Annotated in this window: 61 protein-coding genes and 1 pseudogene (2 of these 62 running past the window's edge); 33 read left to right on the top strand and 29 right to left on the bottom strand. The window is 66.9% G+C overall.

Going from position 1 to position 54,565, the window contains the following annotated elements; all coding sequences use genetic code 11:
• Window positions 1–602, bottom strand: the 5' portion of a protein-coding gene (locus DIE11_RS24555; protein WP_059604908.1) for a GntR family transcriptional regulator. 139 nt of this gene lie to the left of the window's left edge; the window shows 602 of its 741 coding nt (coding positions 1–602); its start codon is at window positions 600–602; its stop codon lies off the left edge, out of view.
• Window position 603: 1 nt separating this feature from the next.
• On the bottom strand, window positions 604–2,289 hold the full coding sequence (locus DIE11_RS24550) for a sigma-54-dependent Fis family transcriptional regulator (protein WP_124627820.1): 1,686 nt from the start codon (window positions 2,287–2,289) through the stop codon (window positions 604–606).
• Between the two features lie 133 nt (window positions 2,290–2,422).
• On the opposite strand from DIE11_RS24550, the gene DIE11_RS37065 reads away from it, so the two are divergent.
• The 17 genes from DIE11_RS37065 (at window position 2,423) to DIE11_RS24465 (ending at window position 16,927) form a co-directional block, all read left to right on the top strand.
• Window positions 2,423–2,809: a phenol hydroxylase subunit gene (locus DIE11_RS37065; protein WP_260437171.1), complete on the top strand. Its 387-nt coding sequence runs from the start codon at window positions 2,423–2,425 to the stop codon at window positions 2,807–2,809.
• A gap of 16 nt (window positions 2,810–2,825) precedes the next feature.
• Entirely contained in the window at window positions 2,826–3,821 is a 996-nt protein-coding gene (locus DIE11_RS24540) for a phenol hydroxylase (RefSeq protein ID WP_124627731.1), read from the top strand.
• 36 nt (window positions 3,822–3,857) lie between these two features.
• A complete protein-coding gene (locus DIE11_RS24535; protein WP_059604920.1) occupies window positions 3,858–4,127 on the top strand; it encodes an MmoB/DmpM family protein in 270 nt (89 codons plus the stop codon).
• Between the two features lie 38 nt (window positions 4,128–4,165).
• Window positions 4,166–5,716, top strand: coding sequence for an aromatic/alkene/methane monooxygenase hydroxylase/oxygenase subunit alpha (locus DIE11_RS24530; RefSeq protein WP_124627729.1), 1,551 nt, complete (start codon window positions 4,166–4,168; stop codon window positions 5,714–5,716).
• Window positions 5,717–5,785: 69 nt separating this feature from the next.
• Complete coding sequence (locus DIE11_RS24525; protein WP_059604926.1) at window positions 5,786–6,142, top strand: phenol hydroxylase subunit P4; 357 nt, start codon at window positions 5,786–5,788, stop codon at window positions 6,140–6,142.
• 25 nt (window positions 6,143–6,167) lie between these two features.
• On the top strand, window positions 6,168–7,232 hold the full coding sequence (locus tag DIE11_RS24520) for an NADH:ubiquinone reductase (Na(+)-transporting) subunit F (protein ID WP_124627727.1): 1,065 nt from the start codon (window positions 6,168–6,170) through the stop codon (window positions 7,230–7,232).
• Window position 7,233: 1 nt separating this feature from the next.
• Window positions 7,234–7,590 carry a 2Fe-2S iron-sulfur cluster-binding protein gene (locus DIE11_RS24515; protein WP_059604931.1) on the top strand — a complete coding sequence of 119 codons (357 nt, stop codon included), beginning with the start codon at window positions 7,234–7,236 and terminating at the stop codon, window positions 7,588–7,590.
• Between the two features lie 25 nt (window positions 7,591–7,615).
• The gene (locus DIE11_RS24510) at window positions 7,616–8,560 is read left to right on the top strand and encodes a catechol 2,3-dioxygenase (protein WP_124627725.1); all 945 of its coding nucleotides are present in this window, start codon (window positions 7,616–7,618) and stop codon (window positions 8,558–8,560) included.
• A 20-nt stretch (window positions 8,561–8,580) separates the two neighbouring features.
• Window positions 8,581–9,030, top strand: a complete 450-nt coding sequence (locus DIE11_RS24505; RefSeq protein ID WP_124627723.1) for a heme-binding protein — start codon at window positions 8,581–8,583, stop codon at window positions 9,028–9,030.
• A 60-nt stretch (window positions 9,031–9,090) separates the two neighbouring features.
• A complete protein-coding gene (locus DIE11_RS24500) occupies window positions 9,091–10,602 on the top strand; it encodes a 2-hydroxymuconic semialdehyde dehydrogenase (protein ID WP_124627816.1) in 1,512 nt (503 codons plus the stop codon).
• A gap of 27 nt (window positions 10,603–10,629) precedes the next feature.
• A complete protein-coding gene (gene dmpE, locus DIE11_RS24495; protein WP_124627721.1) occupies window positions 10,630–11,412 on the top strand; it encodes a 2-oxopent-4-enoate hydratase in 783 nt (260 codons plus the stop codon).
• A 41-nt stretch (window positions 11,413–11,453) separates the two neighbouring features.
• Window positions 11,454–12,374, top strand: coding sequence for an acetaldehyde dehydrogenase (acetylating) (locus tag DIE11_RS24490; protein WP_124627719.1), 921 nt, complete (start codon window positions 11,454–11,456; stop codon window positions 12,372–12,374).
• 45 nt (window positions 12,375–12,419) lie between these two features.
• Window positions 12,420–13,466, top strand: coding sequence for a 4-hydroxy-2-oxovalerate aldolase (dmpG, locus tag DIE11_RS24485; RefSeq protein ID WP_124627717.1), 1,047 nt, complete (start codon window positions 12,420–12,422; stop codon window positions 13,464–13,466).
• Complete coding sequence (gene dmpH, locus DIE11_RS24480) at window positions 13,463–14,251, top strand: 2-oxo-3-hexenedioate decarboxylase (RefSeq protein ID WP_059604954.1); 789 nt, start codon at window positions 13,463–13,465, stop codon at window positions 14,249–14,251. The genes dmpG and dmpH overlap by 4 nt, the downstream gene beginning before the upstream one ends.
• Window positions 14,252–14,275: 24 nt before the next feature.
• Complete coding sequence (locus tag DIE11_RS24475) at window positions 14,276–14,470, top strand: 2-hydroxymuconate tautomerase (protein WP_260437172.1); 195 nt, start codon at window positions 14,276–14,278, stop codon at window positions 14,468–14,470.
• A 37-nt stretch (window positions 14,471–14,507) separates the two neighbouring features.
• Complete coding sequence (locus DIE11_RS24470; protein WP_124627715.1) at window positions 14,508–15,338, top strand: alpha/beta fold hydrolase; 831 nt, start codon at window positions 14,508–14,510, stop codon at window positions 15,336–15,338.
• 206 nt (window positions 15,339–15,544) lie between these two features.
• The gene (locus tag DIE11_RS24465) at window positions 15,545–16,927 is read left to right on the top strand and encodes an OmpP1/FadL family transporter (protein ID WP_124627713.1); all 1,383 of its coding nucleotides are present in this window, start codon (window positions 15,545–15,547) and stop codon (window positions 16,925–16,927) included.
• Between the two features lie 51 nt (window positions 16,928–16,978).
• On the opposite strand, the gene DIE11_RS24460 is transcribed toward DIE11_RS24465, so the two are convergent.
• The 12 genes from DIE11_RS24460 to DIE11_RS24400 form a co-directional block, all read right to left on the bottom strand.
• Entirely contained in the window at window positions 16,979–18,757 is a 1,779-nt protein-coding gene (locus tag DIE11_RS24460; RefSeq protein ID WP_226115330.1) for a sigma-54-dependent Fis family transcriptional regulator, read from the bottom strand.
• 210 nt (window positions 18,758–18,967) lie between these two features.
• Complete coding sequence (locus tag DIE11_RS24455) at window positions 18,968–19,969, bottom strand: 2Fe-2S iron-sulfur cluster-binding protein (protein ID WP_124627711.1); 1,002 nt, start codon at window positions 19,967–19,969, stop codon at window positions 18,968–18,970.
• 56 nt (window positions 19,970–20,025) lie between these two features.
• Window positions 20,026–21,012, bottom strand: coding sequence for an aromatic/alkene monooxygenase hydroxylase subunit beta (locus DIE11_RS24450; protein WP_124627709.1), 987 nt, complete (start codon window positions 21,010–21,012; stop codon window positions 20,026–20,028).
• A 12-nt stretch (window positions 21,013–21,024) separates the two neighbouring features.
• Entirely contained in the window at window positions 21,025–21,339 is a 315-nt protein-coding gene (locus tag DIE11_RS24445) for an MmoB/DmpM family protein (protein WP_059604967.1), read from the bottom strand.
• 18 nt (window positions 21,340–21,357) lie between these two features.
• On the bottom strand, window positions 21,358–21,693 hold the full coding sequence (locus DIE11_RS24440; RefSeq protein WP_059604970.1) for a Rieske 2Fe-2S domain-containing protein: 336 nt from the start codon (window positions 21,691–21,693) through the stop codon (window positions 21,358–21,360).
• 7 nt (window positions 21,694–21,700) lie between these two features.
• Window positions 21,701–21,961 carry a toluene-4-monooxygenase system B family protein gene (locus DIE11_RS24435; protein ID WP_059605196.1) on the bottom strand — a complete coding sequence of 87 codons (261 nt, stop codon included), beginning with the start codon at window positions 21,959–21,961 and terminating at the stop codon, window positions 21,701–21,703.
• A gap of 24 nt (window positions 21,962–21,985) precedes the next feature.
• Window positions 21,986–23,491, bottom strand: coding sequence for a toluene monooxygenase (locus tag DIE11_RS24430; RefSeq protein WP_059604973.1), 1,506 nt, complete (start codon window positions 23,489–23,491; stop codon window positions 21,986–21,988).
• Between the two features lie 781 nt (window positions 23,492–24,272).
• The gene (gene dbpA / locus DIE11_RS24420) at window positions 24,273–25,670 is read right to left on the bottom strand and encodes an ATP-dependent RNA helicase DbpA (protein WP_124627707.1); all 1,398 of its coding nucleotides are present in this window, start codon (window positions 25,668–25,670) and stop codon (window positions 24,273–24,275) included.
• The gene (locus DIE11_RS24415) at window positions 25,667–25,864 is read right to left on the bottom strand and encodes a hypothetical protein (protein ID WP_059604979.1); all 198 of its coding nucleotides are present in this window, start codon (window positions 25,862–25,864) and stop codon (window positions 25,667–25,669) included. The genes dbpA and DIE11_RS24415 overlap by 4 nt, the downstream gene beginning before the upstream one ends.
• 409 nt (window positions 25,865–26,273) lie before the next feature.
• Window positions 26,274–27,935, bottom strand: coding sequence for a malate dehydrogenase (quinone) (mqo, locus tag DIE11_RS24410; RefSeq protein ID WP_185633816.1), 1,662 nt, complete (start codon window positions 27,933–27,935; stop codon window positions 26,274–26,276).
• Between the two features lie 503 nt (window positions 27,936–28,438).
• Window positions 28,439–28,768, bottom strand: a complete 330-nt coding sequence (locus tag DIE11_RS24405) for a hypothetical protein (RefSeq protein WP_124627703.1) — start codon at window positions 28,766–28,768, stop codon at window positions 28,439–28,441.
• Between the two features lie 66 nt (window positions 28,769–28,834).
• The gene (locus DIE11_RS24400; RefSeq protein ID WP_124627701.1) at window positions 28,835–29,323 is read right to left on the bottom strand and encodes an Lrp/AsnC family transcriptional regulator; all 489 of its coding nucleotides are present in this window, start codon (window positions 29,321–29,323) and stop codon (window positions 28,835–28,837) included.
• Between the two features lie 126 nt (window positions 29,324–29,449).
• Between DIE11_RS24400 and DIE11_RS24395 the strand changes: the two genes are divergently transcribed.
• Window positions 29,450–30,487: a histone deacetylase family protein gene (locus DIE11_RS24395; RefSeq protein ID WP_124627815.1), complete on the top strand. Its 1,038-nt coding sequence runs from the start codon at window positions 29,450–29,452 to the stop codon at window positions 30,485–30,487.
• 70 nt (window positions 30,488–30,557) lie between these two features.
• On the top strand, window positions 30,558–31,703 hold the full coding sequence (locus DIE11_RS24390) for a branched-chain amino acid ABC transporter substrate-binding protein (protein WP_124627699.1): 1,146 nt from the start codon (window positions 30,558–30,560) through the stop codon (window positions 31,701–31,703).
• Between the two features lie 61 nt (window positions 31,704–31,764).
• Here DIE11_RS24390 and DIE11_RS24385 read toward each other — a convergent pair whose 3' ends face one another.
• Window positions 31,765–32,640, bottom strand: a complete 876-nt coding sequence (locus tag DIE11_RS24385; protein ID WP_124627697.1) for a mechanosensitive ion channel family protein — start codon at window positions 32,638–32,640, stop codon at window positions 31,765–31,767.
• A 201-nt stretch (window positions 32,641–32,841) separates the two neighbouring features.
• Here DIE11_RS24385 and DIE11_RS36535 point away from each other — a divergent pair, with 201 nt between their 5' ends.
• Window positions 32,842–33,057 (top strand): hypothetical protein, encoded by a 216-nt coding sequence (locus DIE11_RS36535; protein WP_185633815.1) that lies wholly within the window; start codon window positions 32,842–32,844, stop codon window positions 33,055–33,057.
• Here the strand turns inward: DIE11_RS36535 and DIE11_RS24375 are convergent.
• On the bottom strand, window positions 33,054–33,788 hold the full coding sequence (locus tag DIE11_RS24375) for a fucose-binding lectin II (protein WP_124627693.1): 735 nt from the start codon (window positions 33,786–33,788) through the stop codon (window positions 33,054–33,056). The genes DIE11_RS36535 and DIE11_RS24375 overlap by 4 nt on opposite strands.
• Before the next feature lie 197 nt (window positions 33,789–33,985).
• Window positions 33,986–34,375: a fucose-binding lectin II gene (locus DIE11_RS24370; RefSeq protein ID WP_059604998.1), complete on the bottom strand. Its 390-nt coding sequence runs from the start codon at window positions 34,373–34,375 to the stop codon at window positions 33,986–33,988.
• Between the two features lie 453 nt (window positions 34,376–34,828).
• On the opposite strand from DIE11_RS24370, the gene DIE11_RS24365 reads away from it, so the two are divergent.
• Window positions 34,829–35,233 carry a hypothetical protein gene (locus tag DIE11_RS24365; RefSeq protein WP_059605000.1) on the top strand — a complete coding sequence of 135 codons (405 nt, stop codon included), beginning with the start codon at window positions 34,829–34,831 and terminating at the stop codon, window positions 35,231–35,233.
• 113 nt (window positions 35,234–35,346) lie between these two features.
• Here the strand turns inward: DIE11_RS24365 and DIE11_RS24360 are convergent, their stop codons facing one another.
• On the bottom strand, window positions 35,347–36,156 hold the full coding sequence (locus tag DIE11_RS24360) for a TlpA disulfide reductase family protein (protein WP_124627690.1): 810 nt from the start codon (window positions 36,154–36,156) through the stop codon (window positions 35,347–35,349).
• A 230-nt stretch (window positions 36,157–36,386) separates the two neighbouring features.
• The gene (locus tag DIE11_RS24355; protein WP_124627688.1) at window positions 36,387–37,400 is read right to left on the bottom strand and encodes a hypothetical protein; all 1,014 of its coding nucleotides are present in this window, start codon (window positions 37,398–37,400) and stop codon (window positions 36,387–36,389) included.
• Between the two features lie 192 nt (window positions 37,401–37,592).
• On the opposite strand from DIE11_RS24355, the pseudogene DIE11_RS37060 reads away from it, so the two are divergent.
• Window positions 37,593–37,682 (top strand): annotated as a pseudogene (locus DIE11_RS37060) (class I SAM-dependent methyltransferase); the annotation flags it as partial.
• Window positions 37,683–37,705: 23 nt separating this feature from the next.
• Here the strand turns inward: DIE11_RS37060 and DIE11_RS24345 are convergent.
• On the bottom strand, window positions 37,706–38,182 hold the full coding sequence (locus tag DIE11_RS24345; protein WP_059685149.1) for a GNAT family N-acetyltransferase: 477 nt from the start codon (window positions 38,180–38,182) through the stop codon (window positions 37,706–37,708).
• A 131-nt stretch (window positions 38,183–38,313) separates the two neighbouring features.
• On the opposite strand from DIE11_RS24345, the gene DIE11_RS24340 reads away from it, so the two are divergent.
• From DIE11_RS24340 to DIE11_RS24320, 5 genes are all read left to right on the top strand, one after another.
• Complete coding sequence (locus tag DIE11_RS24340) at window positions 38,314–39,792, top strand: PLP-dependent aminotransferase family protein (RefSeq protein WP_124627685.1); 1,479 nt, start codon at window positions 38,314–38,316, stop codon at window positions 39,790–39,792.
• Window positions 39,793–39,917: 125 nt separating this feature from the next.
• Window positions 39,918–40,217, top strand: coding sequence for a helix-turn-helix transcriptional regulator (locus DIE11_RS24335; RefSeq protein ID WP_059605012.1), 300 nt, complete (start codon window positions 39,918–39,920; stop codon window positions 40,215–40,217).
• Between the two features lie 20 nt (window positions 40,218–40,237).
• Window positions 40,238–41,590 carry a pyridoxal-dependent decarboxylase gene (locus DIE11_RS24330; RefSeq protein ID WP_124627683.1) on the top strand — a complete coding sequence of 451 codons (1,353 nt, stop codon included), beginning with the start codon at window positions 40,238–40,240 and terminating at the stop codon, window positions 41,588–41,590.
• Between the two features lie 140 nt (window positions 41,591–41,730).
• Window positions 41,731–42,198, top strand: a complete 468-nt coding sequence (locus DIE11_RS24325) for a cupin domain-containing protein (RefSeq protein WP_124627681.1) — start codon at window positions 41,731–41,733, stop codon at window positions 42,196–42,198.
• A gap of 69 nt (window positions 42,199–42,267) precedes the next feature.
• Entirely contained in the window at window positions 42,268–43,089 is an 822-nt protein-coding gene (locus DIE11_RS24320) for an SDR family NAD(P)-dependent oxidoreductase (RefSeq protein ID WP_124627678.1), read from the top strand.
• Between the two features lie 105 nt (window positions 43,090–43,194).
• Here DIE11_RS24320 and surE read toward each other — a convergent pair whose 3' ends face one another.
• From surE to DIE11_RS24305, 3 genes are all read right to left on the bottom strand, one after another.
• Window positions 43,195–43,974 carry a 5'/3'-nucleotidase SurE gene (gene surE, locus DIE11_RS24315; RefSeq protein WP_124627676.1) on the bottom strand — a complete coding sequence of 260 codons (780 nt, stop codon included), beginning with the start codon at window positions 43,972–43,974 and terminating at the stop codon, window positions 43,195–43,197.
• A 191-nt stretch (window positions 43,975–44,165) separates the two neighbouring features.
• A complete protein-coding gene (locus tag DIE11_RS24310) occupies window positions 44,166–44,468 on the bottom strand; it encodes an AzlD family protein (RefSeq protein WP_409360400.1) in 303 nt (100 codons plus the stop codon).
• Window positions 44,458–45,195, bottom strand: a complete 738-nt coding sequence (locus DIE11_RS24305) for an AzlC family ABC transporter permease (RefSeq protein WP_124627674.1) — start codon at window positions 45,193–45,195, stop codon at window positions 44,458–44,460. Before DIE11_RS24305 ends, DIE11_RS24310 begins: the two co-directional genes overlap by 11 nt.
• A gap of 125 nt (window positions 45,196–45,320) precedes the next feature.
• Between DIE11_RS24305 and DIE11_RS24300 the strand changes: the two genes are divergently transcribed.
• The gene (locus tag DIE11_RS24300; RefSeq protein WP_006486309.1) at window positions 45,321–45,779 is read left to right on the top strand and encodes an Lrp/AsnC family transcriptional regulator; all 459 of its coding nucleotides are present in this window, start codon (window positions 45,321–45,323) and stop codon (window positions 45,777–45,779) included.
• A gap of 216 nt (window positions 45,780–45,995) precedes the next feature.
• Window positions 45,996–46,565 carry a hypothetical protein gene (locus tag DIE11_RS24295; protein WP_059685249.1) on the top strand — a complete coding sequence of 190 codons (570 nt, stop codon included), beginning with the start codon at window positions 45,996–45,998 and terminating at the stop codon, window positions 46,563–46,565.
• 109 nt (window positions 46,566–46,674) lie between these two features.
• Here the strand turns inward: DIE11_RS24295 and DIE11_RS24290 are convergent, their stop codons facing one another.
• The 3 genes from DIE11_RS24290 to DIE11_RS24280 all read right to left on the bottom strand — a co-directional run bounded on the left by DIE11_RS24290 (window position 46,675) and on the right by DIE11_RS24280 (window position 48,667).
• Window positions 46,675–47,535, bottom strand: a complete 861-nt coding sequence (locus tag DIE11_RS24290) for a hypothetical protein (RefSeq protein ID WP_124627672.1) — start codon at window positions 47,533–47,535, stop codon at window positions 46,675–46,677.
• A gap of 62 nt (window positions 47,536–47,597) precedes the next feature.
• Window positions 47,598–47,930 carry a DUF2322 family protein gene (locus DIE11_RS24285; RefSeq protein WP_124627670.1) on the bottom strand — a complete coding sequence of 111 codons (333 nt, stop codon included), beginning with the start codon at window positions 47,928–47,930 and terminating at the stop codon, window positions 47,598–47,600.
• 44 nt (window positions 47,931–47,974) lie between these two features.
• Window positions 47,975–48,667: a flavin reductase family protein gene (locus DIE11_RS24280; RefSeq protein ID WP_124627668.1), complete on the bottom strand. Its 693-nt coding sequence runs from the start codon at window positions 48,665–48,667 to the stop codon at window positions 47,975–47,977.
• A 204-nt stretch (window positions 48,668–48,871) separates the two neighbouring features.
• Here DIE11_RS24280 and DIE11_RS24275 point away from each other — a divergent pair, with 204 nt between their 5' ends.
• Window positions 48,872–49,198: a thioredoxin family protein gene (locus tag DIE11_RS24275; protein WP_124627666.1), complete on the top strand. Its 327-nt coding sequence runs from the start codon at window positions 48,872–48,874 to the stop codon at window positions 49,196–49,198.
• A 10-nt stretch (window positions 49,199–49,208) separates the two neighbouring features.
• Complete coding sequence (locus tag DIE11_RS24270) at window positions 49,209–49,628, top strand: secondary thiamine-phosphate synthase enzyme YjbQ (RefSeq protein WP_059605044.1); 420 nt, start codon at window positions 49,209–49,211, stop codon at window positions 49,626–49,628.
• A gap of 57 nt (window positions 49,629–49,685) precedes the next feature.
• Here DIE11_RS24270 and atsR read toward each other — a convergent pair whose 3' ends face one another.
• The 3 genes from atsR to DIE11_RS24255 are packed head-to-tail and all read right to left on the bottom strand — an operon-like array spanning window position 49,686 to window position 52,934.
• Window positions 49,686–51,497 carry a hybrid sensor histidine kinase/response regulator AtsR gene (gene atsR, locus DIE11_RS24265; RefSeq protein ID WP_124627664.1) on the bottom strand — a complete coding sequence of 604 codons (1,812 nt, stop codon included), beginning with the start codon at window positions 51,495–51,497 and terminating at the stop codon, window positions 49,686–49,688.
• 9 nt (window positions 51,498–51,506) lie between these two features.
• A complete protein-coding gene (locus DIE11_RS24260; protein ID WP_059605050.1) occupies window positions 51,507–52,007 on the bottom strand; it encodes a molybdopterin-dependent oxidoreductase in 501 nt (166 codons plus the stop codon).
• Window positions 52,008–52,055: 48 nt separating this feature from the next.
• Window positions 52,056–52,934 (bottom strand): helix-turn-helix domain-containing protein, encoded by an 879-nt coding sequence (locus tag DIE11_RS24255; RefSeq protein WP_124627662.1) that lies wholly within the window; start codon window positions 52,932–52,934, stop codon window positions 52,056–52,058.
• A 353-nt stretch (window positions 52,935–53,287) separates the two neighbouring features.
• Between DIE11_RS24255 and DIE11_RS24250 the strand changes: the two genes are divergently transcribed.
• Window positions 53,288–53,875: a tetratricopeptide repeat protein gene (locus DIE11_RS24250; protein ID WP_124627660.1), complete on the top strand. Its 588-nt coding sequence runs from the start codon at window positions 53,288–53,290 to the stop codon at window positions 53,873–53,875.
• Window positions 53,876–53,995: 120 nt separating this feature from the next.
• Window positions 53,996–54,565: the 5' portion of a hypothetical protein gene (locus DIE11_RS24245; RefSeq protein WP_124627658.1), read on the top strand. Its footprint extends 258 nt past the window's final position; the window shows 570 of its 828 coding nt (coding positions 1–570); the start codon lies at window positions 53,996–53,998; its stop codon lies off the right edge, out of view.

Here is a 54,565-nt window from a genome sequence, read left to right as displayed (position 1 = left end):
TCGCGCTTCGAATCGCCGAGCCCGATGCACACGCGCCGATAGCGTTCGCTTTGCTGCGACAGCATGCGCAGGATCAGGTACGTCCAGGGCGTCGCGGCCGCCGAAATCAGCGCTTCGTGAAAGCGCCGGTTGCACGCTTCCCATGCGGCGCGGTTTTCGATGGACACCGGCTGCTCCCAGGCCGACAGCATGTCGAAACTCTGCCGCACGCGTTGCGCCCATGCGTCGTCGCCGCGCCGCACGGAGTCGCGCAGCGCATCGACCTCGATATGAATGCGCAGCCGCGTGATGGCTTCGAGATCGTCGACCGACATCGGCGTCACGCGAAACCCGCGCTGCCCTTCGGCGACGACCAGCGCATCGCTGACGAGCCGCGTGAGCGCCTCGCGCAGCGTGCCCGCGCCGACGCCGTACACGTCCTTCAGATGCTCGACGCGCAGCTTCGTGCCGGGCGGGTGATGTCCCTCGATGATGTGTTGCCGGAGCTGGTGATAAGCATGCTCGCTGAGCGTGCGGGCATGCGGCTCGGCGGCGTCGGCGTCGGCCGGCTCGTGCGCCGGCGGCGGGTCGTCGAACGGATGGGCGGGCAGGATGGTGTTCATGTCACGCGTCCTCCTGATCCTGTTTGCGGTTGAGCCGATAGCTGAGTTGCGCGCGCGTCAGGCCGAGCAGGCGCGCGGCGGCCGACAGGTTGCCGTTCGCGCGGTCGACGGCCTCGTGCAGCAGCGCCCGCTCGAGGCCGTCGAGTCCGCCGCCGCCCTGCAACTGGTCGAGGATGGCGCCGCAGTCGATCGACATCGCGGCCGCCGGCCGGATCTGCCCGGCCCGATCGACCGTCGCGCCACCGGGCGCGCCGACGCCGGGGAACAGGTCCTTCGCGTCGACCGGACGGTTCGGGCGCGACAGGATCACCGCGCGCTCGATCAGGTTCTCGAGCTCGCGCACGTTGCCGGGCCAGCGGTAGCCGCGCAGCGTGTCGTAGGCGTAGTCGGTCAGCGTCGGCGTCGGCTTGCCGTGCACGGCCGCGAAGCGTTCGAGCATTGCGTCGGCGAGCGGCGCGATGTCGTCCTGCCGGTCGCGCAGCGGCGGAATCAGCACCGGGTAGACGTTGATCCGGTAATAGAGATCGGCGCGAAAGGTGCCGTCGCGCACGGCCTGCTCGAGATCGCGGTTGGTCGCCGCGACGACGCGGACGTCCACCTTCCGGCCCTCGGTCGCGCCGAGCCGCTCGACCTCGCCCTCCTGAAGCACGCGCAGCAGCTTTGCCTGCACGTCGAGCGGCAGCTCGCCGATCTCGTCGAGAAACAGCGTGCCGCCGTCCGCGCGCTCGAAGCGGCCGGCGCGCGCGGCTTGCGAGCCCGTGAACGCGCCTTTCTCCGCACCGAACAGTTCGGACTCGATCAGCGCATGCGGAATGGCCGCGCAGTTGATCGCGACGAACGGCTTCTGCGCGCGCGGGCTGAGGCCGTGCAGCGCACGCGCGAAGCGTTCCTTGCCGACGCCCGTTTCGCCGGTGAGCAGCACGGCGACCTTGGTCGGCGCGGCCGTTTCAAGCAGCGCATAGGCTGCACGAAATGCGTCGGAACGCCCGACGAGCCGGGTCCGGCTGTCGTCCGGCGCGATCTCGAGGCGCAGCGATTCGACTTCGGTCTGCAGGTCGCGGATCGTGTTGATCAGCGAGTCGGCCTTGAACCACGACGAGATCTCGTCGGCATCCGGCCATTCCTCGGCTGGCTTGCCGACGATCGTGCAGTGCGGGTCGTGCATGCCGACGCAGGTCGTTTCCTTGAACAGGATCGTCCGGCCGATGAACGCGCTGGTGTAGCCGGTCGCATAGCCGATCAGCATCCAGCAGACGGGTTCGGGCTGCGGCCCGAACGTGCGGCGGTGCACGTCGGCCTCCCATGAATGTTCCCAGCGGTACTCGCAATAGAACGCGCCCGTCGCGGGATCGGCCTCGAAGCGCACCGGCGTGACCTGAACGGCGCCTTCGAGCATGTGCAGTTGCGGGCCGACATGGAACATGTCGAACAACGACGCGCCGCTGCGAATTTCGCGGGCGAGCGCGGCGTCCCGTTCTCCGGCGGCGAAGCCGACCCGCGTGAAGAAGCGTCGCGTCTGTGCCGGTCCGACGCTTTCCATCAGTTCCTGGCGCAGCGTTGCCAGCGCGCCGGCATGCAGGAGCACCATCCGCTGACCGGCCAGCCAGATGCGACCGTCGCTCGCCGAAAAATGGATCAGCTTGCGCAGGTCGGTGTCCGGCGGCAATGGGGGCAGGCTGGGCCGCATCGTGTCTCCTCCGTCGAGATTTCTCGTGATTTTCAAGGTTTTCTCCAGCGGCGCCGCGGCGGGCGGATCGATTTGATCATTTCGTCAAATGCGTTCGACGGTGTTGCTCAAATGATGAAAGGCGCCACCGGATATGGGTTCAGGCGCGGTCGCCGACGAGCGATTTCCGTTCTGGTTAACCGCCATTGTGGATCGCGAATTTGAACTTCGCGTCAGGGCTTTCCCTCAATTATCGAGATTTTTTGAGCGCGTGCCCGCACGTGGCACGGATGCTGCATTGAAGTGCGGCATGGAGGCGACACCGATCATGAATCAGCACCCGACCGATCTTTCCCCGCTCGACCCTGGCCGCAAGTGCGCGCGCGTGACCGGCACGAACGTGCGCGGCTTCGTCGAATTCGAGTTTTCGCTCGGCGGCGCGCCGGATCTGTTCGTCGAGCTGACGTTGTCTCCTGCCGCCTTCGACGCGTTCTGCCGCGAACAGCAGGTGACGCGGCTCGACGTCGAAGCGAACCCATGACCTTGAGGAGCAAGAAGTGACCATCGAGCTGAAGACAGTCGACATCAAGCCGCTCCGGCACACCTTCGCGCATGTCGCGCAGAACATCGGCGGCGACAAGACGGCGACGCGCTACCAGGAAGGCATGATGGGCGCACAGCCCCAGGCGAACTTCCATTACCGGCCGACCTGGGACCCGGACCACGAGATCTTCGATCCGTCGCGTTCGGCGATACGGATGGCGAACTGGTACGCATTGAAGGATCCGCGCCAGTTCTACTACGCGTCGTGGGCGACGACGCGCGCGCGCCAGCAGGACGCGATGGAGTCGAACTTCGAGTTCGTCGAATCGCGCCGGATGATTGGCCTGATGCGCGACGACGTGGCCGCGCAGGCGCTCGACGTGCTGGTGCCGCTGCGCCATGCCGCGTGGGGCGCGAACATGAACAACGCGCAGATCTGCGCGCTCGGCTACGGTACCGCGTTCACCGCGCCCGCGATGTTCCATGCGATGGACAACCTCGGCGTCGCGCAGTACCTGACGCGCCTCGCGCTCGCGATGGCCGAGCCCGACGTGCTCGATGCGGCCAAGGCCAGCTGGACGAACGACGCCGCATGGCAGCCGCTGCGCCGCTATGTGGAGGACACGCTGGTCGTGGCCGACCCGGTCGAGCTTTTCGTTGCGCAGAACCTCGCGCTCGACGGCCTGCTGTATCCGCTCGTCTACGACCGCTTCATCGACGAACGGATCGCGCTCGCGGGCGGCTCGGCGGTCGCGATGCTCACCGCGTTCATGCCGGAATGGCACGCCGAATCGAATCGCTGGATCGACGCGGTCGTGAAGACCATGGCCGCGGAGTCCGACGACAACCGCGCGCTGCTCGCCCGCTGGACCCGAGACTGGTCCGCACGGGCCGACGCGGCGCTCGCACCGGTCGCGGCGCGCGCGTTGGAGGATGCCGGCCGGGCAGCGCTCGACGAAGTGCGCGAGCAGTTCCATGCACGCGTCGCAAAGCTCGGCCTCGCGCTCTGACGCCGCGCATATCCCCTCAATCCAAGGAAAGCCAGCATGTCGAACGTATTCATCGCCTTTCAGACAAATGAGGACTCCAGACCGATCGTCGACGCGATCGTCGCCGACAACCCGCACGCGGTGGTGGTCGAGTCGCCCGGGATGGTCAAGATCGACGCGCCGGACCGGCTGACGATCCGCCGCGAAACGATCGAGGAACTGACCGGCACGCGCTTCGACCTGCAGCAGCTGCAGGTGAACCTGATCACGCTGTCCGGCCACATCGACGAAGACGACGACCAGTTCACGCTGAGCTGGTCGCACTGAACGCCGCGCAACACGCACCGACAACACCGGAGACACGAATGGACACGCCAACGCTCAAGAAAAAGCTCGGCCTGAAGGACCGCTACGCGGCGATGACGCGCGGCCTCGGCTGGGAGACGACCTACCAGCCGATGGACAAGGTCTTCCCGTACGACCGTTACGAAGGCATCAAGATCCACGACTGGGACAAGTGGGTCGACCCGTTCCGCCTGACGATGGATGCGTACTGGAAATACCAGGGCGAGAAGGAGAAGAAGCTGTACGCGGTGCTCGATGCGTTCACGCAGAACAACGCGTTCCTCGGCGTGACCGACGCGCGCTACATCAACGCGCTGAAGCTGTTCATCCAGGGCGTGACGCCGCTTGAATATCTCGCGCATCGCGGTTTCGCGCACGTCGGCCGGCACTTCACCGGCGAGGGCGCGCGCATCGCGTGCCAGATGCAGTCGATCGACGAGTTGCGGCACTACCAGACCGAAACGCACGCGATGTCGACGTACAACAAGTTCTTCAACGGCTTCCATCATTCGAACCACTGGTTCGACCGCGTCTGGTACCTGTCGGTGCCGAAGTCGTTCTTCGAGGACGCGTATTCGTCGGGGCCGTTCGAGTTCCTGACGGCGGTCAGCTTCTCGTTCGAATACGTGCTGACGAACCTGCTGTTCGTGCCGTTCATGTCGGGCGCCGCTTACAACGGCGACATGTCCACCGTCACGTTCGGCTTTTCCGCGCAGTCGGACGAATCGCGTCACATGACGCTCGGCATCGAGTGCATCAAGTTCCTGCTCGAGCAGGACCCGGACAACGTGCCGATCGTGCAGCGCTGGATCGACAAGTGGTTCTGGCGCGGCTACCGGCTGCTCACGCTGGTCGCGATGATGATGGACTACATGCAGCCGAAGCGCGTGATGAGCTGGCGCGAGTCGTGGGAGATGTACGCGGAGCAGAACGGCGGCGCGCTGTTCAAGGATCTCGCGCGCTACGGCATTCGCGAGCCGAAGGGCTGGCAGGACGCCTGCGAAGGCAAGGACCACATCAGCCACCAGGCATGGTCGACATTCTACGGCTTCAACGCGGCGTCGGCGTTCCACACGTGGGTGCCGACCGAGGACGAGATGGCGTGGCTGTCCGCGAAGTATCCCGACTCGTTCGACCGCTATTACCGCCCGCGCTTCGACTACTGGGGAGAGCAGGCGAAGGCCGGCAACCGCTTCTACATGAAGACGCTGCCGATGCTGTGCCAGACCTGCCAGATCCCGATGCTGTTCACCGAGCCCGGCAACCCGACGAAGATCGGCGCGCGCGAGTCGAACTACCTCGGCAACAAGTTCCATTTCTGCAGCGATCACTGCAAGGAAATCTTCGACCACGAGCCGCAGAAGTACGTGCAGGCGTGGTTGCCCGTGCACCAGATCTATCAGGGCAACTGCTTCCCGCCCGATGCGGACCCGAGCGCGGAAGGCTTCGATCCGCTCGCCGCGGTGCTCGATTACTACGAAGTGCAGATGGGCCGCGACAACCTCGATTTCGACGGCTCGGAAGACCAGAAGAACTTCGCGGCCTGGCGCGGCCAGGCCACGAGCAACTGATCGATACACAACCTTGAACGAGACCGGCGTACGCGCGAATGCGCAAACGCCGGCCGACAGGAGACAAGCATGACCGTCATCGCGCTCAAACCCTACGACTTCCCGGTGAAGGACGCGGTCGAGAAGTTTCCGGCGCCGCTGCTCTACGTGTGCTGGGAAGACCACCTGATGTTCCCGGCGCCGTTCTGCCTGCCGCTGCCGCCCGACATGCCGTTCGGCGCGCTCGCGCGCGACGTGCTGCCACCCATCTACGGCTATCACCCCGACTTCGCGAAGATCGACTGGGGCCGCGTCGAGTGGTTTCGCTCCGGTGAGCCGTGGACGCCCGACGCAGCGAAGAGCCTGGCCGACAACGGCCTCGGGCACAAGGACCTGATCAGCTTCCGCACGCCGGGCCTCGACGGCCTCGGCGGCGCGAGCTTCTGACCGCCACGCGGACGAGCGAACCATCATGAGCCACCAACTTACCATCGAGCCGCTGGGCGTCACGATCGAGGTCGAGGAAGGACAGACGATGCTCGATGCCGCGCTGCGCCAGGGCATCTACATTCCGCATGCGTGCTGTCACGGCCTGTGCGGCACCTGCAAGGTCGCGGTGCTCGACGGCGAGACCGATCTCGGCGACGCGAACCCGTTCGCGCTGATGGATTTCGAGCGCGAGGAAGGCAAGGCGCTCGCGTGCTGCGCGACGCTGCAGGCCGACACCGTGATCGAGGCCGACGTCGACGAGGAACCGGACGCGGAAATCATTCCGGTCAAGGACTTCGCGGCTGAAGTGACGCGCATCGAGCAGCTCACGCCAACCATCAAGTCGATCCGGCTGAAGCTGTCGCAGCCGATGCATTTCCAGGCGGGACAGTACGTGCAGCTGGAGATTCCCGGTCTCGGGCAGAGCCGCGCGTTCTCGATCGCGAACGCGCCGGCCGACGTCGCGGCCACCGGCGAGATCGAGCTGAACGTGCGGCAGGTGCCGGGCGGGCTCGGCACCGGCTACCTGCACGAGCAGCTGGCCACCGGCGACCGCATGCGGCTGTCGGGCCCGTACGGGCGCTTCTTCGTGCGTCGCTCGGCCGCGCGGCCGATGATCTTCATGGCTGGCGGATCGGGGCTGTCGAGCCCGCGCTCGATGATCGCGGACCTGCTCGCCAGCGGCGTCACCGCGCCGATCACGCTGGTCTACGGCCAGCGCAACGCGAAGGAGCTGTACTACCACGACGAATTCCGCGCGCTCGCGGAACGCCACCCGAACTTCACGTACGTGCCGGCGCTGTCCGAAGGCGCGCCGGATGCCGGCGGCGACGTCGCGCAAGGGTTCGTGCACGACGTCGCGAAGGCGCATTTCGACGGCGACTTCTCGGGGCACCAGGCATACCTGTGCGGCCCGCCCGCGATGATCGACGCGTGCATCACGACGCTGATGCAGGGGCGCCTGTTCGAGCGCGACATCTATCACGAGAAGTTCATCTCGGCGGCCGACGCGCAACAGACGCGCAGCCCGCTGTTCCGGCGGGTGTGACATGGATGCGGGTCGCGTATGCGGGACGGTCAGGATCGCGCAGACCGACGAGCGCTATGCGTGCGTGTCGGGCGAGTCGTTGCTGGCCGGCATGGCGAAGCTCGGCCGGCGCGGCATTCCGGTCGGCTGCCTGAACGGCGGGTGCGGCGTGTGCAAGGTGCGCGTGCTGCGCGGCGCGGTGCGCAAGCTCGGGCCGGTCAGCCGGGCACACGTCAGCGCTGAAGAGGAGAACGACGGCTATGCGCTCGCGTGCCGTGTGGTGCCGGACGGCGACGTGGAACTGGAAGTGGCTGGCCGGCTGAAAAAGCCGTTCTTCTGCGGCGCGGCCCGTGCCGGCGCGCCGACGATCGACAAGTAACCAGGAAACCAGGAGGAGACACATCATGGGTGTGATGCGTATTGGTCATGTCAGTCTGAAGGTGATGGACATGGAAGCGGCGCTGCGTCATTACGTGCGCGTGCTCGGCATGCAGGAGACGATGCGCGACGCGGCGGGCAACGTCTATCTGAAATGCTGGGACGAATGGGACAAGTATTCGCTGATCCTGTCGCCGTCCGACCAGGCGGGGCTCAAGCACGCCGCGTACAAGGTCGAGCACGACGCCGACCTGGACGCGTTCCAGCAGCGTATCGAGGCATACGGGATCGCGACCGAGATGCTGCCCGAAGGCGCGCTGCCGGCGGTTGGCCGTCAATTGCGGTTCCTGCTGCCGAGCGGGCACGAACTGCGGCTGTTCGCGAAGAAGGAGCTGGTGGGCACCGCGGTCGGCTCGCTGAACCCCGATCCGTGGCCCGACGATGTTCCGGGCTCGGCCGTGCACTGGCTCGACCACTGCCTGCTGATGTGCGAACTGAACCCCGAAACCGGCGTGAACCGTGTCGAGGAGAACACGCGCTTCATGGCCGAGTGTCTCGACTTCCATCTGGCGGAACAGGTGATGGTCGGCCCCGGCAACACGATCCGGGCCGCGACGTGGATGTTCCGCAGCACGACGCCGCACGACATCGCGTTCGTCGGCGGCCCGAGCAACGGCCTGCATCACATCGCGTTCTTCCTCGACGACTGGGCCGACGTGCTGAAGTCGGCCGACGTCATGGCGAAGAACAAGGTGAAGATCGACGTCGCGCCGACGCGGCACGGCATCACGCGCGGCACCACCATCTATTTCTTCGATCCGAGCGGCAACCGCAACGAGACGTTCGCGGGGCTGGGTTATCTCGCGCAACCCGATCGCCCGGTCACGACGTGGACCGAGGAGGAGCTCGGGCGCGGGATCTTCTACCACTCCGGCGAGCTGAACGAAGCGTTCACGACCGTCTACACCTGAGCCGCAAGGAGCCCAGCGTCATGGATCGAAACGACACGAACCGCAGCATCGACACGCGCGCGATCGACTGGCCCGCCGCGGCACGCGCGGCGCAGGCGGCGGCCGAGGCCGCCGAACGGCTCGGCGTGCGCGTCAACGTCGCGGTCGTCGATGCGGCCGGACTGCTCGCGGCATTCGTCCGCATGCCCGGCGCACCGTTGCATTCGATCGATATCGCGATCGACAAGGCGTACACGGCCGCGAGCTTCGGTCTGCCCACCGGCGCGTGGCACGCCGCATTGGCGTCGCACTCGGACGCGGTGCGGCAAGGCCTCGTGCTGCGGCCGCGCTTCGTCGCATTCGGCGGCGGGTTGCCGATCGTCGAAGACGGCGCGTTGATCGGCGGCATCGGCGTATCGGGCGGCAGCGAGGCGCAGGACGAGCAATGCGCGAACGCGGGGCTCGATGCGGCCGGCTTCGGCGGGCCATGACGCACGGCACGCAAACGCGCTCCACGAACCCACGGATTGACGACTATCGGCACACACATCATGTACGACACCGAACCCATCGCCGCGACACGCGGCCCCGCCGGCGGGCAGCCGGAACCGCGGCTCGTCCGCAACTTCATCGACGGCGACTATCGCGCGGGCGAACGCTGGTTCGACAAGCGCTCGCCGCTCGACAACGCGGTGATCGCGCGCGTCGCCGAAGCGAGCCGCGCGGATGTCGACGCGGCGGTACAGGCCGCACGCGCGGCGCTGGCCGGCCCGTGGGGCGGCCTGACCGTCGCGCAGCGCGTCGAGCTCCTGTATGCGGTGGCCGACGGCATCACGCGCCGCTTCGACGATTTCCTCGAAGCCGAAGTGGCCGACACCGGCAAGCCGGTGAGCCTCGCCAGCCATATCGACATCCCGCGCGGCGCCGCGAACTTCAAGGTGTTCGCCGACGTGGTGAAGAACGTGCCCGGCGAAACCTTCGAGATGGCGACGCCGGACGGTGCGGGCGCGCTCAACTACGCGATCCGCCGGCCGGTCGGCGTGGTCGGCGTGATCTGCCCGTGGAATCTGCCGCTGCTGCTGATGACGTGGAAGGTCGGGCCCGCGCTCGCGTGCGGCAACACGGTGGTCGTGAAGCCGTCGGAGGAGACGCCGCAGACGGCCGCGCTGCTCGGCGAGGTGATGAACGCGGCCGGCGTGCCGCGCGGCGTCTACAACGTCGTGCACGGCTTCGGGCCCGGCTCGGCCGGCGAATTCCTGACGACCCATCCGGGTGTGAACGCGATCACGTTCACCGGCGAGACGCGCACCGGCGCGGCGATCATGAAAGCCGCGGCCGACGGCGCGCGGCCCGTCAGCCTCGAGATGGGCGGCAAGAACGCGGCGATCGTGTTCGCCGATTGCGATTTCGATGCGGCCGTCGAGGGCACGTTGCGCTCGTGCTTCGCGAACGCGGGGCAGGTGTGCCTCGGCACCGAGCGTGTGTATGTCGAGCGTCCGCTGTTCGAGCGTTTCGTCGCCGCGCTGAAGGCCGGCGCCGAACGGCTGCGGCCGGGCCGCCCGGAAGCGGAGTCGACCGGCCTCGGCCCGCTCATCAGCCAGGAGCATCGCGACAAGGTGCTGTCGTATTACCGCAAGGCGGCCGAACTCGGTGCGACGGTCGTGACGGGCGGTGGCGTGCCCGACATGCCGGAGGACCTGCGCGGCGGCGCGTGGGTGCAGCCGACGATCTGGACCGGCCTCGGCGACGATTCGCCGATCGCGCGCGACGAGATCTTCGGGCCGTGCACGCTCGTGATGCCGTTCGATTCCGAAGCCGAGGTGATCGGCCGCGCGAACGCGAATGCGTACGGGCTGTCGACCGCGATCTGGACGACCAACCTGTCGCGCGCGCACCGCGTCGCGGCGTCGATCGACGTCGGCATCGCGTGGGTCAATTCATGGTTCCTGCGTGACCTGCGTACCGCGTTCGGCGGCGCCAAGCAATCGGGCATCGGCCGCGAGGGCGGCGTGCATTCGCTCGAGTTCTACACGGAGCTCCGCAACGTCTGCATCAAGCTCTGACCCTCTGTTAATGACCGGAAAACTCTTATGGACTCCACGTTGATTACCACGCTGGGCGACCGGCTGTACGACGCGATGACGTCGCGCGAGCCCATCGCGCCGCTGACGTCGCAGCACGAGGACCTGTCGGTCGACGACGCGTACCGGATCCAGCAGCGCTTCGTGCAGCGCCGCCTGGATGCCGGCGAGACCGTCATCGGCAAGAAGATCGGCGTCACGTCGAAGGCGGTGATGGACATGCTCGGCGTCTACCAGCCCGACTTCGGCTACCTGCTGTCGGGCATGGTGTACGGCGAGGGCGAATGCATCGCGCTCGACACGCTGATCCAGCCGAAGGCCGAAGGCGAGATCGCGTTCGTGCTGAAGCGCGACCTGCTCGGCCCGGGCGTGACGAACGCGATGGTGCTCGCCGCGACCGAGTGCGTGATGCCGTGCTTCGAGATCGTCGACTCGCGCATCCGCGACTGGAAGATCCGCATCGGCGACACGGTGGCCGACAACGCGTCGTGCGGCGTGTTCGTGCTCGGCGACCGGGCGGTGAGCACGCGCAGCGTCGATCTGTCGACCTGCGGATTGGTGCTCGAGAAGAACGGCGACGTGATCGGCACCGGCGCCGGCGCGGCCGCGCTCGGCTCGCCGGTCAATGCCGTCGCATGGCTCGCCAACACGCTCGGCCGCCTCGGCATCCCGCTGAAGGCCGGCGAAGTGATTCTGTCCGGCGCGCTCGCAGCGATGGCGCCGGTCGGGCGCGGCGACAACTTCCGCGTGTCGATCGGCGGGATCGGCGCGTGTTCGGTGCGGTTCGCGTGAGCGCCGCCCGTTCCCCTTTCCACGCAAACGAGGAATTCCCCATGACCCGAAAGATCCGTTGCGCGCTGATCGGTCCCGGCAACATCGGCACCGACCTGCTCGCCAAACTGATGCGCAGCCCCGTGCTCGAACCCGTGTGGATGGTCGGCATCGATCCCGATTCCGATGGCCTGAAGCGCGCGCGCGAACTCGGCCTCAAGACCACCTCGGACGGCGTCGACGGCCTGCTGCCGCATGTGCAGGCCGACGGCGTGCAGATCGCGTTCGACGCGACGAGCGCATACGTCCACGCGGAAAACAGCCGCAAGCTGAACGCGCTCGGCGTGCTGATGATCGACCTGACGCCGGCCGCGATCGGCCCGTACTGCGTGCCGCCCGTCAACCTGATGGATCACATCGGCTCCGGCGAGATGAACGTGAACATGGTCACGTGCGGCGGCCAGGCGACGATTCCGATGGTGCGCGCGATCTCCCGCGTGCAGCCGGTCGCGTACGGCGAGATCGTCGCGACCGTGTCGTCGCGCTCGGTCGGCCCCGGCACCCGCAAGAACATCGACGAATTCACGCGCACCACGGCCGCGGCCGTCGCGCAGGTCGGCGGCGCGAACGAGGGCAAGGCGATCATCGTGATCAACCCGGCCGACCCGCCGCTCATCATGCGCGACACCGTGCACTGCCTGACCGAAACCGCGCCCGACGAAGCGCGCATCGTCGAATCGGTGCACGCGATGATCGCCGACGTGCAGCGCTACGTGCCCGGCTACCGGCTCGTCAACGGGCCGGTGTTCGACGGCAACCGCGTGTCGGTCTATCTCGAGGTCGAAGGTCTCGGCGACTACCTGCCGAAATACGCGGGCAACCTCGACATCATGACGGCCGCCGCCGCGCGCACCGCCGAGATGTTCGCCGAGGAACTGCTGGCCGGACGCCTCACGCTGGCATCGGCCGCCCAGGCGGCCTGACGCCGGCAGACGCGACTTCCACGACCGGACAAGAAAGGAACGGCAATGAATCTCAAAGGCAAACGAATCACCGTCCACGACATGACGCTGCGTGACGGCATGCATCCGAAGCGTCACCAGATGACGCTCGACCAGATGCGCTCGATCGCGAGCGGGCTCGACGCGGCCGGCGTGCCGCTGATCGAAGTTACGCACGGCGACGGCCTCGGCGGCTCGTCGGTCAACTACGGCTTTCCCGCGCATACCGACGCGGAATACCTCGGCGCGGTGATCCCGCTGCTCAAGCGCGCGAAGGTGTCGGCGCTGCTGCTGCCGGGCATCGGCACCGTCGACCACCTGAAGGAGGCGCACGCGCTCGGCGTGCATACGATTCGCGTCGCGACGCACTGCACCGAGGCGGACGTCTCCGAGCAGCACATCGCGATGGCGCGCAAGCTCGACATGGATACCGTCGGCTTCCTGATGATGAGCCACATGAACAGCCCCGACGGGCTGGTGAAGCAGGCGAAGCTGATGGAGTCGTACGGCGCGAACTGCATCTACATCACCGATTCGGCCGGCTACATGCTGCCCGACGACGTGAAGGCCCGCCTGGCAGCCGTGCGCGACGCGCTGCTGCCTGAAACGGAACTGGGCTTCCACGGCCACCACAACCTCGCGATGGGCGTCGCGAACTCGATCGCCGCGATCGAGGCCGGTGCGAACCGGATCGACGGCGCGGCGGCGGGGCTCGGCGCCGGCGCGGGCAACACGCCGCTGGAAGTGTTCGTCGCCGTCTGCGAGCGGATGGGCATCGAGACCGGCATCGACGTGTGGAAGATCCAGGACGTCGCCGAGGATCTCGTCGTGCCGATGATGGACTTCCCGATCCGCATCGACCGCGACGCGCTGACGCTCGGCTATGCGGGCGTGTACGGCTCGTTCCTGCTGTTCGCGAAGCGCGCGGGCGAGAAGTACGGGATTCCGGCGCGCGACATCCTCGTCGAGCTCGGCCGGCGCGGCATGGTCGGCGGGCAGGAGGACATGATCGAGGACACCGCGCTGACGCTCGCGAAGGCGCGCGCGGCGCAACCGAAGCGGGAGGCCGCATGAATCTGACGACCGACACGATCGAGTCGCTGGCCGCGCATCTCGACGACTGCATGCGCGAGGCGCGCGACACGCCGAAGATCACCGACCGTCATCCGGAGATGGACTGGGACGACGCGTACGCGGTGCAGGATGCGATCCGCCGCCGGCAGCTTGCGCGCGGCGCGCGGATCGTCGGCTACAAGGCTGGCCTGACGTCGCACGCGAAGATGCGGCAGATGGGGGTGGACACGCCCGTGTTCGGCTTCCTGACCGACGTCCATGACCTGCCGGACGGCGGCGAGTGCGATACGTCCGCGCTGATTCATCCGAAGGTGGAGCCGGAGATCGCATTCGTGACGAAGGCCGAACTGAAGGGGCCCGGCTGCCATGTCGGCGCGGTACTCGCCGCGACGGACTTCGTCGTCGCCGGGATCGAGGTGATCGACAGCCGCTACCGCGACTTCAAATTCGACCTGAAGAGCGTGGTGGCCGACAACACGTCGGCCGCGCGCTTCGTCGCGGGCGGCCGGCCGCTGGCTGTGGACGGCGTCGACCTGCGCACGCTCGGCATCGTGCTCGAGAAGAACGGGCTGCCGGTCGCGTTCGGCGCCGGTGCGGCCGTGCTCGGGCATCCGGCCGCCGCGATCGCGATGCTCGCGAATCACCTGGGGGCGCGCGGCGAATCGATTCCGGCGGGCAGCCTGATCCTGTCGGGCGGCATCACGGAGGCGGTGGCCGTCGCGGCCGGCGACAACGTGACGCTGCGCGTGCAGGACATCGGGTCGGTCGGCCTGCGATTCATCTGAACGTTCCGAACGCAAAGGGAGGCCATCGTGCCGGTAGCACATCTGTACATCCTGGAAGGCCGCGACGACGACAAGAAGGAACGCCTGATCGCCGAAGTCACCGAAGCCATCCATCGCTCGCTCGACGCACCGCTCGAATCGGTGCGCGTGATCATCACCGAGATGCCGAAGGGGCACTTCGGGATCGGCGGGCAGAGCGCGAAGAAGCGCGGGCGCTGATGCGCCGCGCACCATCGAAAATCGACTGGAGGACGTCATGTCAACCAATCCCGAACTGGGCCGCCGGATCGTCGCGGGCGGCCTCGACACCAACTATCACGACGTCGGCGACGGGCCGCCCGTGCTGCTGATCCACGGTTCGGGGCCGGGTGTCACGGCCTACGCGAACTGGCGGCTCACGATGCCCGCGCTCGCCGAGCAGTTTCGCGTGATCGCACCGGACATGGCCGGATTCGGCGAAACCGAGCGGCCGCGCGATTACGTGTATTCGATGGACCACTGGGTCGACCACGCACTCGGCCTGCTCGATGCGCTCGGCGTCGAGCGCGCGCACGTGATCGGTAATTCGTTCGGCGGCGCGCTGGCGCTCGCGCTGGCGATCCGGGCGCCGGAGCGTGTCGGCCGGCTCGTGCTGATGGGCGCGGCCGGCACGCGCTTCACGCTGACCGAAGGGCTCGACGCGGTGTGGGGCTACACGCCGTCGATCGCGAACATGCGCGGCCTGCTGGACATCTTCGCGTTCGATCGCACGCTCGTGAACGACGAGCTCGCGAAGCTGCGCTACGACGCGAGCGTGCGGCCCGGCTACCAGGAAGCGTTCGCGAACATGTTTCCGGCCCCGCGCCAGCGCTGGGTCGATGCGCTCGCGAGCGACGAGGTGAAACTGCGCGCGCTGCCGCACGACACACTGATCGTCCATGGCCGCGAGGATCGCGTGATTCCGCTCGACAGCTCGATGAGGCTGCTGGAACTGCTGCCGAACGCGCAACTGCACGTGTTCGGCAACTGCGGACACTGGACGCAGATCGAGCATGCGGCGCGGTTCAACCGGCTGGTGATCGATCATTTCAGCGAGTCGACGGACTGATCGACCCGCGCCGACGACGGTATGCCGTGCGACGGCGCGCGCCAGGTTGGGTGGGGCACGAGGAATCGCATGTCGTGATCGTGCGGATTGCCGGACGGAGGCCGGCGAGATCCCGCTGATCGCGAGCCGGGCGCAATTTCAAGCGATGGATAGCAGCTTTCTAAACGATTAGCACTATTTAATTATAAATGGGTAAGGAGACGTCCGTGAAAGGCATGTATGTTCGATTGGCGGTCGTGGCATGCGCCGCGGCATGGGGCACGCATGCGCGTGCGACCGACGTGTTCAATCTCGAAGGCTATGGTCCGGTCTCGCGCGCGATGGGCGGGACCGGCGTGGCCTACGACGTCGGCGGGGCGGCGATGATGCTGAACCCGGCCACGCTCGGCCTGATGACCGAGGGGCGCTATGTGGACCTCGGGCTCGACGTGGTCACGACCAACATTCACGTGAAGAACGCGTCGACCGGCGAGGGCGCCACGTCGGGCAATCACGGCAACAACAACGGGCCGTATTTCGCGCCGCAGCTGGCCGTCGTCTGTCGTCGCGCGAACTATGCGTTCGGCATCGGCGCGTTCGCCGAAGGCGGGCTCGGTACGCAATTCGGCGGCAGCAGTTTCCTGTCGCGGACGGCGACCAACAACGTCGATACCGGGCTCGACCAGTTTTCGCGGCTGCTGGTGCTGCGCGTCCCGCTGTCCGCGGCGTACAACGTGAACGACCGGTTGACGGTCGGGGCGTCGCTGGACGTCGTCTGGACCTCGCTCAACCTGGGATCGCTGCTCGACGTGTCCCAGATCGGCACGCTGGCCGCGCAGCGCCGCGTGTCCGGGTCGCTGGTGCCGGCGCTGCTGAGCGTGCCCGGCCTGTCGGGCGGCTACGTCGGGTTTTCGCACAGCGGCATCGTCGGCGGCGGAGCCGACGCCTGGGGTGTCGGCGGCAAGCTGGGCCTCACGTATCTGCTGACGCCCGACACACGGGTCGGCATGGCGTACAGCTTCAAGACCGCCGTGGGCGATCTGCGCGCCGGACATGCGAATCTGACCGCCGTCAGTTCGGTCGCGGGCAATATTCCGCTGAGCGGCGACATCGTCGTGAAGGACTTCCAGATGCCGGCCCAGTTCACGATAGGTATCAGCCACCGCTTCAACGACCAGTGGTCGGTTTCGGCCGACTACCAGCGCGTGTTCTGGTCGAGCGTGATGAAGGACCTGAACATGAGCTTCACGCAGGCCGGAACCGGCGCGAACCTGAACCTGTCGATCCCGCAGAATTATCGCGACATCAACGTCTTCGCGGTCGGCGCGGAATATCGCTACAACGCGAAGCTGACGCTGCGTGCGGGGTTCCAGTACGCGCAGGAGGCCGTACCGAACGACACGTTGCTGGCCGTCGTTCCGGCGATTCCGACGACGCACCTGAGCGCGGGCGCGTCCTACGCGTTCGACAAGGACGATCTCGTCAGCTTCGCACTATCGGTCGGCCTGCAAAAGACGTTGTCGAACGGCAGCCAGCCGAACACCGCGGTGCCCATCGTCGCAACGCACTCGCAAATCAACGCGGTCGTCGGATATCAGAAGCGCTTCTGACCGGACGCCGGGCGACGCGCATCGATGCCGCGTCTCCCGGCGCTTGTCGGGTCATTCGGCGGCGATGCCGTACTTGCGCAACCGGTAGGCCAGTGTCGGCCGGCTGATGCCGAGCACACGCGCTGCCAGCGAGAGGTTGCCGTTCGCCTCGGCGATCGCGGCGCGCAGCATCGCCACCTCGGTTTCGGCGAGCCCGGGGCGGGCGCCGGGGCCGGTCGAGGCCGGGGCCAGGGCCGTCTCGACCGGCTCGTCCATCAAGGCGATGTTGCCACTGCGTTTCAGAATGAACGACGACACGTCGATTTCCTCGCCGGTCGTGAACAGGTGGCAGAGGTCGAGCGCACCGCCGTCCTCGGCGAGAATCACCGCGCGTTCGATCATGTTCTCCAGTTCGCGCACGTTGCCGGGCCAGTCGTAGTTGAACATCGCGTCGACCGCGCGCTCGCGAAAGCCGGTGATGTGCTTGTCGTGCTTCTTGGCGAGCCGCTGAAGGAACCAGTTCATCATCAGCGGGATGTCGTCGCGCCGTTCGCGTAGCGGCGGCACCTGGATCGGAAACACGTTGAGGCGGAAAAAGAGATCCTCGCGGAATTGCCCGGCCTTGACGGCTTCCCGCAGGTTGACGTTCGTTGCGGCGATCACGCGCACGTCGATCTTGCGCGTCCGTGTGTCGCCGACGCGCTCCAGCTCGCCCTGCTGAAGCGCGCGCAACAGCTTGCCCTGCGCGGTGAAGCTGAGCGTGCCGATTTCATCGAGAAAGAGCGTGCCACCATCGGCCCGCTCGAACCGGCCGGGCCGCGACGAGGTCGCGCCGGTATAGCCGCCGCGTTCGACGCCGAACAGTTCGGATTCCATCAGGTGTTCCGGAATCGACGCGCAGTTGACGGCCACGAACGGCTTCTCGGCCCGCTTGCTGAGCCGATGCAGGTTGTTCGCGAACACCTCCTTGCCAACCCCGCTTTCGCCGAGAAACAGCACGGTGGCCTCCGTGGGTGCCACCTTGTTGACCATGTGGCACACGGTGTTGAAGCCGGCCGAGATGCCGACGACGCCGAAACTGTTCTCGGGCGCGCGCGCGATCCGCTCGGCGATCCGGCTGGTGGCCGGCGGCATGGTCTGCGGCTCGAGCGACCATTTGACGAAATCGCCGATCTGCAGGAAGCGCAGATCGTCCTGCGGATCGTCCCATTCCTCGACCGGCTTGCCGACGACGCGGCATTTTGCATGCCCCATCCCGCGGCATTCGATTTCCCGCCACAGGATCGGCCGGCCCATGAACGAGCTGGTATAGCCGCACGCATAGCCGATCAGCATCCAGCAGACGGCGTCGTTGCCGATTCCGTAACTCGCGATGTGCGCCTCCGCCTCCGACGAGTCGATCAGATAGAAGTCGCCGAAATAGTGGCCGCGCTCGACATCGATGTCGAGCGCGATCGGTTCGCAGTGGACGATCCCTTCGAGCGAGACGAGCTGCGGGCCGGCCAGGAAGTCGTCGTAGGTGTTGAAGCCGGCTCGCACCTTGCGCGCCATGGCGGCATCGTGCGTGCCGGCCTGGTAGCCGATGCGGGTGATGAGGCCGCGTGCGGTTTCCTTGCCGAGGCTCTCGATCAGCTCCTGGCGCAGCGCGCCGAACGAACTGATGTGCATCAGCATCATGCGCTGGTCGTCGAGCCAGATCCTGCCTTGCTGGGGCGCGAATCGCAGACGCTTTGCGAGGTCGTGGATGGCGGGAACGCGAATCTCCGGATGCCCGGCATCGCGCGGAGAATGTCCCGCGCGATGCCGGGGCGCGGAACCCGGTTTGCCGTCGTGCATTTCGCTCCTTGACATGCTTGCCTCGCTTGCGGCCGGTTCGGCCGGTGCTCCCCTGTGCTGGTGATGCATGTGGCGCACGGGAACATGCATGCCGGCACGCATTGCGACCGAATCGCCCGGGTCAGCTTAGCGGGTGCGTGTCGTCGTGGCGATTGGTGAAACTACGCGCGGGAAATTCGCAGAGGAATACACGCGGCCCGCCCGGGCGGGCCACGTGCAACGGGGTCAGACGAATCGATCGAAGTGGAGCTGCGCAAAGGGGACCTTGTGCCGGAGCATCAGCAGGTCCTGCACGGCCTCGATCATGGGCGGCGGGCCCGCGAAGTAGAAGCGGTAGCGGTCGAGCGGTTGCGCGAGCCCGCGCTCTGCCTCGTCATGGACGAAGCCCGTCGCACCGTGCCATGGCTGCGACGCATCCGGGGCGGACAGCACGACGGAAACCGACAGTCGTTCGTGCGCCAGCGCATCGAGTTCCGCCGCGGCGCGGAGATCCGCCTGCGAGCGCGCGCCGTAGAAGAAGTGGACACGCGGGGATCCCGGTTGCGCCAGCGCGCCGCGTGCGATCGACAGCATCGGTGCGAGCCCCGAGCCGCCGGCGATGCAGACGATGTCGCGGGCGTCGTCGTCGCGCAGGTAGGCGTGCCCGTAAGGCCCGTCGAGCAGCACGCGCTCGCCGATGGCGATACGGTCGAACAGCGCGTTGCTGCCCGCGCCGCCGGGCAGGCGCCGGATGACGAACTGCCAGAGGCCGTCGCCGTTCGGCAGATTCGACATCGAATAGGCGCGCGCGCCTTGTGCCGAAGGCGGATAGAGGAGCGCATACTGGCCGGCGCGGAACGCCGCCTCGCCCGGGGCGCGGAACGTGAATTCGCTCATGTCCGGCGTCACGCTGCGACGCGCGACCAGTTCCGCCTCCCGGCGCGACGGGGTGACGACGGGCAGGTAACTGTCGTCGCAGCGCACGCGGATCGTGCAATCGCCGGTCGGGCGCGACTGGCACGCGAGCCGCTTGCCGCGCTTGCGATCGCGTTCGGAGAGGCCCGGTGCGTCCGGCCACAGCGTGTCCATCGCGCCGGACACGAGCTCGAAGCGGCAGGCGCCACAGCCGCCCACGCTGCATTCGTGCGGCAGTCCGACGCCGGCACGCAATGCGCCGCGCAGCAGCGCGTCTTCCGACGCGTCGACGGCGAATGTCGCGCCGCCTTCAATCGTGATCTGATGTTCCATCTTCAGGTTCCGCATTACGGGGGCCGGCACGGGCCGGCCCCGGGTTCATCCAGCGGTCACAGGCCGATGCCGCGCCGGAATTCGCCGACCGCCGCGCGCGCACGCGCTGCCGCATCCTGCGCGTCGGGCAGTGCATCGCAATACGCGTCGATGGCGGCATCCGCGAGCGGCGCCCACTTGTCGATCCAGGCAGCGAGCACCGCGCGGTTGCCGTCCTGTTCCAGCGCCATGCGCACGAGCTCGCCTGCCCAGCGGCGATGCCGTTGCGCGTCGGCCAGTTGTGCATCGGTCAGCAGGCCGAGCAGCGTATCGCCGTTGTGGCGGGCCGTCTGGCCGAGCGTGCGCAGCACGGTCTCGTCGATGGCGGGCCGTGCGACCAGGTTCAGCGCGACGAAGCTCTCGGCCCAGTCCCACGCGACGAGCGCTTCCTCGACGAGCCGCCGCCAGCCCTGCCATGCGGGGCTCTGTTCCCAGATGCGACGTTCGCCGCTCGCGAAGCCGAGATCGGGAAAGGCCTGCGACAGCTCCCTGGTCCGATACGCGGTATGCGTGAGCCAGCGCAGGGAGTCGGCCGTCTGGTAGGCGGCGCAGTTGGAGATCGTCGACGCGGGCGCGAGCTGCGTCAGATAGGCGGAGCCCATCTGCAGCGCGTGGAACAGGTAGCGCGCGGGGGTATACAGATGCGCGAGGTGTTCCGCCCAGTCGCGCCCGAGCATCGTGTCATGGCCGCGCGACGAGAACTGGTCGAGCAGACCGAAGACGTATGTCTCCTGGCCGTCCTGCAGCATGTTGTAGGTGCGATAGACCAGCTCGTCGGGATCGCGGAACGCGTTCCAGTCGGCGTGTTGCAGCGGCGACGCGTTGCGGTATCGCTTGAACCACTGCGCCATCCCGAAGTTGGGGTCCAGTTCGAACGGCGCGTCGGGGTTGTCGGTCGTGTAATGGAGGTTGGTCGAGACGATCTCGTATTCGCTCGGCTTGCGCCGCCGCGCGGCCAGATGGCTCCACGTCTTGAGCGGCTTCAGGATTTCGGGTTGCGTCATGCTGGTCTCCGGTCAGAGCGTCTTTTCGTAATAGAAGCGGACGTAGTCGTCCGTCGTCTCGATGCGGCCCGCGAACGAGCTGAGGTTGATTTCCAGTTCCGACATCTTGAATGGCCGGCCGAGCGCGGCCTCCAGGGTCGCGCGGCGCAGGACCAGTTCGCCGTCGGTGTCGATGCGCACGTAGGCGAGCTTGTCGTCGATGCGGATCTCCTTGTCCGGGTTGTCTTCCTGGGCGGCTTCGATGACGCCGGCCGTGATGCTGCTCGCGCGCAGGATGGGGCCGACGCGGTTGTTGCGATAGGCGTCCGCCGTGTTGTCGTGACTCATGGTGTGTCCTACGTCAGGTCAGGAATGGGCGAAGAGCGGTTCGACGCCCTCCACGGCAACGAGGATGTCGTCCCCGTCGAGTTTCACGGCATATTCCGCGAGCCGGCAGTCGCCGGGATTGATGCCCTTGCCCGTATTCGCATCGAAGGTCCATTGATGTGCGCGGCACATCAGCACGCGGCCGTCGAACTTGCCTTCCGCGAGCGGAATGTCCTGGTGCGGACAGATGCCCTGGAACGCGCGCGGCTCGCCCCCTTCGGGGCGGACCAGCACGATCACGTGCCCTTCGACCTCGACTTCGGTCATGTCGCCTTCCCACAGCTCGTCGAGCGTGCATGCTTTGTGAAATGTCATGTCGGCCTCACGCGTCGCAGAAAATGAACTCGAGCGCTTCCATCGGCCGGATGTCCGTCTCGCCGAGCCGCGCGTCGCGCGGGAAGAACGTCTCGCTGCCCTGGCGCCGCACCCTCACGACCTTGTCCGGCCGCGGCGCGACGCGCCGGCCGACCGAGTGATGCGCGGCCGCGGCCGCGACCTCGTCCATGGTGTTGTCGGTATCGACCGCCACGAGCTGCAGCAGGAAGTCGTACTGGAAATTGGAAATCACCGGAAAAAGTGCCATGTCGTCCTCCATTGATCGGCCGTCTTACGCGGCTTTCTGTTGATTGCCGCGATTGCGGTAGGCCTCGACCCACGCGTATCGATGTGCGTCGTCGCCGCTCTCGCCGGGGGCGAGGCTCATGTACTTGAGCGCGCCCATCAGGTCGGGCGGCTGGATATGCCCGGCGAGGAAGCGATCGACGAGCGTCATGTGATCGCGATAGCGCAGCGGATCCTGCTGGAAGACCCAGCGGTCGATTTCCGAGTTGAAGTGATAGGTGCGGCCGTTGTAGTCGAGCGGGTAGTCCTTCACGTTCCAGCCGTTGCCGGGAATCGCGCAGATCGGCAACTGGCTCATGTTGCAGACGATCGGCAGGGTTTCCGGCATCGTCAGGTGCGTCCGGCCCGCGACCAGGTTGTCGATGATGACGTCCCAGGCCTTGCCGAACGTGTCGTTCCAGCCGGGATACTTCTCTTCGAGCCAGTCGCGGCAATCCGGCGTCATGCCGGCGGCGGGGTTCCACCAGATGGTCGGCCGCCAGAACCAGATGCCCATCTGGTACGCGTGATGCTGGTAGTCGAACTCGTTGATCATCTGATCCCAGTACCAGGGCAGGTCGAGGCCGAGATCGATCAGCGTGCGTTCGAACTGGCCGACGATCCACTCGCGCATGAACTCCTTGAACGATTGCTTGCGGTGATGCAGCGGCGTCGCGTAGTCCATCGAGGTGCCGGTCAGCAGGCAGAAGAGACGCCATGCGCGGGCGATGGCGACGTCGACGAGCTTCTGCGCCTCTTCCTTGCGGCCGTTCGCGATCAGGATCTGCAGCGCGGGGCCGCCGATCTGCGCATGGCGCGATTCGTCGGTCTGGATGCTCGAGATCAGGCTCGCGAACGTGAAATCGCCGGCTTCGGCGGCGTCCGCGGCGAGGCCCAGGAACTGCATGTTGGTGAAGCCGGTTTCGAACGCGAACGTCAGCATCACGGCGATCTCGAGCGCGCTGCGCGACATGAACAGGTCGTCGAACGTGCTGCGCGCGGCGATCGCACCCCACTCGTTCGTGTGGTAGGCCTTGTGGGCCCAGTCGAACTGACGGTCCTTGTGGCAGTAATCGTGCGGGAAATACAGCTGCAGTTGCCCGTGGCGGTTTTCGTCCAGCATGCCGAACGTCGCCATGTTGCGCATGCCGGGGGCGCGGCCGAAGCGGGCCATGCGCGCTTCCGCGCTCATGGCGGCGTATTCGCCGAGCGCGATGGCGCCGTAGTGCGACTTCAGGATCGACAGCCAGCCGGGATCGGCCTCCTCGAACATGCGGCTGCGCTCCAGCGCGGCCTTCACGGAATAGGCGCCGGCATCCTTTTCGCGCTGAATGCGGACGTATTCGGAATAGGAAGTCTTGTACGGCTCGTCGTAGGCTTCCCACGTTTCCATCGGAATGCCTTGCGCGCCAGTCATGATCTCGGGGAAAAGGTCGGACTCCGTAACATATCGGGGGGTCCAGTTCGTCGAGCGGGCAATGTCGTACCACGCCGACCGTTCCAGTAACGCCATGGTCATGTCTCCTTGATTGGGATCGTTCGAACCGGTTGTCTGCGCACGTAGGGTGTCGCGCAAGGGGCCGGTGTGAATGACTGAGCAAGGGCAGTGCCAGGAACGGGCTGCAACGGGAATGTGTGCGCTGCAAAAATCCCGACATTCCTGGTTTGGCGGTATGAAGGGCGCGGCAGGTATTTGGTATGGTGCGACGCACAAGCAACCTGGAATCAGGCCGATTTGATGATTTGGTCAAGCGAGTCCGGTCTGCGCGCGACGAACCCTGCTGATCTTTTGATAAAAATCTCGATATTCGTGCGTCGACAGTCGGCGATGCGCGCTCGCTTCGAGGCCAGGCGTGGCTGTTTTCGATACGAAGCTGGCGCGGCGGACGGCACGCAACCGAGCCGGGAAGGAGGCGCGACCGGCAGCCGCTCGCGAAGCGGCGTTGGCGGACGAACCGTTCATTTTTTATGCGGCCGACGGTGACGACGAAGGGCAGCTGGCGATCCTGCGGCGGGTGCTCGGCCGGGCGCCGCGTATCGTGCACAAGGTGAGCAGCACGCTGTCCGTGCTGGCGCTGGCGGGGGCCGGCCTCGGCGTGGCGCTGGTGCCGGCGCCGCTCAGCCGGATCGCGGCGCCGAACATCGTATACCGGAAACTCGCGGGCAACGTGCCGGGCGCACGAACTCGTCGCGCTCTGCCGGATCGGCGGGGAATGGGGAGCGGTGCAGCAGTTTCTGGCGATGCTGGGCGGGCGCGCCGCGTAAGCGTTGCGGCCCGCGCCGGCATCACGCCGTCATTCCTCGTCCATCAACCGGACCTTGACGCGCTTGCCCTTGATCTTCCCCGCATTGAGCTTGCGCAGCGCGTCGTGCGCGACGCCGCGCTCGATCGCGACGTAGGTCGAGAACTCGGTCACGTTGATCTTGCCGATCTGCTTGCCGTCGAACCCCGCGTCGCCGGTCAGCGCGCCGAGCACGTCGCCCGGCCGGATCTTGTCCTTGCGGCCGCCGAGGATCTGCAGCGTTTCCATCGGCGGCAGCAGCGTGTCGTTGCCGGCCGGCTTCAGTTCCGCGAGCGGATGCCATTCGACTTCGCGCTTTTGCGCCTGCTCGATCGCGCCGACGCGCCCCATCTCGTCCATGCTGGCGAGGCTCAGCGCCCAGCCTGCCTGGTCCGCGCGGCCGGTGCGGCCGATGCGGTGCACGTGCACTTCGGGGTCGGGCGTCACGTCGACGTTGATCACCGCCTCCAGCTGCGCGATGTCGAGCCCGCGCGCGGCGACGTCGGTCGCGACCAGCACCGAGCAGCTGCGGTTCGCGAACTGGATCAGCACCTGGTCGCGTTCGCGCTGTTCGAGCTCGCCGTGCAGCGCGAGCGCGTGGAAGCCCTGTGCGTGCAGCACGTCGAGCAGGTCGCGGCATTGCTGCTTGGTGTTGCAGAACGCGATCGTGCTCACCGGCCGGTAGTGATTCAGCAACTGGCCGACCGCGTGCAGCCGCTCGTTCTCGGTCACTTCATAGAAGCGCTGGCGGATCTTGCTGTCGTCGTGGCGCTCCTCGAGCTTCACTTCCTTCGGATTGCGCAGGAACTGCTGGCTCAGCTTCGCGATGCCGTCCGGATAGGTCGCCGAGAACAGCAGCGTCTGGCGCGTCGTCGGGCACATCCGCGTGACCTTCGCGATGTCGTCGAAGAAGCCCATGTCGAGCATCCGGTCGGCTTCGTCGAGCACGAGCGTGTTCAGCGCGTCGAGCTTCAGGTTGCCGCGGTCGAGGTGATCCATGATGCGGCCCGGCGTGCCGACGACGATATGCGCGCCATGCTCGAGGCTCTGCGCCTGCGGCCGCATCGGCGTGCCGCCGCACAGCGTCAGCACCTTCACGTTTTCTTCGGCGCGCGCGAGGCGGCGCACTTCCTGCGCGACCTGGTCGGCGAGCTCGCGCGTCGGGCACAGGATCATCGCCTGCACGTCGAAGCGGCGCGCGTCGAGGCGCGCCAGCAGCGCGAGCGAGAACGCGGCGGTCTTGCCGCTGCCCGTCTTCGCCTGCGCGATGAGGTCCTGGCCGGCCAGCGCGATCGGCAGGCTCGCGGCCTGGATCGGCGTCATGTCGACATAGCCGAGCTGCGCGAGGTTCGCGAGCGAGGCGGGCGTCAGCGGCAGTGCGCTGAACGGCGTGGCGGTCGGCTGGGTCATTCCACGTCTCCGAGGTAGGGGCGGCCTTCCATCTGTTCGTAGACGACGTTGCCTTCGTCATCTTCGAAACGTTCGAGGTAGTTGCGCGCGCCGCACAGCGGGCAGCGGAACAGCAGCCCCTGGCCTTCGTCCTTGATGACGACGTCGGACTGTTCCCACTGCGTGCCGCAGCTCTGGTTTCGGCAGGTAAACAAGGTCTTTCTCCAACTGAATTCGGTTGATGTGGCGCCCGGGCGGGCGCGGCAACGGCGGGCGGCGCTCGCGCGGCTCGGGCGCGGGCCGCATCGGGCGTCGCTTAGATTGCGTCGATGCGGATGATGGATCGGGCGGCGACGGGGTCGCGCGTGCCGCAATTCTAGCGGAAGCGAGGAGGCGAATGCGGACGATCGGCTGCGAGGGGCCGGTTGCGGGCGACCGGTTGCGGGCGACCGGCTGCGGGCGACCGGCTGCGGGCGATGCCTGCAAGGACAGCGCGCATTCAGCGCCCGCTGTTTCCGGAAAACAGGCCCCGATCGCCGCCATGACGAAAAACGGCCGCCCCGGAGGGCGGCCGTGTCGTGCGGCGCAACGGTGCCCTGCGGTGCCGCGCGGCACCCGGACGCGTTACAGCGCCATGTCGGCCGCTGCCTTTGCGGGGCGCGCCGGGGTGGTTCCCGTCGCCTGCGACGGCGCCGTCAGGTCGATCTTCGGCGGCGGCGAGAGCTGCAGCACGTCGCTCGTGTAGGTCCATTCCTCGACAACTTTCGCCGGGCTGTCGTTCAGCTTCGTGCCGTAGCTCGGCACGATCTGGCGGATCTTCTGCTGCCATTCGGGCGTCGCGACCTTGTCCTTGAACACCTTCTGCATCAGGTTCAGCATGATCGGCGCGGCCGTCGACGCGCCCGGCGATGCGCCGAGCAGGCCCGCGATGCTGTCGTCCTGCGAGCTGACGATCTCGGTGCCGAGCTTCAGCACGCCGCCCTTCTTCGGGTCGCGCTTGATGATCTGCACGCGCTGGCCGGCCTGCCACAGGCGCCAGTCTTCCTTCTTCGCGTCCGGGAAATATTCCTTCAGCGCGTTGAAGCGGTCGTCGTCGGACAGCATCAGCTGGCCCGCGAGATACTGGACGAGCGGGAATTCGTCGACGCCCACGCGCATCATCGGCGCGACGTTGTGCAGATTGGTGCTCTTCGCGAGGTCGAAGTACGAGCCGTTCTTCAGGAACTTGGTCGAGAACGTCGCGAACGGCCCGAACAGGATGATCTTCTTGCCGTCGATGATGCGCGTGTCGAGGTGCGGCACCGACATCGGCGGCGAGCCGACCGACGCCTTGCCATACGCCTTCGCGAGGTGGCGCTTCACGACCTCGGGGTTGTCGGTCACGAGGAACGAGCCGCCGACCGGGAACGCGCCGTAGTCCTTCGCCTCGGGGATGCCCGACGCCTGCAGCAGGTGCAGCGCACCGCCGCCCGCGCCGATGAACACGAACTTCGCGTCGACGGCCTGCGGCGGTTCATCCGAATGCAGCTTCACCCACGACACGTGCCACGTGCCGTCGGCGTTGCGCGTGATCTCGCGCACTTCGCTCGACAGCGACAGCGTGAAGTTCGGCTGCGTCTTCAGGTAGCCGACGAACTGGCGCGTGATCTCGCCGAAGTTCACGTCGGTGCCGATCGGCGTCCACGTCGCGGCGACCTTCTGCTTGCGGTCGCGGCCTTCCATCATCAGCGGCACCCACTGCTTGATCTGGTCGTAGTCTTCCGAATACTGCATGCCGCGGAACAGCGGGCTCGCCTGCAGCGCGTCGTAGCGCTTCTTCAGGAAGCGGACGTTGTCGTCGCCCCACACGAAGCTCATGTGCGGCGTCGAGTTGATGAACGAGTGCGGATTCTTCAGCACGCCCTGCTTGACCTGCCACGCCCAGAACTGGCGCGAGATCTGGAACGACTCGTTGATCTCGATGGCCTTGGAGATGTCGATCTTGCCGTCCGCCTTCTCCGGCGTGTAGTTCAGCTCCGCAAGCGCCGAGTGGCCGGTGCCCGCGTTGTTCCAGCCGTTCGAGCTTTCCAGCGCGACGCCGTCGAGGCGTTCGACCATCGTCATCGACCAGTCGGGCTGAAGCTCGTGCAGCCACACGCCGAGCGTCGAGCTCATGATGCCGCCGCCCACCAGCAGGACGTCGACCTTCTTCGTATCGGCCGCGTGCGCGGACGACGCGGCGACGCACAGCGCGAGCGCCGACAGTATTACCCGTAACGTTTTGATCACAGCAGATCCCTTCTTCAACTTGGATGCATCGGTTTGCCATGCCGCCCGGCCGATGCGGATTCGCGTTCGGCCCGCGCATCCGGATATCCGGACCGCGAATCCGGAACTCCGGACCGGCCGCGTTCGCCGTTGCATTTGCGCACGCGAAGCCGTTGCGAAGGACACCTTCGGATCGGCTTCATGCGCTCACGCAATCGCATGCTTCACGTTCGCGCCACGCGTGCGCAAGCCCGTGCTGCAGGCCTCGCCGGACGGCGCTTCAGGCTGCGTCGAAAGAGGCCGCGCACCATGCGTTCCGCGGGGGCGGGATGGCAAGGGGCGCGTAATATAACCGAACTCGATTCCCGTGTCGCACGCGCGGAATATCCTTGTTTTCGTGGGGTTTCTTGCGTGTCCGGGTTTCCGGAATGACGGTGCGCGGAACCGGAAAAATGGCGGGAACGGACGGGGCGCGACGCGCGCGATATCGATACTGCATCCGGACCGCGGCGTTGCACCGCGATCCGGTTCCGATCACTTCATCACTTGGACGAACCGCTCCGGCAGAACTGGTCGTACCCCAGCGCCGAATTCGCGAAGCCTTGCGCCTTCGCGAGTTCCCACGGACGCTCGCATTGCTGCGTTCGCTCGCACCATGCGTAGCCGGCCGAGCCGATGCAGCCGTGCGCGTCGCGATCGCCGCCGACGACCGGCGGCGCGGCCTGGGCGGTTTGCGCCGTTTGCGAGGCCTGTGTGTCGTGGCCGGCGACATCGGGCGGGAGAGGATAAACCGGCTCGTTCGCGCACGCGGCCAATGCAAACGCGCAGGCGATCATCGCGGCGATCGACGCGGAAGAAATGAAATGCTTCATACGGTAGCGCTCCATGGGATGAGGTTCGACGGTGGATGCCCGCGAACGGGCGCTTGAACGATTCGATCACGCATCCGGCACCGGCACGCGCGACGAGAACTTGACCTCGCGCAGCGCGAGGCTCGACTGGATCGACGACACGCCAGCCTGCTTCCTCAGCACGCGTTCGACGAATTCCGCATACGCGTCCAGATCGGCGGCGACGACCTGCAGGATGTAGTCGGCCGCGCCGGTGATCTTGTGGCACGACGTCACTTCGTCGTGACGCCGCATCACGTCCTCGAAGTGGTCCGAATCCTGGTCCGAATGCATGTTGAACGTGACCTGCACGAACGCGAACACGTTCATCCCGAGCGCGCGGCGGTCCAGGTTCGCCTGGTAGCCGGTGATCACGCCTTCGTCCTCGAGCCGCTTGCGCCGCCGCCAGCAAGGCGTAACGCTCAGCGACAGCCGTTCGCCGAGCGTCGCGTTGGAGAGCGCGCCGTCTTCCTGCAGCAGGCGGAGCATCGCGCGATCGACGCCGTCCAGTTCCACCGAAGCGCGATTTTTGCTCATTCCAGGATCTCCGTAGGCGGTTTTCTCAAAATTGTATGAAACGGGGAGGTGAAAAGCAAAGTTATTGCCAGCCGGCGTCAATAGACTGTTGCCATCCCCTTGAAGCGTTCAATGCAACGGTCAACCATGCTCACGGTCTACAGCAGCGATCACCATCTGCATCGCGGCGTCGAACTGAAGGACGGCGCGATCACCGATTCGTTCGAGAACCCCCTTCGCGCCGAGACGGTGCTCGCGCAGGTCCGCGCGTCCGGTCTCGGTGACGTGATCGCGCCGCGCGCGTTCGACCGCGCGTGCTATGCCGGCGCGCACAGCGCGCGCTATGTCGACTTCCTCGCCGGCGCATGGGACGAATGGACCGCGACCGGCCGCACCTGCCAGGCGCTGCCGCTCGTATGGCCGGTGCGCGCGATGCCGTCGGCCGCGACGCTGCCCGACTTCATCGACGGCAAGCTCGGCTTCTTCGCGATGGATGCCGGGGCACCGATCAACGCCGGCACGTGGGACGCGGTGAGCGCGAGCGCGAACTCGGCGCTCACCGGCACCGACCTGCTGTCGAACGGCGGTGCGCGCGCGGCGTTCGCGCTGTGCCGCCCGCCCGGCCACCATGCGGGCCGCGAGTACATGGGCGGCTACTGCTACCTGAACAACGCGGCGATCGCCGCGCAGCACGGCATCGCGAGCGGTGCCGCGCGCGTCGCCGTGCTCGACGTCGACTTCCACCACGGCAACGGCACGCAGGACATCTTCTACGCGCGTTCGGACGTGCTGTTCGCGTCGCTGCACGGCGAGCCGGCCGTGTCGTACCCGTACTTCTCCGGCTACGCGGACGAGCGCGGCGCGGGCGCGGGCGAAGGCTTCAACCTGAACCTGCCGCTGTCGAAGGGCACGCAGTGGGACACCTATGCGACGGCGCTCGGCCAGGCCGCCGCCGCAATCGCGAAGCACGCACCCGACCTGCTCGTCGTGTCGCTCGGCGTCGATACGTTCGAGCACGATCCGATCAGCCATTTCAAGCTGCGCTCGCCCGACTACCTGCGGATCGGCGAAGCGCTCGCGCGCCTGAACCTGCCGACGCTGTTCGTGATGGAGGGCGGCTACATGGTCGAGGAAATCGGTATCAACGCGGTGAACGTGCTGCTCGGCTTCGAAGGGCGCGCGTGACCGCATCGCTTCGCCTGCAATCAACGACGGTCCTGATCACGAACCAAGAGCGACAAGGAAGGAGACGAACATGAATCGACATCGGAAGAAAACGGCATGCGCGACCGCGGCCGCGCTGGCGTGCGCATTGCCTGCGTTGTCCGCGCACGCGGACGACGTCGTGCGCATCGGGCACGTCGCGCCGCTGACCGGCGCGATCGCGCACCTCGGCAAGGACAGCGAGAACGGTGCGCGGCTCGCCGTCGAGGAGATCAACGCGAAGGGGCTCGTGATCGGCGGCAGGAAGGTCACGCTGCAGCTCGACGCGCAGGACGACGCAGGCGACCCGCGCACCGCGACGCAGGTCGCGCAGCGGCTCGTCGACGACAAGGTGGTCGGCGTCGTCGGCCATCACAACTCGGGCACGTCGATCCCGGCGTCGCGCGTCTATCGCGATGGCGGCGTCGTGCAGATCTCGCAGGCCGCGACCAACCCGACATACACGCAGCAGGGCTTCAAGACGACCTATCGCGTGGTCGCGACCGATGCGCAGCAGGGGCCCGCGCTGGCGATGTATGCGGCGAAGAACATGGGCATCAGGACGGTGGCCGTGGTCGACGATTCGACCGCCTACGGGCAGGGCCTGGCGACCGAGTTCGAGAAGGCGGCGAAGTCGGCCGGGATGAAGGTCATCTCGCGCGACGCGACCAACGACAAGGCGATCGACTTCCGCGCGATCCTCACGAAGATCAAGGGCGAGAACCCCGACGCGATCATGTACGGCGGGATGGATGCAACCGGCGGCCCGCTCGCGAAGCAGGCGCGCCAGCTCGGCATTCGCGCCAGGATCCTCGCCGGCGATGGCGTGTGCTCGACCGACCTGCCGAAGCTCGCGGGCACGGCATCGGACAACGTCGTGTGCTCGGAAGCCGGTATCGCGCTCGAGAAGATGCCGGGCGGCGCGGCGTTCGTGAAGCGTTACGACGCGCGCTATCACCAGCCGATGCAGGTGTATGCGCCGTTCTCGTACGACGCGGTGTACATCATCGTCGACGCGATGAAGCGCGCGAACTCGACGGATCCGGCGAAGGTGCTCGCCGCCATGCCGGCGACCGATTATCGTGGTGTGATCGGCGAAACGAGCTTCACGCCGCAAGGCGATTTGAAGCATGGCGCGATCTCGGTGTTCACGTACAAGAGCGGCAAGAAGGCGCTGCTCGATATCGTCCGGATGTGACGCGGGTGGGGCGCACGGCGCGGCTTGCGCGGTCGCGCGCCCGGTTGCGTCGCGACGCGCGTCACGATGCCTGCACGCGGCGCGGGTCGGCCCGGCGCTGCTGTTCGGCGTCGTGCACGATGTGCAGTTCGCGCGTGCGGATGGGCAGTACGCAGTCCGCATCGGCAAGCGTCTTGCGCACCTGGCGCGCGAGGCGCCAGCGCAGCGCCCAGAACATGTCGGTGTGCGTCCACACGCGCATGTTCGCGATCGCCGTGCTGTCGTCGAAACGCATCACCATCACGTCCGGTGCGGGATCCTGCAGGACGTCGGGGTCGGCCTCGGCCAGCGCACGCAGCGCGTCGAGTGCGCGATCGATGTCGTCGTGCACGGACACTTCCACTTCGAGATCGAGACGGCGCGTCGGATTGCGCGTGTAGTTGCGGATCGCGCTGCCCCACAGCGCGCTGTTCGGCACGTATTCGCAGATGCCGTCCGGCTTCGTCAGCCGCGTCATGAAGAGCCCGACCTCGTCCACCGTCCCGGCGACGCTCGAGCCGCCGTCGATGAAGTCGCCCACCTTGAATGGCCGCAGCAGCAACAGCATGATGCCGGCCGCAATGTTCTGCATCGTGCCCTGCAACGCGAGCCCGATCGCGAGGCCGGCCGCGCCGAGCACCGCGACGACGCTCGCGGTTTCGATGCCGAGCTGCGACAGCGCGCCGACGATCGCGACGATGCGGATGCCCCACACGGCGACGTCGCAGAGGATCGGCCGCAGCGTGTCGTCGACGCGCTCCTTGTTCGCGAGCAGCCGGTTCAGCCAGCGGCCGATGCGTTTCGACAGCCACCAGCCCGCGACGAGCAGCGCGAGGGCGGCGCAGAGCCTGAGCGAGAGTGTGGACAACGCGTTCCACAGGAAGGTCCAGCCTTCGGGATGAAGATGATCGAGAAACATGACGGGATTCCGGGTTGAGCGGGCAAGCGCGCGACGGGCGCTTGCGTCCGTCATGGTCGGACGGGCATGCGCTCGCGCGTCGGCAGCCCTCGACTGTACACGCCATGCGGGTTTTCGCGCGAACGCATGGGTGACGGCACGCGATCTCCGGTTTCGCGGCCAGCGCGTTGCGGCGGTGTGGTTTTCCGCGGAAACGGGCTCGTGGGATGCCCGTGCTACGACCTCGACCTCGACCTCGACCTCGACCTCGACCTCGACCTCGACCTCGACCTCGACCGTGCGCCGCTCGCAGACGCACGGTTCGCGATGCCGGCCGCAGGCGGCGAATGCGGCCGTGCTGCCCGCGCCGTCGGGCAGCGTCGATGCGGTCGCCACGCCGGACGGCGTGGCGAAGATCGACAGGATCGCGCTGCTTAGCCCAGCGGCCAGTTCAGGATCGCGATGCCGTCGTTGTAGTCGCCGTCCGTGCCGTCTTCCGAGCCGACCAGCCCGAAGTAGGTTTTCTTGAAGATGTCGACCTGGCGCGAGCCGATCTTCGACGGCTTGCCGTTCGCCATCACGACCACGCGCACCTTCCCCTTGCCCGAGTTCACGATCTGCGTGTTCAGGTTCGCGTCCTGCGTGCCGGCGCCCTGGAACGTCGCGGCCGGCTTCGGGTTGTCGTCGACATAGACTTCGATCGTCTGCTGCGCGGCCGAATTGACCAGCGCCGTCACGCCGAACGCGATGTTCGGCGGCAGGTTGAAGATGCCGTCGCGCTCGCCGCCGCCGGTCGTCGTGGGTTCCGGCTGCGCGGGTTGCGGCGTCGCCTTCGAGAAGTAATTGACGACCGCGCCGACGCCGAATTTCGCCGCCGCGCCGGGCAGTACACCGGGCGCGCCGGCCCACGTCACCGTGCACGCGATCACCTGGCCCGCCGCGTCGGCCTTCACCTTGTTCTGCCAGCTGCCGACGTCGAAGCTGTACGGGATGGTCGCGATGTCGACGAACACGTCGTATTGCGGCAATTTTTCCACGAGCTGCGCGGTCATGAACTGACGCATCCGGTCGAGCACCGCCTGGTCGCCGTTCGCCTGTACGGCGGTTGCGTCGTTGCCGGCGAGCTGCAGAAGCGCATACAGGTCGTCGTGGGTAAAGGGTTGTGTCATGTCGTCCTCGTTTTGATGGATTGTCTTGCGTGACGCGGCCGGCGATCGGATTTCGCCGTGTCGCGCGTGGCGCAGCGCGCGGGCAACCGATGGCGGCCCGCACGGATCGCAATGCGCGGTGGGCTCCGCCGTCATTGCGATCCGGAAAGCGGCGCGCCGGACATGCCGCGCCGCGAATCTTCGTCAGCGTTGGTCCGTCAGCCGATCGGCCATTGCAGCACGACGATGCCGTCGTTGTAGTCGCTGTCGTGACCGTCTTCCGACACGACGATTCCGAAGTTGACCGTGAACGGCGAGCCGTCCGATTTCTTGCCGTTGATCGGCGCGAGGCGGGCGTCGGTGGCCGACGGCTTGCCGTTCACCGTCACTTCGAAGCGGAGCTTGCCGTTGCCGGAATTCAGCGTGGCTTCGCGCGGGCCGTCGCGCGTGGTCAGCTTGTGATAGGCGGCGGGTTCCTTGCTGTCACCGATGAACAGCTTGATGTGCTGCTGCTCGGCGGCATTCGCGAAGAAAATCGCGCGGAAGTCGGTGTTCGGCGGAATCGAAAACTCGCCGGCGCGATTCGAGGACGTTTGAGAGTCGGCCATGCTTGCCTCCTGAAGGTCGGTGGATAAGGCGTTTTGTGCGTCGCGCAAACGTTTGCCGTTTCAAACGCGACGCGGCCAGCATGGCGAAAAATAAATAAAAAAATATTCGGCCGGGAATGGAAATTGTCCAGAAAATCGGAGATCGAAACAGTTTGATTTAATGATGATCATTTAATCGAATACGATTCTGAATATCCGCGAAATGATATCGCCGCGCGTCACGCTTATTTGAACAATGAATGGGTGCGCGGGCCGGAATCGCCGGAGGATCGGGCTTCGGTGCCTGTCGGAGCGGGCTGATTTATTCCTTCGATGTTGCGATGCGCTCGCCTGATACACCTGACAGGCGATTAATTTCGAGATTAGAGGTATCGTGCACGGAGCGCGCGCGCTCGATATTCGGCGGCTTTTATTCAATTGGCCCGCTTGCCGGGCCCTTAAGAGGACAGTGCGATGACGAAACCCGATATTCTGAAAGGCGAGATCAAGGGGCAGGCTCAGGACGCAGACCGTCACAACCTGGCGCGGCCCGCGGTGAATGGCGCGTTGTGGGCGCGCGGCCTGACGACGCAGCGCGTGGCGGACCTGTTCAGAACCCTGCCGGGCCTTCCGGGGCACTGGATGCAACTGCAGAACGAGGTCAACGCAGGGAATCGCTATTTCTACGGCGTCCAGAACGGTCACCAGACGACCGACGAAGGAAAGGAACTGATCCGCTGGATCGCCGACGCGGTGGTCAGCGCCGCGCAGAGGGCGGGATTCGATTTTCCGTTGCAGCAGCTTCGGTTCACGGCCGATACGGGCTGGTTGAAGCTTCAGCGCGTGTCGGGGCGCGTGATGGTGTTGTCGAGGCCATAAGCGTGGCGGGCGGCTGTCGGCGTATCGACATGTCGTGGGGCGGGTCAGCCGCGGCAGCGGGAACGCGCTGCCATCGACGATCGATCATGGCCTCGCGCAGGCTGCCGACGGGATCACTGACCGAAGCGTTGCGCCACGGCGTCCTTCAACCGCGCGGCGGTGATCTCGCCCATGTGCGATTCGACGAGTTCGCCCTTCGCATCGAAGAACAGCGTCGTGGGCAGCCCGTGCGACCCGTACGCATGCATCGCACGCAACGGCGGATCGAGCAGCACGTTGTCGAAGCGTAGCCCCTGCTGTTCGAGGAACGCGCGCACCGCCTGCGCGTTTTCCCCCTGGTTGAGCATCAGCACCGTGATGCCGGGATGCTCGCGCTGCGCTTGTTCGAGGATCGGCATCTCGCGCCTGCAAGGCGCGCACCACGTTGCCCACAGGTTCACGACGACCGGCTTGCCGGCAAAGCGTTGCGGCAGCACGGGCGTCGAATCGAGCGCTTCGAGCTGCATCGCGGCGAACGGCGGCGCGGTGCGCTGCAGCGTCGCGAGCGTGCCTTGAGCGATACCCCATGCGGCGAGACCCGCGACGATGCCGGCTGCCACCGGGCGGCGAAGGGCGGGCAGGCGACGCAGCCGCCACACGGCGAACACGAGCGCGGCGGCGACGCCGATGCGCCAGTCGAAGCCGCCGTCGCCGAGCGCGATGATGGACCGTGGCGTCGCTGCGTATTCGCGCCACCACTGCACGACGTAGCCGATGCGTGCGGCGACCAGCCCGAGCAGCAGCACGTCGAGGATCAGGCTCGACGCGGTCTTGTGCTGGCCGTCGGGCGGGCGGCGCTGGATGAAGCGGGCGACGAGCCACGCCAGCAGCGCGGCGGCGGCTACCGCGACGACGCGGATCGAGAAGGGACCGATGCTCAACATGGGAAGAAAAGGGGTGCGGGGATCGTGGATCGACCGGTGAGGGTGACACCGTTGCCGGTCATGTGGCGTTTCGACCCTGCGCGACGCACGCGGGTTCCCGTTGCGCACTCGCGACATGCATCGCCCTGCGCCCGCGAATTGCATGCCGAGTACCAGCATTCAGGATGACGTTGCTTTCGTCGAAGCGTCTCGAAGCATCAGGTCGACTGACGATCGCGCAGCACCGGCAATTACTGCCTGTTTCCGCCGGAGCCAGGCGACGCGCCGCCGAGCCGGTACGCGGTGAAGAACTCGTACCACGGCGAACCCTGACCGACCGGCACGCCGAGTGTCGACGTCCGCTGCTTCAATGCCGCGAACACGTCGTTGATACGCGCGGCCTGCGCGGCATCGCTGAACGGACGCGGCTTCGCCCTGCCGGCCGCGAACGCGCCGTAGGCGATCGCGAGCAGGCGCGCGCTGTCGTCGATCGAGAAGATCGACCCGCTGATCGCTTCGACGAAGCGCGGCCGGTCCGCTTCGCGCGATGCGGCGATGCACTGGAACACGATCGCCGATACTTCGTGCAGGTCGTTCGCGCGCAGCAATGCCGGCAGGCGTGCAGCGATCCGGTCGGCCGGTTCCTCATGCAGCGCGGCGCCGAAGTCGAGCACGGCGGCCATCGGGTTGCCGTCCTGCTTCACGCGATCGAGCGCCGATGCGGACGCGGCGGCCGCTGCCTGTGCGACGGCGCCGGGCGCGCCGCGCAGCACGTCCGCCACCTGCTCCTGCCACTCCGGAAAGATCATCCGCACGTTGCCGAATTGCTCGCCGCCTTGCGCGGCCGGATTCCACCGGTAGACGATCGTGCCGCCGTGAATGAATGGCGAATACAGATGCTCGGGCGTTTGCGGCAGCGGCCGCCGGTTGATCGGCAGCCATGCGAGCGTCAGCCAGTCGTAGCGGCCGGTGGCGGGCACCGACGGGCTCGAACTCGCGACGACCTGCCAGGTGCCGCGGTTCGCATAACGCCGGCGCGCGTCGGGCACCGCGACGGTTTGCTGTTTCGCGGTATCGAAGTAGGTCGTGCCGGTCACGTTGTCGCCGCTGTCCGGGGCCGGCGTGAGGGTGGCGATGACCCACGATGCACCGTCGGCCGAACGATAGTCCGACGGTTGCAGCGTGGCGATGTCGTGCACCATGCGCGTTTCGGCGGCGACGGGGCTCGGCGGAAGATGGGCGGGACCGGCGACGATACTCGGCATGGACATTCCTCGGATTCGGGTGCGTATCGGCGCACGCGAACCGAACGAGAAAGTGGGCGGCGCCGCGTGTCGTCTCTCGTAACTGTAGAACGCCGCCGCCGGAAACGGAAACCGAACGCGGCGGCGGCCACGCTCTGGAAATCGGTTGCGGCGCGCGACGGGTTGTCGAAGCATTTCGCGTGCTGATCGCTGCCGCCGCGTGACCGCGTCGACCCGGACACGCTGAAGCAGTGGTCGCGCGTGCCGCTGTTCCTGTGGATCAAGGCGCGGCCGCTGGCGTGAAGCCGCCGCCGCGTGCGGCATGATCAACGTGGCAAGACCTTCCGGTAGATCACGAATCCGGTTTTTTCCGCGACGGTGTCGTAGAGCCGCATCGCGGTGTGATTCGTCTCGTGCGTTTGCCAGTACACGCGTTCGGCGCGTTGCGCCTGCGCGGCGTCGTACACGGCTTCGATCAACGCGCGGCCCACGCCCTTGCCGCGTTCGCTCTCGAGCGTGAAAAGATCCTGCAGATAGCAGGTTGGCCCGATCAGCGTCGTGCTCCGGTGATACAGGAAATGCACGAGCCCGACGAGCCGGCCGTCGCGTTCCGCGACACGCGCATGCACGGGCTCGTAGCCGTCGAAGAAGCGCGACCACGTGAGCTGCGTGATCTCGCGCGGCAGCGCGGTGTCGCCGAAGCGGCCGTAGAAGCGGTTGTAGCCGTCCCACAGCGGCAGCCAGTTGTCGAGATCGTCTTCCCGCACGGGGCGGACGATCAGGCCGGTGTTGGTAGCGTTCATGGTCGCGAACCTTTCGAGGATGGATGAAATGAAGCGTTGCCGGCGCGGCCGGAAACGAGAACGGACATCCACGATAGAAAGTTCGTGGCACCATGTGTAGACCCATGACATTCCCACATTCTGGAGCCACGATGGATTACGCGGTGCTGCTGTCGACCTTCGAGCGCGAGGCGGGGCCGCACGCTGCCGCGCGGATGTCGCAGCAGCAGCGGCTGTACGCGTGTCTGCGCGACGCGATCCTGAGCGGCCGGATCGCCGAAGGCGCGCGGCTTGCCGCCTCGCGCGCGCTGGCCGACGAACTCGGCATCGCGCGCAACTCGGTGCTGTACGCGTACGAGCGGCTCGCGTCGGAAGGTTTCGTGACCGGCACGCGGCAGGGCACGGTGGTCGCCCGGATGGGTTTGTGCGGGTCGCGGATCGCCGCTGCGGCGCCCGCCGGCGATGCGGCGATGCTGTCGCGGCGCGTCGCGCAGGCCGAGCGCGCGACGAGCGGCCTCGACGAATCGCTGCCGTTCATGCCGGGCGTGCCGGCCGTCGACGAATTCCCGCTCGCGCAGTGGCGGCGCTGCGTCGAACGCGCATGGCGCACGGCGGGGCCGGCGCAGCTCGGCTATCAGTCCGTGGAAGGCGACGCGGTGCTGCGCGACGCGATCGCCGGTTATTTGCGCGCATCGCGCGGCGTGCGTTGCGACGCCGCGCAGGTGATCGTCACCGACGGCACGCAGGGCGCGCTCGACCTGTGCGCCCGCGCGCTGGCGGACGCGGGCGACGTCGCATGGATCGAGAACCCCGGCTACCACGGTGCGCGCAACGCGTTTCTCGCGGCCGACCTGCGCGTCGAGCCGATCGGCGTCGATGCGCAGGGGCTGGCGCCGCATCCGGACGACTGGCGCGATCGTCCGCCGAAGCTCGTCTACATCACGCCGTCGCACCAGTATCCGCTCGGTGCGGTGATGAGCCTCGAACGGCGGCTCGCGCTCGTCGCGCAGGCGCGCGCGGCCGGCGCATGGATCGTCGAGGACGACTACGACAGCGAGTTTCGCCACCACGGCACGCCGCACGCGGCCGTGCAGGGGCTCGCGGACGATGCGCCGGTGATCTACCTCGGCACCTTCAGCAAGGTGATGTTTCCCGCGTTGCGGCTCGGCTTCATGGTCGTGCCGCCCGTGCTTGCGCAGCCGCTGCGCGACGCGGCGGGCGCGCTGATGTTGCAGGGCCGCGCGGTCGAGCAGCGCGCGCTCGCGGATTTCATCGAGGCCGGGCATTTCACGCGGCATCTGCGGCGCATGCGCCGCGTGTATGCCGAACGGCGCGACGCGCTGCACGATGCGCTGGCGCGGCGATTGAGCACACGGCTGACGGTGTCGGGCGGCGCGGGCGGCATGCATCTGTCGGCGCGGCTCGACGTGCCGGTGGCGGACACGGCGCTGAGCCGCGTCGCGCAGGCGCACGGGCTGATCCTGCGGCCGCTGTCGTCGTTCTGCCTGCCGGGCACGGCGCACGGCTACAACGGGCTCGTGCTCGGCTACGGCGGCGTGCCGGCCGAGCGGATGGACGCGCTCGCGCGGCGGATCGGCGAGATGATCGACCGCGCGCTTGCCGGGCGGTGACGTCGGATGCGGCGCGGTAGCGGGCGACCCGGCTTCGAGCGCGACAGCGAACGCGGAAATCCCGGAAGCAGTTGCCCACGTTTCGTCATTTAGCTAATATTCGAAACGTTAAACGAGGCCGAACCATGGACGACGTCACCCGCATCAGTGCACTGGCCAACGAAAGCCGTCTGGCCGTGATGCGCTGGCTCAAGCAGCCGCGCAAGCATTTCCCGCCGCAGCCGCATGGCGACTTCGACGAGCTCGGCGTGTGCTGCACGTACATCACCGAGAAGCTCGGCATCGCGCCGGCGACGACCACGCGCCACATGCGCATCCTCGCGGATGCCGGGCTCGTGCGGGCGACGCGCGTCGGCAAGTTCACGTACTACAAGCGGATCGACGATGCGCTGCATCAGTTGGGCCGCGATCTCCTGCAACTCTGATCTTCACAGAGGCAAACGACATGGATGAACCCGCCCTGCTGGCCGACGCCGACCGGCGCGCGCACGCGTATCTGGCCGCGACCGGCGAACGGCGCGCCTATCCCGATGCGGCCGCGCTCGCCGGACTTGCGGCCTTCGACGAACCGCTGCCCGATACGGGCTACCCGGCGGACGACGTGCTGCGCCTGCTCGACGAGCGCGGCACGCCTGCGACCGTCGCATCGAACGGCCCGAACTACTTCGGCTTCGTGATCGGCGCGACGCTGCCGGCCGCGGCGGCGGCCGAGCGACTGATGCTTGCGTGGGACCAGTGCGCGTCGTCGTTCGCGAATTCGCCGGTGGCCGCGACGATCGAGCGGCAGGCCGCGCGCTGGGTCGTCGACGTGCTCGGGCTGCCCGAAGACAGCGCGGTCGGCTTCGGCACGAGCGCGACGGCCTGCACGCTGGTTGCGCTGGTTGCCGCGCGGCGTGCGCTGCTCGCGCGCAAGGGCTGGGACGTCGACGAAGAAGGCCTGATCGGCGCGCCCGAGGTGAAGGTCGTGCTCTCCGAGCTTGCGCACATCACGGTGAAGAAGGCGCTGCGGGTGCTCGGCTTCGGGATGAAGCGCCTGATCGTCGCGCCGGTCGACCCGCACGGCCGCATCGATCCCGCGCAATTGCCGCCGCTCGACGACATGACGATCCTCTGCGTGCAGGCCGGCGAAGTGAACACCGGCGAGTTCGATCCGTTTGCGACGCTGATTCCGCGCGCGAAGGCCGCCGGCGCGTGGGTGCACGTGGATGGTGCGTTCGGGCTGTGGGCGCGCGCGTCGTCGAAGCGCGCGCTGACCAACGGCATCGACGGCGCGGACAGCTGGACCACCGACGGCCACAAGTGGCTCAACACGCCGTACGACGGCGCGATGGTCATCTGCCGCGACGCGGCCGCGCTCGCGACCGCGATGAACAGCGATGCCGTTTACCTGAGCGGCGCGCAGGACGCGCAGAAGAACCTCAACCTCGAGTTCTCGCGGCGGGCGCGCGGCATTCCGGTGTGGGCCGCGCTGCGCGCGCTCGGCCGCGCCGGCGTGGCGACGCTGGTCGAACGGCATTGCGCGCAAGCCCAGCGCGTCGCCGACGGTCTGCGCGCGGCCGGCTACGACGTGCTGAACCGCGTCGTGCTGAATCAGGTGCTCGTGCGCGCCGGCACCGACGACGAGACGATCGCGATCCTGCAGGCCGCGCAGGATTCGGGCGACGTATGGTTCGGGCAGACGGTGTGGCAGGGGCGGCCGGCGTTCCGGATCAGCGTGTCGTCGTGGCGCACGGAGGACGAACACATCGATCGCCTCATCGCGTTGCTGACGAAGCTGCGCGGCGTGCACGCGGGCTGATCGGCGTCGCCAGGTCGCGGTAGACGACGCGCATGCCGGTGATCTCGTCCGCGTGAAAATGTCGGACAATAGCGCGGCATGCTCGCCGCGCCCGCCCGGGCGGCGCGTTCAACCGCTGCATTGACGCTGACGAGATCCCCATGTCCACGACACCTCCCCGGGAACTGCTGAAAGCCGCCGACATCGCGAAAATGGAACCGACCCGCGCGGTGCATTCGCTCAATCCCAACGCCGTTCGCCTCAAACGACAGCTCAGCGACCTGACCGGCCTCACGCAAATCGGCGCGCACCTGCTCACGCTGATGCCCGGCCACGAATCGGCCGAGTATCACCGCCACCTGTACGAGGAAGAATGCGTGTACGTGCTGTCCGGCACCGGCACGGTCACGATCGGCGAACGCACGTGCGAAATCGGGCCGGGCGACTTTCTCGGCTTTCCGCGCGGCGGCGATGCACACGCGTTGCAGAACACCGGTGACGTGCCGCTGGAACTGTTCATCCTCGGCCAGCGCCTCGAACACGACGTCTGCGAATACCCGAGAATCGGCAAGCGGCTGTACATCGCCGGCGAGCTCGAGGATTTCGTCGAGCTGCCGAAACGGCCGTAGACGCCACGCATCCGCATCGGCCGTCGTCATGCTTATGATGCGGGAACGCCACTGACAGGATTCCACGCCATGGACGCGCCGCATCCGCCGATGAATGCCCCCATCTCCGAAACGGAACCTGAAACCGAAACCGTCACCGAGCCGCGCGCGTCGCGCGTGCAGCGGCCCGTCGCGCTCGTCACCGGATCGACGTCGGGGATCGGCGCGGCCATCGCGCGACGGCTGGCGGCGGACGGTTATGCAGTGATCCTGCATTCGCGCAATTCCGCTGCAACCGGTCGCGCGATGGCGCGCGAACTCGGCGCGGCCTACGTGCAGGCGGATCTCGCCGACGATGCGCAGCGCGTGCGGCTGATCCGCGACGCGGTGGCGGTGCACGGCCGCCTCGACGTGCTGGTCAACAACGCGGGCGTCAGCCGCGTGATTCCGCACGACGATCTCGCCGCCGCGACGCCCGACGTGTGGCACGAGATGCACGAAATCAACGTGATCGCGCCGTTCCGGCTCGTCGCCGAAGCGCAGCCCGCGCTGCTCGAAGCGGCGTCGAGCGGGCGCGCCGGGTGCGTGATCAACGTCAGCTCGCATGCGGGCGTGCGGCCGAAGGGCGCATCGATTCCGTACGCGGCGGCGAAGGCCGCGCTCAATCACACGACGCGCTTGCTGGCGCGCACGCTCGCGCCGGCGATTCGCGTCAATGCGGTGGCGCCGGGGCTCGTCGATACGCCGCTGACCGCCGACTGGACCGCCGCGCAGCAGCTCTGGCGCGAGCACGCGCCGATGCGCCGCGCGGCGACGCCGGACGATGTCGCGCAGACGGTCGCGATGCTCGTCGCGTCCGATTACGTGACGGGCGAGATCGTGATGCTCGACGGTGGATTGAACCTGACCTGACCCGGGGGACAGGTGATGCGGCCGGTGCGGTGAGGCGGCGGGGCGGCGTTGTGCCGGGGTGAGGCGCGCCGGCGGCGAATCCGCCAGCCGGTATCACCGCCGAGGTCAGCCGAGGCTCGAGCGCAGCCGCGCGAGCGCCTGGTCGTGCGTGCGTTCGAATTTCAGCGGCGTGACCGCGATATAACCTTCGTCGAGCGCGACCGTTTCCGAATCCGCATCGTCGTCGCGCGGTGCGCGCGCCAGTTTCAGCCAGTGGTATTCGATGTCGCGCGGATCGCGCCCCGATACGATTTCGACGCCCTGCAGCGTGCCGGTGCCCTGGTTCGTCACCTTCAAGCCGCGCACGTCGTCGGCCGGCCGCGCCGGGAAATTCACGTTGAGGCACGCGTCGCTGTCCCAGCCGGCCGCGACCAGCCGGCGAATCACGTCCGGTGCATGCGTGAGCGCCGTATGCCACGGCACCGCGTTGCGGTCGCGGAAGGCCTGGCTCAGCGCGATCGCCGGCACGCCGACCAGCATGCTCGTCATCGCGGCGCCGACGGTGCCCGAGAACACCGTTTCGGTGCCGAGGTTCGCGCCGCGATTCACGCCGGACAGCACGACGTCGGGCCGCGCGTCCTTCATCAGGTGGCTGACCGCGATCGCGACGCAATCGCCCGGCGTGCCGCGCACGGCGAAGCGGCGCTCGCCCTTGCGATGCACGCGCAGCGGTTCGTGCAGGCTCAACGAATGCGACGTGCCGCTCTGGTCTTCCGCCGGGGCGACGATCCAGACTTCACGTGCCAGTTGCTTGGCGACCTGTTCGAGCACTTCAAGGCCGGGGGCGTCGATTCCGTCGTCGTTGGTGAGCAGGACGCGGTCGAACAGCGGGCGGGTTTCTTGCATCGGGATGATCCTCGCAGGCAGGCAATGAGGGGGAAGGCATCGCGGGTACAGCCGCAAGGCTAGCATCCCGTCGTGACGCGTGCCGTGTCAGGCAGCGCCGCGGCCGGCGCACGGATGCAAAAACGGGCGCATGGCGCCCGTTTTCCGGTTCGAGGTGCCGCCCGCGCGGCGCTCGGAACCGCGTTGGCCGATTATCCGAGCAGATGCCGCAGCAGGCCGGCCGATACGACCCCGATGATGACGGTCGGCAGGATCGACAGGCGGGTCGCCGCGATCAGCGTGACGGCGAGTGCGAGCAGATCGGCCGGGCGCGTCGACACGAAGGCCGGCGCGATCACCGAGATCAGCACGCAACCGGGCACGTTCTCCATCACCGACGCCATCCTCGGGCTCAGCGTGCGGTTGCGCAGCAGCACGTAGCCGAGCACGCGCGACAGGTAGGTCGTCGACGCCATCAGCACGATGGTCGCGACCGTCGCGAAATCAGGCAGCATCGCGCGGCTCCCACAGCAGCGCGGCGATCAGCCCCGCGCACGCGCCGGCCGGGACGTACCACGCGCCGGGCACGGCCAGGTGCGTGGCGGCCGCGACGACGAGGCTCACGAGCCACGGACGGCTCGCGCGCATGCCTTTCCACATCCCGCGCAGCAGCACCAGAAACACGGCCGTGAACGCCATGTCGAAGCCGTACTGCTCGACGTTGCCGATCGTCGGGCCGACCGCCGCGCCGAGCGTCGTCATCGAGATCCACGTCAGGTACAGCCCGGCGCACACGCCCGCGTAATAGGGAACGCTGATGTGCGTGGCGGAGCGCGAACGCGCGTCGGCGAGCGACATCGCCCAGCTTTCGTCGCACATGAAGAACAGCGCGGCGAACGCGCGGCGGCGCGGCAGGCGCCGGATGTACGGCGCGAACGCCGCGCCCATCAGGATGTGGCGCGAATTCACGAGGAACGACATCGCGACGATCAGCGCAATGTGTGGCGGCGACGTCCACAGATGGATCGCCGCGAATTCGGAGCCGCCGCCGAAATTCAGGCCCGTCATCATCGGGACCTCGAACAGGCTCAGCCCTTTTTGCGCGGCCTGCGCGCCGAGCACCAGCGCGAACGGCACAAAACCCAGCATGACGGGCAGCGCCGCGCGCAATCCGCGGCCCATCTCGGCGACATAGGCGGGCTTGTCGCGAAGCCCGGACGACGTTGAAACGCTACTGCTCATTACTCCTCCTACGGGGAGGAGGATTGTCTGCTTTTTTGACTCGAATCGGGTTGCGTTGCGGATCGATATTCTTGAGAATTTGGCATTGAGCGAGTGATTTGCGATTTTTTTGGAATTTGATGCCAATGAAGCTTGACGCTATCGACCGGCGGATCCTGAGCGCGCTGCAACGCGACGGCCGCATGCAGAACGTGGAACTCGCGCACGAGGTCGGGCTGTCGCCGTCGCCGTGCCTGCGGCGCGTGCGGCTGCTCGAGGAAGCGGGCGTGATCGAGAAATACGTGGCCGTGCTGAACCCGGCGAAGGTCGGCAAGGGGCTGACGATCTTCACGCGCGTGTGGCTGAAGGGACAGGACGCCGAATCCGTGAACCGCTTCGCGGAGGCCGTCCAGCAGATGCCGGAAGTGGTCGAATGCCACCTGATGGCCGGCGACTGCGATTTCCTGCTGCGCGTGGTGGCGGCCGACATCGACGACTACCGGCGCTTCCAGATGGAATACCTGACGCGCATCCCGGGCGTGCTCAGCGTGAAGACCGACATTCCGATGCAGAAGGTCAAGCTCACGTCGGCGCTGCCGACGTGACGCGGCACGGGCGCTTGACGACGACCCGGCGAATCGTCACCGGCCGGTGACATTTGGCCGATACACTGGGGGACGAGCCGCCTCGCCGCGCGCCGGCAGCATCACGGTGCGACTTCGATGCGCAAGCAACTAACGGTCAACCGCGAAGCGATCGACGAATACGCGCGCAGCGCGATGCGATCCGCCGGGCGGTGCGTCTTTCTTGTCGGGTCATTCATGCAGCCATTCAACAATCCGTGGAATTCGCTGGAAATCGTCAAGCTCGTGCTCGGCGTGCTGACGCCGTTGTCGGTCGCGTGTCTCGGCTGGCTCGTCGCGCGTCGGCTGAAGCGGCTCGAGCTCGTGCAGTGGACCAACCAGCGGCTGATCGAGAAGCGGCTCACGCTGTACGACACGGTCGCGCCGCAGCTCAATGCGCTGCTGTGCTTCTACACGTGGATCGGCTACTGGAAAGACATCTCGCCGGACGACGTGATCCGCGCGAAGCGCGAACTCGACCGCACATTTCACATCTACCGCTACCTGTTCGACGACGACGTGTACGACGCGTATCACACGTTCATCCACGCGTTGTTCGAGATGCATACGGGGCCGGGGCGCGACGCGCGGATTCGCTCGCTGATCCAGTCGCCGGACGGCGACCGCAGCGTGCACGGCACGTATGAGTGGAAGGCCGCATGGTCCGAGCGGTTCTCGACCGCGAACGTGACGGACAAGGCCGATGTGGTGCGGCACTACACGCGGCTGATGGAGCGGCTGCGCGTGGCGCTCGGCGCGAATCGCTGACGATTGCTGACGCGGCATCGTCCGGGTTTTGAACAACGGTGGTGACGCGCGGGCCGCCCGAGCGACGGGCGCCCGGGAGCGATGAATCAAGCGAACGCCACCGCGCCGATCACTGTTTCCTGCAAGCCACCTGATAATCGATCACGGTATTCGCCGACGGCGTGTCCGGCTCGCCGCCGGCCGTCGTCACACCGAGCACGCCGGCCGCGCTCCGATACCGCAGCGCGCAATACCCCATGCCGGTGCCCGAGCACGCTTCGGCTTCGATGATCCCGTGCTTCGCGAGCGTGGCCGCGCCGTCCAGCGGGTCCGGCTTCTCGCGCGGACGCAACGGCTGCCAGCCACGCGAGATCAGGATCCTGCGCGCCGCGTCGAGTGGCTTGCCGTACACGTTGGGCACGACTGCACGGCCGTGGCAGTACGTGCGTTCGGCGGCGACCGCGGTCAGCCGCAAGCCGCCATGCGCTTCGCGCAACTCGCCGACGGGCGCCGACGGGCCATCGCCACCCCAGACGAGCAGCGCGCCGCTTTCCAGCAACTCGACCGAGCCGAGCTGCCAGCCGGCCGAGCGTGCCGTATAGCCGAGCGCGACGAGCGTCGTGCCGTCGAAGACGCCGACATTTGCGTTGCGCGCGTAACAGATCGCGCTTGTGCCCGGCTTGAAACCGCTCGCGAACGTGACGACCGTGTAGCGGCCGAGCGGCGCTTCCGACGTCACGATCCAGCCGAGCTTCGCTACGTCGCGGCCGGCCGCGGTTGCGGTCTTCGCACGATATTGCGCACAGAACGCGTCGAGCGTGCCGTTCTCCGGCGAGTGCGGCAGCGCGCCGAGCGGAACCAGGGACGCGCCGGCGATATCGGAAGCCGTGCGCAGCGTCTCGGCGGACGCCGCGCCGCCGAGCGCGACACACGCGAGGGCGGCGATCGATGCGACGCGACGGGCAATCGGCTGGACAGTCATGCGACGCATGTGGAGGGTCTTCGGGAAAGAGCGGGCATCGACCGTTTGCGTGCGTGCCCGTCGCCAGGCATTCAAGCCTTCGCGACCACGTCGATCCGCAGCGCCTCGCCGCCGTCGACGATCGCCAGCAGACGATCGACGTTCGGGTGTGCGCCCGGGCGGTTACGCGCGTCGGCGGTGTGCTCCGCGAACACGGCGAGGCCGTGCTCGGCGGCCTTCGCGTCGAGCGTGCCGAATACCTGCTTCAGGTAGTTGTACACCGCGAGCGAGCCCTGCTTGCCCGGCTGATTCTCGATGCTGGCGACCACGTCGCCGTTCGCGCCGACGAGATCGATGCGCGCGACGCCTTCGATGGCCGGCAGTTGCGCGAGGTTGTCCTTGAATACTTGGGTCGGTTGAATCACTGAAACACTCCGTCGGTTCGGTCATGGGTCAATCGGCCAGTATCTTATCCGATCGACATGCGCGCTTCGCGCGCGCGGTCGATGTCGGGGCTGCGATAGGCGCGCTCCGGAATCTCGGCGAGCCGTGACGCATGCACCTGATGCGGCGCGAGGCCATAGAACTTCTGAAAACTCATGATCAGCGGCGACCATTTGTCCGGATCGATGCGGTCCGGATGACCGTCCATCAGCAGGTCGGGATGTACGTGAACGCGCTGGATGCGCACCTCGAACACGCGGATGTGGCCGCGCAGGTCGGGCGCTTCGTCGCCGATGCCGTGCGTGGCGGCGACCACCGCTTCCAGATGCACCGGACATTCGAGCGCGCGCGGCGGTGCGATGGTCTGCGAGGCCGTTTCGGTGAGCCCGGCGGTGCCGAACTTGTCCGGTTCGTACACGTAGCCGCGTGCCTGCTTCGACTGGGGCACCGGATGCGTGCCCGTCGTGCGCGCGATGCGGTCGACGGCCTGCGCCTGCGCCGCCGACGGCAGGTTCAGCACGCATTCGCCGGTGCGCATCAGGTTGTGCGTGGTCTGCGAGCTGGCGGCGAGCCCGAGCATGCAGCGCCAGCCGAGCCAGAACGCGGACGACATCGGCGCAAGATTGGCCGTGCCGTCCGGATTCCGCGTGCTGATCAGCACGACTGGCGTGCCGAAATAGAGGATGTTCGGTTCAGTGATGCGATGCGCAGCGTTCATGGTCGTTCCTTCGTTGACGGGATCAGTTCGCATGCTGATCGCGCCGCCGCCGCGCGGCGCTCCGATTCTTGTCATGTCATTCGCACGGCGCGGGCGCCCTCGGCATCGCGCGTGCTTTTCCGCTAGAGTAGGAAATCGAAGGTCGCATGTGCCGCCCACGCCGGCGCGCCGCGGCCACGTTCCGCAATTGCACACGAGGGCCCGATGGATATCGAGCAACGCTACACAGCCAACGCGCCGACGCGCGCGGAAGTCGACGCACTGGCCGGTGCGACCGTCATCGAATTCGGCGCGAACTGGTGCGGAATCTGCGCGGGCGCGCAGCCTGCGATCGTCGCGTCGTTCTCCGCGCATCCGGCCGTGCGGCACCTGAAGATCGAGGATGGTCCGGGTCGGCCGCTCGGCCGTTCGTTCGGCGTGAAGCTGTGGCCGACGCTGGTATTCCTGCGCGACGGGGTCGAAGTCGCGCGCGTCGTGCGCCCCGCCGATGCCAGGCAGATCGAGGCCGACGGCTTCGCCGCGCTCGCCTGAGGTCGTCGTCATGCAACAGGCCATCACGCATATCGGTGTCGACGCGCGCGGCAGCGGCCTCGTCGAGTTCACGCCGCAAGTGCGCGCATTCGTCGATCAGCAGGCCATCCGCACCGGGCTGCTGACCGTGTTCTGCCGCCATACGTCCGCGTCGCTGCTGATCCAGGAGAATGCGGATCCGTCCGTGCAGCGCGATCTCGAACGTTACTTCGCGACGCTCGCACCCGAAGACGACACGCGCTACGAGCACGACACGGAAGGCCCCGACGACATGCCCGCCCATCTGCGCACGGCGCTTACGCAAGTGCAGCTGTCGATCCCGGTCGAGCACGGACGCATGGTCCTCGGCACGTGGCAGGGCATCTATCTGTTCGAGCATCGTCGCGCCGCGCATCGGCGTGACATCGTGCTGCATTTGATCGGCGAGTAAGCGGGAAACGCGCAACGGGCCGCTGGAAGGCCTGCCCGTCACGCACCGCGGCCACGCTCAGCCGAGCAGCTTCTCGAGGAGTGCGCCAAGTTCGCGCAGGTGAACGGGCTTCGGCAGGAATGCGTCGAACACCTGCTGGTTCTCGCGCAGCGCGGCCGATTCGTATGCGCTGACACCGAGAATGGACGGAAACTTTCCGTCGTCGTCCGGTTGCGCCGCCATCCGGATGCGGCGCGCGACTTCGAAGCCACTCACGTCCGGCAGTTCGAGATCGAGCACGACGAGGTCGTAATGCATATCGCCGAAACGGGCGATGCCTTCCTGCCCGGTGCCGCACAGGTCGACGTCGAGGCCGAGCGCCGAGAGCATCGCGCCGAGCGTTTCGCGCGCGTTGTCGTTGTCGTCGACCACGAGCGCGCGGCGGTTGCGATGCGCGGCGGCGGCCGGCCACGCGGGTGCGTCGCCGGTCGTTTCGCCGGCATCCGGCACCTCGGCCGGCAGCGTCACGACGAACTCGCTGCCTTCGCCGACGACGCTGCGCACGTCCACGTGGCCGCGCAGCGTCGTCACGATCTCGCGCACGACCGCGAGCCCCATCCCGATTCCGTCCACGTGCAGGCCGACCGCGTCGTTCGCGCGGTAGAACGGCTCGAAGATCTTCGACAGATGCTGCTTCGCGATACCGGCGCCCGTGTCCCGCACGGCGAGTTTCAGTTGCCGGCCGGCCGGCGCGTCGACGAGCATGATCGATACGTCGATCGATCCGCCGACGGTGTATTTCACCGAATTCTCGATCAGGTTCGACAGCACCTGACGCAACAGCTTGCGATCGGAGCGGATCGCGAGGTCGTGCGGCTCGACGCGCTGCGCGACGGCGATCCGCTTGGTCGCGATCTTCGCGCGCAGCGGATCGAGCACCTCGGCGAGCAGCGACGCCATGCCGACCGTTTCGGTTTCGGCGAGGCGCTTGGTCGAGCGCAGCTTGATGTAATCGGTGAGGTCCTTGACCAGCGCTTCGAGCGACGACGCGGAATTCTGCAGCCGCCGGATCGTCTTCAGGTTGGCGTCGGACTGCGGCCGCGCGAGCAGGATCTCGATCGAACCGCAGATCGCCTGCAGCGGCGTGCGCAGTTCATGGCTGACCATCCCGAGGAACGCGTTCTTCGCCTCGATCATCTCGAACGCGCGATCGGATGCCTTGCGCTCCGCATCGAGCGCGGCGTCCTGTCGTTCGAGCAGGTCGTCGCGCGTGCGCATCGTATAGAACAGCAGCAGGAACAGCGCGCACAGGATCACGCCGAGGATGATGCCGAGCGACACGATCGCCCGCTGCTTTTCCTTCAGCTGATGGAACGTGAAATCGCGCTGCGCCATCTCGATCGCGCGGAAGTAGTTCGCAAGGCCGTTGACCTTCGGCCAGTACGCGTTGACGTCGTCGATCACGTGCGGCGCATCGTTCGGTGCGTCGCGCAGCAGCGGCACGTCGTGCTTCAGGCGCGCCATGAATGCGCCGAGCACCGCGATTTCCGCGCGCGCGCGCGGGATGCGCAGCCAGTATTCGGACACTTCAGACGGCCGCTGCAGGAACCCGAACGACACCGACAGGCTGTCGAGCTGCATCTGCACGTGGTCGAAGTCGTCGTCCACGTGCGTCGAGTAGAGGATCAGCTGGCGGTCGAAGCGCGTGTAGGCGTTCCGGTATTGCGCGGCCGTCCAGAACACGCCTTCGCGCGGTCCTTCCAGCACGCCCTCGTTGACCGAGGTCGCGAGCAGGTCCCACAGCAGGAATGCCCATGCGGCGAATCCCAGGATCCACAACGATCCCAGGATGAGGATGATCTTTCTGTTCTTCCACCGCCCGCGCATCATGTCGCGCGTTTACTTCACGGTCAGGCCGATGATCTGCCATGCGAACTTGGCTTCGCCGAGCGGCGTCTTCAGCTCGTCGGGATACTGGTCGCGCGGATACATGATCCACAGCGGGCCGTAGTTGTCGTTGCCGAGTACCTTGCCGTTCATCGTGCGTGCGAGGATCACGCCGTACTTGTCGGCGTCCGATACGGGGATCGTGAACGTGTATTCGTCGATGCAGCGGAACTCGATCTGCGTGCCGTGCGCGTCGACGGTCTTCAGCACGTCGGACAGGCGCGGGCCGGTGAAGGTCGCTTTCGGTGTCCAGCTCGTCGACGTGACGATCGTGTGCTGCGGCAGCGCCATCAGCGCCTGCTCGGTAAAGACGAACGTCGTCTTGCCGGGCTGGTTGCTGCGGCCGATCTTGCCGTCGACGGTGAACGTGAACGACGCGGCCCAGCTCGCGGCGGCCATGCCGAGCAGGCCGGCCGTGATCAGGGTCTTGATCCAGAGGGTCGAAATTCGCATGTGTTTCCCTTTTTCGTGTTCGTGTGGTGGCCGGTTCTCGTCGTGGTCTCAGCTCGCGGCGGCGGCCGTGGCCACCGGCTGCGTGATCTTCAGTTCGCGCGCGACTTCGGCGAACAGGATCGGCAGGCGCACCGGCTTTTCCTCGCAGCGCGCGTTGTAGTGCGACACGATGTGCGCGATCTCGTCCTCGCTCGCCTCGCCGGTGGAGATCTTGCCGGTCAGCAGGAAGATCGGCGCGCCGCCGTTCTCGCTCGAGCGGATGCCGCGCACGAGCTCGGCGGCCGTCTGGTCGCCGAGCATCCAGTCGAGGATGTAGCCGTCGAAATCCTCGACTTCCAGCGCCTTGCGGAACGACGCGCCGTCATGGTACGGAATCGCGTTCACGCCTTTTTCGATGAAGTATTCGCACACGGTCTCGGCGACGTCCCGCGAATCGTCGACCACCGCGATCCGCGCCGCGTACACGGTCGGCTGGCTCGAGCGCAGTTCGATGACGTCGACCGGATAGAGGCGGCCTTCGCGCGCGTGCTGGCGTTCGGTGACGATCCATTCGCCCTGCCACTGCAACGCGACGAAATCCGTTTCGGCCTGGCTGCTGGCCTTCGCCGAGATCGCCGCGCGGCAGCGGAAACGGCGCGACTCGATCACGAGCGTCGCGTCGATCATCTCGGCGGCGGCCGGCTGTGTGCCCTTGTCGTCGAGCAGGATCGCGGGCGGCACGCCGAAGTGCGTCGCGATGTCCTGCAACTGCGACAGGTTCCACGGGATCAGGCCTTTCATCTTGCGCGTGACGACCGAGAAGCTGAGGCCCAGCACGTTCGCGATCGTCGTGTTGTGACTGCGCGGCGGAATTCCGTTGCGCGTCAGCAGATCGCGCACCTTGGTTGCGGTAATGAGATCGGCATTGGCCTGCTCGCTATTGGACATCTCGACGGGGTCTCCTGGTTTTAGCGACGAAGAGCATATTCAAAAGTGACGCGATACGCAAACTTTGAAATCACGAATCACCTTGACATGCCATTTTTCTCCATTATTATTGCTCACCACGTCACTATTGTTTGCCGCGTCAGGTTGGGCGCCGGTGTCGACAACGATCGGCCCAGCGAAAAGCGGCAGCCAGCGCGTGACTGAACGATACGAAGAGAGCCTGAGAGAGCCTTGGACCGCGTGTCGGCGTGGGTGAATTGTATTCGCCCCGCCGCGCGCGAGCCGGGTACGCGCTCGCGGGGGTGAAATAGCGCGAAGCAGTGCGGCGCAAATAAATCGAGGGAAAAGTAAAAATGGTTCGCCGTTTTCTGGCACCGGGGCTGCTGTTGTTGTTGGCCGCGTGCGCGCAGGATCCGTCCGCCACCAGCAACACGGTGCGGATCTGCGATGACACCGGGTGTTCCGATCGCCCAAAAGATCAGGTCTCCTATCAAAAGAGGGACGATTCCGACGATCGCGAGGATCCGCGCATCGTTTCGTTGAAGCAGGCCGCGAAGACGCAGCCGAAGGCCGCCTATGACCTCGGCCTGCGTTATTTCCGCGGCGATGGCGTGCGCCAGGACAGCTACCAGGCACTCAAGTGGATGCGCGATGCCGCCGAGCGCGGCGACCTGAACGCGCAGAAGGCGCTCGGCAGTTTCTACCTGTTCGGCCTCGAGGAGATGGGCTCCGATCCGCGCGAAGCGGACAAGTGGCTGTCGATCGCCGCGGGCCGCGGCGACAAGGAGTCGAAAAAGCTGCTCGAGCTCGCCCGCAAGGCGAAGAAAGAAGACGAGGACGACTGGAAATGGCGCACGCAATGGCGTGACGTCTATTACGGCTACTGGTACTCGGGCTATCCGTACTACGGCGTCTGGCATCAGACGTACTGGTACTACTGACCGGGCCGAAAGCAACGGAGGCGGCTGCGGGGAGACCACCATCGCGCGCCACGCCGGGGGGCTTATCAAAGTTCGCACGAACACATAAGCCGAACAACGACTCTATCGATCGACAACGACATGAAGACCATCCTTTCCCAACGTCTCACTCAAGGTGCGCTGGTTGCAGCGCTTTGCGCGTCCGTCGCCGGCTGCGGCGGCATGGTGACGCCCGGCGGCCAGAACGCCGGCGTCACGGGCGCTGCCGCGGGCGGCGCGAGCGCCGGTGCGGATTCGCAACTGCAGCGCTGCGCGTCGCCGCTCGGTACGATCGCGGTCGACGACGGCCGCAATGCCGACTGGTGGGGCCCGTTCGGCAGCGCGACCAAGGTGACGAGCATCGACCCGCTGTTGCGCCTGGCCGTCCAGCAGTCGAACTGCTTCGTGATCACGTCGATCGGCAACCAGAAGAGCGATGCGCGCCTGTCGCGCATCACGCAGCTGCAGCGCAACTCGGGCGAATACCGTGCGGGTTCGAAGCAGCAGAAGGGCCAGCGCGTCGCGGCCGACTACTATATGGAGCCGCAGATCGTGATCAACGATTCGCCGATCGGCGGCATCGGCAGCATGATCGGCGGGCTGATCGGCAACAGCGCGGTCGCGGCGGTGGCCGGGCATCTGCAGACGAAGGCGTCGGTCGTGACGCTGACG

Source organism: Burkholderia sp. Bp9012 (assembly GCF_003853825.1).
In the GTDB taxonomy this organism is placed as follows: domain Bacteria; phylum Pseudomonadota; class Gammaproteobacteria; order Burkholderiales; family Burkholderiaceae; genus Burkholderia; species Burkholderia diffusa.
This window is presented reverse-complemented; position numbering and strand designations above follow the sequence as displayed.

Coding starts and splice junctions, on each gene's coding strand:
- atsR (WP_124627664.1), bottom strand. CDS start 51,497: ATGATGCGCGGGCGGTGGAAGAACAGAAAGATCATCCTCATCCTGGGA.
- DIE11_RS24520 (WP_124627727.1), top strand. CDS start 6,168: ATGAGCCACCAACTTACCATCGAGCCGCTGGGCGTCACGATCGAGGTC.
- DIE11_RS24500 (WP_124627816.1), top strand. CDS start 9,091: ATGTACGACACCGAACCCATCGCCGCGACACGCGGCCCCGCCGGCGGG.
- DIE11_RS24305 (WP_124627674.1), bottom strand. CDS start 45,195: ATGAGCAGTAGCGTTTCAACGTCGTCCGGGCTTCGCGACAAGCCCGCC.
- surE (WP_124627676.1), bottom strand. CDS start 43,974: ATGCAAGAAACCCGCCCGCTGTTCGACCGCGTCCTGCTCACCAACGAC.
- DIE11_RS24340 (WP_124627685.1), top strand. CDS start 38,314: ATGGATTACGCGGTGCTGCTGTCGACCTTCGAGCGCGAGGCGGGGCCG.
- DIE11_RS24525 (WP_059604926.1), top strand. CDS start 5,786: ATGACCGTCATCGCGCTCAAACCCTACGACTTCCCGGTGAAGGACGCG.
- DIE11_RS24515 (WP_059604931.1), top strand. CDS start 7,234: ATGGATGCGGGTCGCGTATGCGGGACGGTCAGGATCGCGCAGACCGAC.
- DIE11_RS24300 (WP_006486309.1), top strand. CDS start 45,321: ATGAAGCTTGACGCTATCGACCGGCGGATCCTGAGCGCGCTGCAACGC.
- dmpE (WP_124627721.1), top strand. CDS start 10,630: ATGGACTCCACGTTGATTACCACGCTGGGCGACCGGCTGTACGACGCG.
- DIE11_RS24295 (WP_059685249.1), top strand. CDS start 45,996: ATGCAGCCATTCAACAATCCGTGGAATTCGCTGGAAATCGTCAAGCTC.
- DIE11_RS24430 (WP_059604973.1), bottom strand. CDS start 23,491: ATGGCGTTACTGGAACGGTCGGCGTGGTACGACATTGCCCGCTCGACG.
- DIE11_RS24535 (WP_059604920.1), top strand. CDS start 3,858: ATGTCGAACGTATTCATCGCCTTTCAGACAAATGAGGACTCCAGACCG.
- DIE11_RS24435 (WP_059605196.1), bottom strand. CDS start 21,961: ATGGCACTTTTTCCGGTGATTTCCAATTTCCAGTACGACTTCCTGCTG.
- DIE11_RS24395 (WP_124627815.1), top strand. CDS start 29,450: ATGCTCACGGTCTACAGCAGCGATCACCATCTGCATCGCGGCGTCGAA.
- DIE11_RS24505 (WP_124627723.1), top strand. CDS start 8,581: ATGGATCGAAACGACACGAACCGCAGCATCGACACGCGCGCGATCGAC.
- DIE11_RS24450 (WP_124627709.1), bottom strand. CDS start 21,012: ATGACGCAACCCGAAATCCTGAAGCCGCTCAAGACGTGGAGCCATCTG.
- dmpH (WP_059604954.1), top strand. CDS start 13,463: ATGAATCTGACGACCGACACGATCGAGTCGCTGGCCGCGCATCTCGAC.
- DIE11_RS24445 (WP_059604967.1), bottom strand. CDS start 21,339: ATGAGTCACGACAACACGGCGGACGCCTATCGCAACAACCGCGTCGGC.
- DIE11_RS24255 (WP_124627662.1), bottom strand. CDS start 52,934: ATGTCCAATAGCGAGCAGGCCAATGCCGATCTCATTACCGCAACCAAG.
- DIE11_RS24440 (WP_059604970.1), bottom strand. CDS start 21,693: ATGACATTTCACAAAGCATGCACGCTCGACGAGCTGTGGGAAGGCGAC.
- DIE11_RS24330 (WP_124627683.1), top strand. CDS start 40,238: ATGGATGAACCCGCCCTGCTGGCCGACGCCGACCGGCGCGCGCACGCG.
- DIE11_RS24375 (WP_124627693.1), bottom strand. CDS start 33,788: ATGACACAACCCTTTACCCACGACGACCTGTATGCGCTTCTGCAGCTC.
- DIE11_RS24310 (WP_409360400.1), bottom strand. CDS start 44,468: ATGCTGCCTGATTTCGCGACGGTCGCGACCATCGTGCTGATGGCGTCG.
- DIE11_RS24275 (WP_124627666.1), top strand. CDS start 48,872: ATGGATATCGAGCAACGCTACACAGCCAACGCGCCGACGCGCGCGGAA.
- DIE11_RS24405 (WP_124627703.1), bottom strand. CDS start 28,768: ATGAAGCATTTCATTTCTTCCGCGTCGATCGCCGCGATGATCGCCTGC.
- dbpA (WP_124627707.1), bottom strand. CDS start 25,670: ATGACCCAGCCGACCGCCACGCCGTTCAGCGCACTGCCGCTGACGCCC.
- DIE11_RS24490 (WP_124627719.1), top strand. CDS start 11,454: ATGACCCGAAAGATCCGTTGCGCGCTGATCGGTCCCGGCAACATCGGC.
- DIE11_RS24270 (WP_059605044.1), top strand. CDS start 49,209: ATGCAACAGGCCATCACGCATATCGGTGTCGACGCGCGCGGCAGCGGC.
- DIE11_RS24530 (WP_124627729.1), top strand. CDS start 4,166: ATGGACACGCCAACGCTCAAGAAAAAGCTCGGCCTGAAGGACCGCTAC.
- DIE11_RS24325 (WP_124627681.1), top strand. CDS start 41,731: ATGTCCACGACACCTCCCCGGGAACTGCTGAAAGCCGCCGACATCGCG.
- DIE11_RS24290 (WP_124627672.1), bottom strand. CDS start 47,535: ATGCGTCGCATGACTGTCCAGCCGATTGCCCGTCGCGTCGCATCGATC.
- DIE11_RS24550 (WP_124627820.1), bottom strand. CDS start 2,289: ATGCGGCCCAGCCTGCCCCCATTGCCGCCGGACACCGACCTGCGCAAG.
- DIE11_RS24320 (WP_124627678.1), top strand. CDS start 42,268: ATGGACGCGCCGCATCCGCCGATGAATGCCCCCATCTCCGAAACGGAA.
- DIE11_RS24260 (WP_059605050.1), bottom strand. CDS start 52,007: ATGCGAATTTCGACCCTCTGGATCAAGACCCTGATCACGGCCGGCCTG.
- DIE11_RS24370 (WP_059604998.1), bottom strand. CDS start 34,375: ATGGCCGACTCTCAAACGTCCTCGAATCGCGCCGGCGAGTTTTCGATT.
- DIE11_RS24385 (WP_124627697.1), bottom strand. CDS start 32,640: ATGTTTCTCGATCATCTTCATCCCGAAGGCTGGACCTTCCTGTGGAAC.
- DIE11_RS24460 (WP_226115330.1), bottom strand. CDS start 18,757: ATGTCAAGGAGCGAAATGCACGACGGCAAACCGGGTTCCGCGCCCCGG.
- DIE11_RS37065 (WP_260437171.1), top strand. CDS start 2,423: ATGGGTTCAGGCGCGGTCGCCGACGAGCGATTTCCGTTCTGGTTAACC.
- DIE11_RS24355 (WP_124627688.1), bottom strand. CDS start 37,400: ATGCCGAGTATCGTCGCCGGTCCCGCCCATCTTCCGCCGAGCCCCGTC.
- DIE11_RS24250 (WP_124627660.1), top strand. CDS start 53,288: ATGGTTCGCCGTTTTCTGGCACCGGGGCTGCTGTTGTTGTTGGCCGCG.
- DIE11_RS24335 (WP_059605012.1), top strand. CDS start 39,918: ATGGACGACGTCACCCGCATCAGTGCACTGGCCAACGAAAGCCGTCTG.
- DIE11_RS24360 (WP_124627690.1), bottom strand. CDS start 36,156: ATGTTGAGCATCGGTCCCTTCTCGATCCGCGTCGTCGCGGTAGCCGCC.
- dmpG (WP_124627717.1), top strand. CDS start 12,420: ATGAATCTCAAAGGCAAACGAATCACCGTCCACGACATGACGCTGCGT.
- DIE11_RS24470 (WP_124627715.1), top strand. CDS start 14,508: ATGTCAACCAATCCCGAACTGGGCCGCCGGATCGTCGCGGGCGGCCTC.
- DIE11_RS24390 (WP_124627699.1), top strand. CDS start 30,558: ATGAATCGACATCGGAAGAAAACGGCATGCGCGACCGCGGCCGCGCTG.
- DIE11_RS24455 (WP_124627711.1), bottom strand. CDS start 19,969: ATGGAACATCAGATCACGATTGAAGGCGGCGCGACATTCGCCGTCGAC.
- DIE11_RS24345 (WP_059685149.1), bottom strand. CDS start 38,182: ATGAACGCTACCAACACCGGCCTGATCGTCCGCCCCGTGCGGGAAGAC.
- DIE11_RS24365 (WP_059605000.1), top strand. CDS start 34,829: ATGACGAAACCCGATATTCTGAAAGGCGAGATCAAGGGGCAGGCTCAG.
- DIE11_RS24400 (WP_124627701.1), bottom strand. CDS start 29,323: ATGAGCAAAAATCGCGCTTCGGTGGAACTGGACGGCGTCGATCGCGCG.
- DIE11_RS24510 (WP_124627725.1), top strand. CDS start 7,616: ATGGGTGTGATGCGTATTGGTCATGTCAGTCTGAAGGTGATGGACATG.
- DIE11_RS24280 (WP_124627668.1), bottom strand. CDS start 48,667: ATGAACGCTGCGCATCGCATCACTGAACCGAACATCCTCTATTTCGGC.